The organism is Plantactinospora endophytica, assembly GCF_016862915.1.
Lineage (GTDB): Bacteria > Actinomycetota > Actinomycetes > Mycobacteriales > Micromonosporaceae > Plantactinospora > Plantactinospora endophytica.
Window position 1 is genome coordinate 1 of the sequence record NZ_BONW01000050.1, and the last position, 57,671, is coordinate 57,671.

Below are 57,671 nucleotides of genomic sequence, written 5' to 3' on the forward strand. Positions count from 1 at the left end.
ACCGGAGGTCCTTCCTCGTGTCACGCTCCCTCAGGGGCGACAACCTGTCCGAGACCCTTATTTACCAGGCTCAAACGGTTCCGTATCACCAGATCGAGGGCGACCGGCGACCGACGACCGATAACGCCGCCCTGACCGAACGCCGGCTACGACGCCCGGAACCGGTTGACGACGATGCCGCAGTCGTACACCTTGGTGGCGATTGGCTGCAGCCGCAGCCCGTCGACGGCCGAGGCGAAGATCGTTGATCCGGCTCCGACCGCGGTGGGATTGACGAAGAACTGGTACTCGTCGACGAGCCCGTTCGCCACCAGGGCAGAGGCGAATCCGGCGCCGCCGAAGCAGATGACGCGGGCGGCCGTACGGGTGAGTGCGGTGACCTCCGTGACGAGGCCGCCGGTGGCGATCGTCGTCCTCGGCCAGCGTGACTCCATGGGTCGGCTCGTCACCACCACCTTGAAAGCCTTGGCGATGGTGCGCGCGAACGCGTACCGCGGATCGTGCGGATGGGCTTCGGCCGTGCGTGTCCAGTGGTCGACGTAGCCCTCTTCGGCCATCTTGCGGCTCAGTAGCACGGTGTCGACCTGCTCGAACCCGGTGTTGTAGTCGCGTTGCAGCTCGTCGTCCCAGGACCAGTCGGGTCCCCAGTCCCAGACCTGCCAACGCAGAGCTGGTCGTTGTGCCGAGACGAAACCGTCGACGGAGGTCTGCATCTGCAAGGTGAGGGTACCCATCTGGTCTCCTGATCGTGTTCGTGTGGGCGACTCACGCCATCCGGCGCGGCGCGGGCGGCGTGGTGCCGGACGGTGCCGGGCACGCCGCGGTCCTCGGTGGTACGCAATTGTGTAGGGCCGTGCCGCGACGTGGCCCTTGGTCAGGCCGCGCTGCCGCCCCGCCACGCCAGCGCGATCGTGCAGGTCATCCTCCGCGCTCCAACCGTGCGAAACTGACCGCTACGCTCGATCGAGGGATTCCACCGGTGACCGCGATCCAGCGTGGACGGGTGCCGGAGCCAGGCGCCGCCGTTCCGGCGAGAAGGTCGCGGTGATCGCGCCGACGATGGAGGCTGCGCCACCCAATATCAGCGCTGCCTGAAATCCGTCGATGGATGCCTCGGGTGAGTCGTAGCTGCCGTAGGCGATGAACATGGCGCTCAGGCAGACGACGCCGAAGACGGCGCCCACCTCTCGAACGGCACTGTTGGTGCCCGAGGCGACGCCGATGTCGTTCTGCGGGACCGATCCGAACACAGCGTTGATCACCGTCGGGATGGACATGGTGATCCCCACGCCGCCGATGATCATGGGCAGGATCAGGCTGCCGTAGGCCATACCGGGCGCCGCGAGCCACGCGATCACTATGAGGGAGATGCCTTGCAGCAGCAGGCCGACGGTCATGAACGGCCAGTTGCCGTACCGGTCAGCGAGCCGCCCGACGATCGGGGCCACCAGCAGCGGCATGAGGGTCCAGGGCAGCATGTGCAGTCCGGCGGCCATCGGCCCGTCGCCCAGCCCGACCTGGAACAGTTGGGCGAGCATGAACAATGACCCGATCAGGGCGAAATGCTGGAAGAACGCCACGATATTGACGACTGCGAACTGCTGGTTGCGAAAGTAGCTCAGCGGCAGCATCGGCTGTGGCGTGTGGCGCTCCCAGGCGACGAACGCCAGCAGTAACAGCGCGCCACCGACTGCCGTGACGAGGACCTCCGAGCTGGCCCAACCCGCGTTGGGTCCCCGCACGAGAGCCCAGGTCAAGCCGAACAAACCCAACGAGACCAGGGTGAGACCGGTGAGGTCGAGTCTGGGCCGGGGGCCACGGCTTTCCCGCAACAGCAGGGCGGAGAGCAGGGCCGCGCCGAGCCCGAGCGGCACGTTCAGCCAGAAGATCCACGGCCAGGACAGGACCTGGGTGATGAGCCCTCCGACGACTGGTCCGGCGGCTACCGCCAAGCCGGACACGCTGCCCCAGACCCCCATGGCCATGCCGCGTCTGTGCGGCGGGAACGCGTCGGTGAGCAACGTCAGGCTGACCGGCATGCACAGCGCGGCGCCGATGCCCAGCAGGACGCGTCCGATGATTAGCACCTCCACCGTCGTGGACATGGCGGCCACGACCGACGCCGCGGTGAAGACGACCAGCCCGATCACGTACATCCGCCGGCGGCCGAACCGGTCACCGAGGGCCGCGCCGGTGAGCAGCAGGCAGGCGAACGCCAGGGTGTAGGCGTTGACCGTCCACTCCAGGTCGGCCAGGCTGGCGCCCATTTCGGTACGGATGGTCGGCAGCGCCGTCACCACCACCATCACGTCCAGCGCGGTCAGGAACGCGCAGATCGAGACCAAACCAAGCGCCCAGCCCGGCCGCATCGGCCGCGCGGTGCTGTCGACTTCCGTGCTCATCGGTGCCCCCAGTCCTCAGTCCCTTGAGGAGACTTACCGTACAGCAAGATGGTTTCTTGAGGGAACTAACGTGCTAGGCTCACTCCATGCAGCGGACCCGCTTCGGCGACATGGCGTGCTCTATCGCCCGCACCATGGAAGTTGCGGGTGAGCCATGGTCACCGCTGATCATCCGGGACGTGTGGTCGGGCATCCACCGCTTCGACGAACTCCGCAGCGACCTGGGCATCTCCCGCAAGATCCTGACCGAGCGCCTCAAATGGCTGGTGGGCCAAGGAATCCTGGAGCAACGCGCCTACTCCGAGCGTCCGCCGCGTCACGAGTACGTGCTCACCCGGAAGGGGCTGGAGTTCTGCGACGTGCTGCTGGCGATCAACGCGTGGGGCGACCGCTGGACCGCGGGCGACGCCGGACCGCCGAACCTGCTGCGGCACCGCGCCTGTGGCCGGCACACCAGCGCCGAGTTGCGGTGCGTCGAATGCGGCCAGCCACTGCATGCCGGAGACGTCGACATCGAACCCCAGACACAGCAGCCAGCTGCCACACGATGACGCACAGACAACCACCGCGCAGCCGGCGCCGGTCGCCGGGTGCGGTCGGGTTGCCGTACGCCTACGCCGCCTGTGCTCATGTGGACGGTGCGGCTGGAGGCGCAGCTGGCTGGGGCGGGCGCCGCGTAAGCAGGATGTCCCGCTCGTACGACGCCGACGACGCCTCGGCGGTGTCATCAACGGATACCACCGAATAGCCTGACACGACTTCTAAGAGCCTGGTAAATAAGGGTTTCAGGTGGATTGGTGGCGGGCGAGTCGGCGGGTCATCACGATGAGGCGTAGAGGACGTCGACGCGGCGTCGGGCCAGGCAGAGCAGCGCGGCAGTGTGGTTCTTGCCCTAGGCGCGTTTCCGGGTCGTAGTAGACGGGACCTTCAGGCTGGCGAACGCCGACAGGTGGAGAGCGTGTTTCAGCGCCCCCGGTTCCCGCGCTGAGGGGGTCGCTCCCCGCGGATGGTGCGCCCTGACTGACGGGTCACCGGCGCGAGACCAGCGTAGGCGGCCAGGTGCGCGGAGCTGCGAAACGCGATGCCATCGCCGAGGGTGAGCAGCAACGCCACCGCGGTTCTCGCACCAACCCCGGGCATCGAGGTCAGCACGCCGGCGAGCGGATGCTGCTCCAACAGGGCGCCGGGATCCCGATCGATGCGGACCGCTCATCGAGCACCATGAGCAGCTGGGCCGCGACCCCGCTGATCACTCGCCCGTACTGGGCTGTTGCCGGGATGACGACGCTCTGTTTAGCCAGCGCGGTGAGGATCTGCGCGGGCAGGCTCGCCGCGAGACGCGGCGATCGCGGCGCCAAGGCCCGTCGCAGCGCGGTCTCGTCGAGAGCACAAAGCTGCTGCGGCGTCCCAGCCAACGACAGCAGCTCGAGCACGCCGCGACGGCGCAGATGGTGACCTAGCAATCTTTCCAGCGGTGGGTGGACGTGTAGTAATGCGTCGTGCAGTCGGTTGGTCAATCGGGTCGCCTCGTTGGCCAGGTCGGCGTCGTATCCGGCAAGAACTCCCAGCGCGGCCACGGCCTGCTCATCCGGGCCGACCCGGCGCAGCGTGTGTGGCAATGTGCGGGCGGCATCCGCGATGACGAACGCGTCTCGCGCGTCGGTCTTGCCTTCGCCCGGATAGACATCGGCGATGCGCGCATTGCGAGCCCGGGAAGATAGCCCACTTCGATTCCCATATCGCGCGCGACGGCGATGGCCAGCGCCCCGATCGACGCGGGCTGGTCAACCACCACCAGGACCTGCCCATGGACGGTGAGCTCGGTGAACAAGGTGCGCAAGGCGGCCTCGTCGTTGGGTAGCGGACGGTCGACCAGCCGCCGGCCTCCGTGATCCAGTGCGACCGCGTGGTGCGTCTCCCGGGCGACGTCGACACCGCAGAACACCTCGAACCCCTGACGCTCGCCGGGCTGCGCGATACCGGGTCTGGACAACGATCGCTCTCCTTGCTATCAGAGCAGGCCAGCCTTGGACGACGCGCCGGCAGCCACGTTACGAAGGCCTCCGCATGCGCGGGCCAGGTCCCTATCAGCGGTCACGAACGCCCTGCGGTCCCGGTGACACCACCTCTGAGGTCATCAACGACAGGAGCCATAAGTCATGCCGGGACCGCCGGCCCGCACCCCTCCACGAGAGGCACGAAGAAAGTAACGGGAGCCATGATCGGTTGCCGCTCTGTCGATGCCTGTGACACGGTGCAGATCTCCGACCCCCGCTCCGAGGCCCAGATGACGATCTACTTCTACGGTGCCGACGAGGTTCCGTACGGCTGCTTCTCCAACTTCTCCGGCCACGGCTTCGACCTCGACGGCCACTGGTGGACGACCTCCGAGCACTATTTCCAGGCCCAGAAGTTCCCAGGTACCCGCCACGCCGAACTCATCCGGCGGACGGCGACCCCGTTGCGGGCCGCCGAGCTGGGCCGCGACCGGTCCCGGCTACTGCGCCGCGACTGGGAACGGGTCAAAGACGACGTGATGCGCCGGGCCGTGACGGCCAAGTTCACCGCCCACGCCGACATCCGCGCCATCCTGTTGGACACCGGCGACGAGGAGATCATCGAGGACACCAGCACTGACCACTACTGGGGACGCGGCCGGAGTGGCACCGGCAAGAACATGCTCGGACGGATCTTGATGCGCACCCGTACCCAGCTACGGGCCGACCTCACTCAGAACGCCAACATCCAGGGCCGCCGACAGCGGCGATGGCACTGAACGCAACCATCACGAACGCGCTGTCCGCGGCAGATCCGCGCGTTGGTACTTCGCCGCGAGCGTCGACTTGAGGTACGCCGATACCGTTGTGGCGTGGGCCAGGACGACGACCCCCGGGGGGTGCGACTGCTGAACGCGGTCGTGGCGGCGTTCGGCAGCCTGGAGGAGTTCGGGTTCCAGATCGCGCATCCGCGGATCGGCGGCGGTCGAGGGGCTCAGGTTCTCGTGGGCAGTGATGACGTGGCGATCGACGTTACCGCCGACTGGTACGACCGGGAGCTGTCCGTAGCGATCAAGGTTGCCGGTGCCGACTGGTTACCCATCGCTCGTCTGCTGCCGGAACTTTCCGCAGCCATGCGACCACTGCCCTGCAACGCCAGGCGCGGGGTTATGCAAAAGCGTCTGGAGCGGATCTCCACCGGGCTTCGGCTCAACGCACCGGAGGTCCTGGCCGGCGGATCGGCCGCCCTCGCCCGCGTGCTACGGGCAGGCGCCGGACGAGAGTAGTGGCAGTTCGCTCGACTCGCCCGGGTAGCGGCAGATCCGTGCACCCTGCGGCCGAGTTTCTGACCCGAGGCGGTGTACGGGGCGAAGGCGTTCTGGAGCTTGTCGGCGTTTGCGGTGGCCAGTTCGATTTCGTACTGGACGCCGTCGAGGGAGAACTTGACGGTCTCGTCGGCATCGCCGCCGTCCAGGTCGTCGACCAACTTGTGACGTTCCGGTGCGGTCGGCGTGACTTGCCTCATCTCTTCGGTGGAATCAAGGGCTTGACCTTGACGCCTATGTCAGGGTTCTAGCGTCGAGGCATGGCTGAGGAGATCGTCACGATGCGCGTCGGTGAGGTGTCTGAACGGACTGGCGTCAGTCCTCGATCGCTGCGCTACTACGAGCAGCAGGGCCTCCTCGCACCGTGTCGGGCGGCGAACGGGTATCGGGAGTACGACGAGTTAAGCCTCGTCCGTGCTGCGAACATCCGTGACCTGATGGCGTCCGGGCTGACGGTTGAAGACATCCGCCTTTCTCTCGACGAGGGTTGTCTCGACCGGCCGCTGCACACGCTGCCGCCTTGTGAGGGGGCCCTGCAGGTCGCCGCCGACCGGTTGGCGGTGCTGGACAAGCGCATCGGCGCGTTGCTGGAGTTGCGCGAGCGGCTGGCCGCGCAGGTTTCGCAGACGCGGGCCGCCGTGCAGCGGCAGAGCGGCGTGAGCATCCCCAACTGAGCACGGAGATCGAAACGCGGATCGTTGCTTGACCGGTTCCGCGTCGGTCAGCCATGCCCTACGGCCCCGATCGCGGCGCACCCGGATTCGACATGCGTCGAACGTTCCGCGGCATCTGCCGGACTTTCCGAGGACCTCCTCGGCCTGCTTAGCCCACCCCAGCAGCGAACTTCCCGATTGGAATGCTCCGTTGATCACCGAACCCGTAAATACCCCAGCTGCCTGTCCGGCGCCGATCCGGGAAAGGCGGCGACCACTGGCGCTCGGCGTTCTGTCCGGGGCGCTCGCTCTGGACATCGGCAGCCTTAACGTCGTCAACGCGGCGCTACCGGGAATCGGCACTCATTTCGGTTTGGAAGACGCAACTCTTCAGTGGACGATGACCGCCTACGCGGTCACCTTCGCCGGGTTCCTGCTGTTCGGCGGAAGGCTGGCGGACGTGCTCGGTCGCCGCTTCGTGTTCACCGCCGGGATTTCGCTGTTCACCGTCGCCGCGCTGGGGGGTGCGCTGGCACCGTCCGCGACCGTGCTGGTCGTTGCGCGTGCGCTGCAGGGCATCGGCGCCGCGCTGTGCGGACCGGCTGCGCTCGCGCTCCTGACTGAGATCTTCTCCAAGGGGACGGCACGCAACAGGGCGTTTGGCGTCTACGCGGCGGTCGGCGCCGCCAGCGGCAGCGGCGGGTTCGTGCTAGGCGGAGCGCTGACTCAGTTGTTCGGCTGGCGGTCGGTGTTCATGTTCTCCGTGGTGTCCGGCGTGGCCGTGCTGGCCGCAGCCAAGGCGGCGCTTCCCGCTGGTGTCCGGCGTCGTCAACCGCTCGACCTGCCCGGCGCTGCGACGGTGACGGCGGGCCTGTTACTGGCGGTATTCGGCATCAGCCACGGCGCGCAGGCTGGCTGGAATTGGGCCGACACGATGCTGCCCCTGGCTGCCGCCGTTGTGCTGCTGGCAGCGTTCGTGCTGTGGGAACTCCGCGCGCCGCAGCCGCTGCTGCCGATCGCGATCTTCCGCGCCGCCCCGGTACGGGCCAGCACGTTGGCCGCGTTCCTGCTGACCACCGCAGCGATCGGGCTCCAGTTCTTCGCACCGCTGTACCTGCAAGGCATGCTGGGCTACTCGCCACTCCAGTCCGGCCTTGCGGTGCTGCCGCTGTCATTGACCGTATTCGTGACGGCAACCTTCTGCACCGGCCGCCTGCTGTCCCGGGTCGGGCAGCGGCCTCTCCTGGTCGCCGGACTGGTGCTGATCGCGATGGGCGTCGCGACGTGGGCGTGGACCTCGGCCAGCGGCGACTACTGGCTGCGGATGCTGCCGGGCCTCGTCGTCATGGGCATCGGGATCGGGGTCGTCTTCCCGACGATGACCGCCGCCGCGCTGACCGGGGTTCCGCAGCACCAGCACGGCGTCGCTGGCGCGGTGAATGTCACCGCACAGCAGATCGGTGCCGGCGTCGGTGTGACGGCACTGGTCGTCGTCGCGGCGGTGGACACCGCCGGCACGGGCGCGGCCCTGCTCCCGGGCTACCACGCGGCGTACCTCACGGCGGGCGTCGCCTGCGGACTCGGCGCCCTGGTGATCGGGCTCGCCCGCGGATGGAACGGCGGCGCAACAACCCCGCAGCCGGAAGAGGCGCCTGCGGCCACCCGTGACGCCCTGCGATGACACCCGCCCGGACCGTGCAGCGACCGGTACCACCGACGTACTACCCGTCCGAACACGCCGACCACGGAGCAGTCGATGAAACTGGGTGTATCCCTCGAACCGCCGCAGTGGGCAAGCCAGGACGGCGACCTCGTCCTGCAAACCGCCCGGAAGGCCGAACGCCTCGGCTTCCACTACCTCCTGATGTCTGGTCACGTGCTGGAGAACCGCAACGGCTCGGCCATGGATCCGCTGGTGATGTTGTCATCGGTCGCAGGCGCGACGTCCCGTATCGGCGTCGCGACGAGCGTCCTGGTGGTTCCGCACTACAACCCCGTAGTGCTGGCCAACCAGGCGGCCACGCTCGACGTGCTGTCGAACGGGCGTTTCGTCCTCGGGGTGGGCACGGGCTGGAATCCCGACGAGTTCGAGGCGGTCGGTGTGCCGCTGCGGGAGCGGGGAGCGCGCACCGACGAACACCTGGAGGTCATGAAGGCGCTGTGGATCGGGACCCCCACGGACTACGAGGGGCGGTTCACGTCGCTGCGGCAGGCAGTCGGCGGCATCGCGCCCCGCACCGCTGGCGGGCCCCCGGTCTGGATCGGCGGGCACAGCGACGCGGCGCTGCGGCGGGCGCTGCGCTTCGCCGACGGCTGGCACGGCGGCGGCATTGACCATCGCGCCGTGGCCGAGATCCGCGCCCGCCTCGCGGCCCTCGGCGAAAAGATCGGCCGGGATCCGGCGACGCTGCGGCTGACGGCTGTGTGCTTTCTGACCCCGCCCGGATTCGACCAGAACCGCCCCTCGCCGGGCCGTCTACTTGGCGGCCCGAAACCCAACGCCGCCAGCGTGCTGGAGGAGATCGGCCAGCTCCAGGAAGCGGGGATCTCGATGTGCTCGCTGTGGATGCCAGTAGCCGGACCGCAACTAGCCGACGCGCTCGACTGGATCGCCCAGGAGGTCATGCCCGGGATGCCGTAGCCCAGCCCGGCGGCTGCTCGGCGCGCCGTCGCCGACGGCTTCGTTGCTGGCGCCGCAACGACCCCGTCCAGAAGCGACGAGAACGGACGGTACCCACGATTACGCTGATTGCCGCACCCGACTACTGCGACAGCCCATCATGATCTCCGGGTCGTGGGCGCAGAGGGCGGACGTTGCTCGGTCCGGCTGCGCGGCGGTGACTCGTGCAGGGCTGCGTCTAGCGCGTAGATGACCTGCGCGCTGCTGCGGCATCTGGGGACTTCCGGTAGCGTCGACCGCGCGGGCGTCACGTGATCGGAACGAAGTCCACTCTCGACCACCGTGGCGCCCTGGGCGGCAGGTCGGCGGCGGCCCGCCGGATCAGGTCGGTCGCCGGCTGCTCGGCCGGGGTCGCACCCAAGGTGTCGGTGAGCAGGCCGATTCGTCTGCCGTGCGGCGCGTCGGAGCGCATCGCGTCGGTGTAGCTGGCTGGGATTCGGCCGGTCGACTCGGCGGTGATTGGGTCGGCCGGGTCGTAGCCGACGGTGGCGTATCACGCCATGACTCAGGCTACGGAGCCCGCGAAAGCAGACAAGTGGGTTGTCTCCTGAGACAGCCGCAGTCTGGAGAACGACGGAGCCAGCGGACAGTTGCGGGTCGTCGACGGGGCGGCCCGTCTGACAACCCGCCACGGGCATCGGTGCGACAGTGAGTCCCGAAGATCATCACCGCTGCCGCCGGCCCGCCGGACGTCATCCTCGACGGCGAGATCGTCGTCCCCGGTCCCGACGGCTGTCCAGACTTCACCGCGCTGCGCGCACGTCTCGGCGTCGGCACTGACCGGGCCTGCGTACTAGCCGCCGTCCGCCCAGCGATCATCTACGCGTTCGACAGCCTCTGGCACGACGGCAAGACCTCCGCCGGACCGCATTGGCCGGACGCCGCCAGCACCTCGAAACGCTGCCACTGACCGGAGCGGTAGCCCTCGTGGAGACGCACCCCGGCCAGGCGCAAGCCGTGCTCGACTTCGCCAGGCGGCAATCCTCGAGGGCATCGTCGTCAAGCGCGCCGACTCGCTGTACCGCTCCGGACGACGATCCGCGGCGTGGCAAAAGTTCAAGATCCGCCACCACCAGAAGCGGGTTTGGATCACCGCATGGATCCCCAGCCCTGAAGAAACTCGACCGGTACTGGGTCAGCCGACCCGTCAACGGCCACTCACCCCGTCCGGTGAAGTTGCCCTCGGTCTCAAACCGGGCCAGGCGACGAAGCTCCGCCACATCTGCACGCGGCCGATCTCGGCGCCCGGCGCAGGAAGGGCCTGCGCCCGGTCGCACCCGTCGTCTCGATGACCGTCGCGGGACACGGCAAGCCGTCCGGGTGGCTACGAGACCCCGTGATCAGCGCAACGCACATCGACCCGTCGGGACCGCAGACCGGGTACCGCGCCCAGGAGGCCACGCCGTGAACAACGAAGCGCAACGGTTTGGACTGCTGGCAGTGCGCACCTTCGCCCGACGACGGCGCAGCCGTAACGCCGCTGATCGTCCAGCAGTCACACACGCCGATCTGGTTCGGCGAGACGAATAGCCGGCGGTCTGCCCACGGCTATCCCACCGGCGGTGGCCCGAAATGGGCGGTCCGAGACTGGCCGAGTGAGCCGGGTTCGGGTGGCGAGGAACGGCGGTTCACTCGGGGAGTCGGATGGTGACGGTCGCGGTGCTGCGTTTGCCTTCCTCGTTGACCTGGTAGCTGAAGCGGTCGATGCGGCCGTGGATGGGGTCCGGTTGGTAGAGGATCCGCCGATCTGTGAGGATGCGTGTGGTGCCGTACCGGGGCGGGTCGGTGACGGTCACCGTGGCGTACCGGGTGACGTAGTCGTTGGCGAGTACGTCGATGGTCAAGGCCCTGGCGCTGGTCAGCGCCACCCGATCGGTGTTGGCGTCGGGGGCCCGGACCAGGAGGAAGTCCCCGCCGACCCGGGTGTTGACGAAATAGCTGACCTCGCCGGTCGTCTGGTTGACGGTGCGGGCATCGGGGTACCGGTCGCCGTTCGCGTTGACCGCCCGGGCGGTCCAGCGGGTGCGGTTGGTCGGGTCGAGTTCGAGTTGGCTCATCACGCCGCTGCGCCGGATCCGGACCACGCCGCTGCTGCCGTCCTCGCATCTGTTCGTGTAGCTGAGCAGGGTGCCATCGACGCCGTCCTCGGTCCAGTCGGCGAACCGCACCTCAGGGGTGTCGACGGAGCAGAAGCGGACGGGGCCGAGAGCCACGGTCGAGCCCTCGATGAGGTACTGCGCCATCCCGCCGGGGCCGATGGCGTACGGACTGTACCGGCCTCCGGCACTGAACCTGCCCTTGCCGATGAACGCGGGTGTGGCCAGCGAGGACCGGTAGGTGGCCGCAGGCGCGAAGGTCGGCGGCTGGAGGACGAGTTGGTTGTAGTCCAGGGTGGACGGCGGCCCGGCGCTCCAGCCGATCCAAAGCTCGTCGGCCGGGTCGCCGTCGACGTTGACGGCCGTGCCGATGTCGGGACAGCGCGGGGTACTGCCGCCGTTGGGGGTGAGGTAGGTGTAGGCGATCGGTGGCAGGTAGACCCCAGGGGCCCCGCCGAACTCGACGATGGTGGAGCAGAGGTTGGGCGCGACCGAGCCGAGCACCGCCGCGTCCTGGATGCCGTCGGCGTTGTAGTCGCCGTAGAGGGTGTCTCCGGGGCCGTCGGCTTGGACGGGGAACGCTACCGTGCCGGTCGCGGCCAGGGTGACGAGGGCGAGCGTCGCGGGCCGGTACATGTTCCACATGGAGGTCCCCTTGCAGATGTTTTGTCGTGTGTAAGACGCTAGCCCGCGCGGATCGGCATCGATGGGCGGTGACCGTGATCCGACAGCCATACAGGCCACATATCCGCACGTCAGAGCCGTTGATTGATGGCCGGGAAGGGTCGGTGTCTGGGGGAATCACAGGCGCCGGCCGCCTCGTGCTGCTCGGGTTCGGCGTTCCTGGTGACCCTGACCGGCCTGCCGGCCCGGCGGGTGTTCGGCGCGCTTCCCCTCGCCGTGCCCACCTACATCGCCGCGTTCGCGTGGACCGCGACCGTGGACCGCTTCGAGGGGTTCTGGGCCGCCGCGCTGGTACTGACGCTCTGCTCGTACCTGTACGTCTTCCTACCGGTCGCCGCGGCGCTGCCCGACGGTGATCCGGCGTAGGAGGAGGGTGTCCCGGTCGTTGGGCCGGGGCGCCTGGCGGACCTTCACCGGGGTGACACTGCGACAGGTCCGCCCCGCGCTCACCGGCGGTGCGCTGCTGGTCGTCCTCTATGTACTGACTTCGGTGCGGTTTCCATCCTCCGCCCGCAGGTTATCCCCTACGGGAGGTAGCACAGAGCTTCTTTCGCACGTGCCGGCGGACGAGTGGGCGAAGGACTCCTGTGGAGTGCGGAAGAGTCGTACCAACGAGGCGGCCGGCCCTTACGGATCGGAGTCCTGGTGCAGAAGGTCCCGCAGGATCTGCTCATCCCGCTTGTCGAGTGTGCTGACGAACCGTCGCAGCACCGAGGTGTGGTCCGGTTCCGCGGCCAGCAGCCGACTCATCCGTTCGGCGACCAGACCGGCGGCGTCGCGCACGGCGCCGTAGCGGTATGCCCGTCCGTCTCGGTCCCGGGTGACGGCGCCCTTGTCGAACAGCCGGGTCAGGGTGGTCACCACGGTGCTGTAGGAGAGGGTGCCGGCGACGTCGAGCCGGTCTCGGACCTCGCCGGGGGTCAACGGTGCGGCGGCCTCGACGAGAACGGTGACCACCTGGGCCTCGAGTTGCCCGGGACGCCGGCGCCCACCTTCGGCCGGGTCGCCCTCGGCAGGGGGCGGTGTTGTGCTCATCGTCGATGACTGTATCGGCCGGCGTGGTGGCCTTCATCATGCCCGCCCGCGTCACGACCGTGGCACACTCGACCGGTCGCGGACGGAGAGACATGTTCGACCATTTCGTCTGGTCGGTGGTGGTGGTCCCACCGCTGATCGTGCTGGCCGTGCGGCTGCTGGCCGACCGGTTCGCGCCCTCGGCCGCAGCGACCATCATGGCCTGGTCGGCTGCTGCGGCGGGCGCGGCCAGCATGACCAACCTCGCGGTGTTCGCGCTCAAGGCGATCGCCGAGGTGCCGGCTGTCGGCGCTATGTTCGGCTGGTCGGCCCGGGTGGTCGCGGACGACACCGCGCATGTGGCCTGGGTGTCGTGGCTGAGCGCGGTGCTGCTCACGGCCTCGGTCGTGTCGGTTGCCTGGCGGTGGCGTCGACATCGTGCGGCGCTGCGTTCTGGCCGGGTCGCGTTGCCTGACGGTGACCGGCTCGTGGTACTGGCCGATCCGACCGCGCAGGCGTTCGCCGTGCCGGGTCGGCCAGGGCACGTCGTGGTGACCACCGGCATGCGCCAACTACTGACCGACCGTCAGTTCGACGCATTGCTCGCCCACGAGCACGCGCATCTGGCGGCCCGTCACCACCGGCTCATCCGCCTGGCCGAGCTCGCCGCCGCGATGCATCCGGCGCTGTGGTGGGTGGTTCGGCAGGTGGACTACCTGGTGGAGCGGGCCGCCGACGAGCAGGCCGCGATCGACGTCGGCAGTCGTCGTACGGTCGCGCAGGCCATCGGCGTGGCCGCGCTGGCCGCCAGCGGGAGGCCGGACACCTCGTACGGGTTGCACGCCGCGTCCGCTGGCGGGGTCGTGCCGCGCCGGGTCGCCCGGCTGTTGCATCCGAGGCCCACCGTTCGGTCGCGTGCGCTGCGCGTCCTGCCGGTGTCGCTGGCCTTGGCGTCGGTCGTCTGGACCGGCGAGGCGATCTACGACCTCTGTGAGCTACTGAGCGCGGCCCGACCCGGCTGATTGCCCACCCGAGGAGGGGGCGATGGCGACGACGGCCGCCGCCTGTGGTTGGCCGCTGGCTGGTCGTGAGCCGCCCGGCCGTCGCACGGCAGGCCCTCGGCTGAGCCCGGACCGGTCGCGCGCATCTGTCGAGTCGGATCAACCGCAGTACAGGTGGGGGCGTCCGGTGACGCTAGCGACATAGGTTAGGCTCTGCTAACTTCTACAACCAGTAGAGGAGACGGGTCGGGTATCGGGTCGAGGACGGCTCGACGCCGCACCCGAATACCAGAGCAAGGCCCGCCTGGGACGCGGTTCGTTCAGGAGTGCCGGAGAAGGATCGGTTCGATGTTCGCCACCTACCTGATCGGGCTACGCGAAGGGCTCGAAGCCACCCTGGTCGTCAGCATCCTGGTGGCGTTCCTGGTCAAGTCACAGCGGCGGGAACGGCTGCCGCAGGTCTGGCTCGGGGTCGGCCTCGCCGTTGCCGTCTCGGTGTTCTTCGGCTGGCTGATCGAGTACACCTCCACCACCCTTCTCGGCACCAGCGATCAGCGGGAACTCTTCGAGGCGGTCACCTCGGTGGCGGCCGTCGTGTTCGTCACCTGGATGATCTTCTGGATGCGTCGGGCCGCCCGTTCGATCGCGGGCGAGCTGCGCAACCGGCTGACCGAGGCGCTCGCCGTCGGGTCGGTGGCGGTAGCGGCGATGGCCTTCCTGGCCGTGGTTCGGGAAGGACTGGAAACCGCCCTGATCTTCTACTCGGCGGCACAGGGGGCGGCGGGCGACACCGGGCCGCTGCTGGCGCTGATCGGTGGCATCGCCACCGCCGTGCTGCTCGGCGTGCTGATCTATGTCAGCGCGATGCGGATCAACCTGACCCGGTTCTTCACCTGGACCGGCGCGCTGCTGATTCTGGTCGCGGCCGGCATCCTCAAGTACGGCGTGCACGACTTCCAGGAGGCGGGTGTGCTGCCGGGCCTGAACAACCTCGCCTTCGACATCACCGCCGTGCTCGACCCGAGCACCTGGTACGCCACCCTGCTCGCCGGGATGTTCAACATCACCCCGGCCCCGACCGTGCTCGAGACGATCGCCTGGGTCGGGTACGCGGTGCCCGTACTCCTCCTCTTCCTGCGGCCCGGACGCCGGACACCAGCACCTGCCCCGGCGGCCCCACCCGCCACCGTGCCGACGGCCGACGTACCCGCGTCGCAGCACGCCTGATTTCCACGAGGAGACCCGACCCGATGCGTACCTCCCGATTCCTGGCGGCCGTCGCCGCAGGCGCCCTCGCCACCGCCGGCCTGGCCGGCTGCGGCGGCAAGGGCACCGACACGGCCACCGCGGCCGGCGGCCCGATCGCCGTCAAGGCCGACGACAGCACCTGCGAGGTAGCCCGCACCGATATCGCGGCCGGCACCGCCACGTTCAAGATCACAAACTCGGGTGCCAAGGTCACCGAGTTCTACGTCTACGCCGACGGCGACCGGGTGCTCGGCGAGGTCGAGAACATCGCCCCCGGGCTGAGCCGGGAACTGCGGGTGGAACTGCCGGCGGGGACGTACCAGACGGCCTGCAAGCCGGGGATGAGCGGCAAGGGCATCCGCAACGCGCTCACGGTCAGCGGATCGGCCGCGCCACTGACCGCCGACGCCGCACTGGCCGACGCGACCGACAGCTACCAGCGGTACGTCAAGAGCCAGACCACCGCGCTGCTGGAGAAGACCGGCGAGTTCGTCGCCGCGATCAAGGCCGGCGACGTGGCCAAGGCCAAGGCGCTCTACCCGGTGGCCCGCACCTACTGGGAACGGATCGAACCGGTCGCCGAGATCTTCGGCGACCTCGACCCGAAGATCGACGGACGGGAGGAGGTCATCGAGGAGGGTATGGAGTTCACCGGCTTCCACCGGATCGAGAAAGACCTCTGGACCACCGGCGACATCAGCAAGGACGGCCCGCTCGCCGACCGGCTGATGGCCGACATCCAGGAGATCGTGGCCAAGGCCAACGCGGAAAAGCTCTCCCCGCTGCAACTCGCGAACGGCGCGAAGGAACTGCTCGATGAGGTCGCCACCGGCAAGATCACCGGCGAGGAGGACCGCTACTCGCACACCGACCTGTGGGACTTCAGCGCCAACCTGGAAGGCTCCAAGGCCGCCATCGCCGCGCTCCGCCCGGTGTTACAGAACCGAGCACCCGACCTGGTCGGCCAGCTCGACACGGAGTTCGCCAACGTCGAGACGCTGCTCGGCAAGCACCGCGCCGGGGACGGCTGGAAGCTGCACACCGCGCTGAGCCAGGCCGAGCTGAAGGAACTCTCCGACGGCATCAACGCGCTCGCCGAGCCGATCAGCAAGGTCGCCGCGGTCGTCGCCAAGTAGGTCGTACCAGTCGAGGGGAGGCCCGATGGGCGAGCGAACCAGTCGACTCAGCCGGCGGCGGGCGATGACGCTGGCCGGCACGGGGGTCGCCGGAGTGGTCGGCACGGCGGCCCTGGGTGCCAGCCGGCCCTGGGAACGGAGCGCGGCCGAGGACCACGCGGCGTCGGCGGTGCCGTTCCACGGCGAGCACCAGGCCGGGATCACCACCCCGGCGCAGGACCGGCTGCACTTCGTCGCGTTCGACGTCATCACCAAGGACCGGGCCAGGCTGGTCGCGCTCCTCCACGACTGGAGCACGGCGGCGGCCCGGATGACCGCCGGCCGGGACGCCGGGGAGATCGGCGCGGTCAGCGGCATCCCGCAGGCGCCGCCGGACGACACCGGCGAGGCGCTCGGGCTGCCACCGTCCCAGCTCACCCTGACCCTCGGCTTCGGTCCGTCGCTGTTCCGGGACGCGGACGGGCGGGACCGGTTCGGCCTCGCCGAGCGGCGGCCCGCCGCACTGGCCGCGCTGCCCCGGTTCCCCGGCGACGCGCTGCGCCCGGAGATCTCCGGCGGCGACCTGTGCGTACAGGCGTGCGCCAACGATCCGCAGGTGGCGGTGCACGCGATCCGGAACCTGGCCCGGCTCGGCATGGGCGTGGTCAGCGTCCGCTGGTCACAACTGGGCTTCGGGCGTACCTCGTCGACATCCCGCGATCAGGCGACCCCGCGCAACCTGTTCGGCTTCAAGGACGGCACCGCCAACGTGAAGGCAGAGGACGACGACTTGGCGCAGCAGCTCTGGGTGCAACCCGGTGACGGCCCGGACTGGATGACCGGCGGGTCATACCTGGTGACCCGCAAGATCCGGATGATCATCGAGACCTGGGACCGGACCTCACTGGGCGAGCAGGAGACGCTGATCGGCCGAACCAAGGGCAGCGGCGCGCCGTTGGGACAGACCGACGAGTTCGACGAGTTGGACCTGGAACTGACAGGCCCGGACGGCGAACCGGCAATCGCCGAGCAGGCGCATGTCCGGCTGGCCCACCCGAGCCAGCACAACGGCGCGCGGCTGCTCCGACGCGGCTACAACTTCGTCGACGGGTCCGACGGGCTGGGCCGGCTCGACGCCGGGCTATTCTTCATCGCCTACCAGCGGGATCCGCGCCGGCAGTTCGTACCGATCCAGACCCAGCTCGCCCGGCACGACCTGCTCAACGAATACCTGCGGTACGTCTCCAGCGGGCTGTTCGCCTGCCCACCCGGCGTACGCGACGACGCCGACCACTGGGGACGGGCGCTCTTCGCATGAGATCATCGCCCCTGCCAACCACTCGTGGTCCAGCTTGACGCGCATGGCCGTAGTCGCGGCGTGTATGTCGATCGCTGACCTGTCTGAGGCAATACGAAGTGCAACCCAGCTTCCGTGACGCTCAATCAACCAGGCGCGTTGGCTTCCAACACCACCTGCTGCTGTCCTCCCAGAGCTTGGGCTGCCATCCCGGCGCAGCGAGGATGGCAGCCAGGACCCGATTGGCGGGAGCAAGTCCATTGAAGCCGCAGGTCTGGGCGGCATAGCTCATGCCACCTGGGTCGTCGGCGGGGGACCAGTGCGGCGGCGCGTTCGGCCTTGGCGCGATCCGGGCGCCATGGGAGGTGCTGCTGGTCCGGATGCTGCGGATGCCAGCTTCTACCACGGCATGCTGGCGTGTCTGGCTCGGATGGAAGCGAGTCGGTCGACCAGGTCGTTGACAGCATCGTAGATCTCGTTTTCGGCCGGCCCGTGTGGATCCAGCCACGGATGCCCGTCAACCCGGAACCATTCGAGGGCTTCGTGGACGGCCTCGTTGACGGCGTAGTTGGCGTACCGGTCGATCCACCCGGCCTCATCTCGCTCGGCGAACACGATCTCGACATCGCCGCCGTCTTCCCATCCACCGTGGACGGTGGCGAAGCTGTCGTCGCGGGGGTGGTTCCAGTCGCCCGACGCGTCGATTTCCCTGCCGTAGGCGCACGGTATATCCGGCCCGGTCAACTCACCTGGCCTAAACTCGCGGCGCTTCAGGCTGCGGGTTTAGGTGAGCTGGAACGAAACGCGAGCGGCGGCAGTATCAGCCAGGGGCGTCATCGGGCAGCCCTTGAGCTCGTCAGCGGGTGGGGTGAAAGGTTTCGTCGCGCCGCCACTGTGCCCCATGCTGGCCTGCCGACCCGCGACGATCCTCAGGCCAGTTCAAGGCCATCGACTTCGCGGTCTAAATTCGGCGATGCGCCTGCACTAACCACCGCACCCGGATGCACCTATCGCGTTGGGCGTGTTTTCCTGATGCTCGGCGCGCCGACGCCGGCTCGAACGGAACCGCGCGGCGGTCGGCGCACCAGGGTCGGGTGTGGCTAGGACTTGCCGGCCTTGGCGTGGTACTCGTCGACGATCTCTTGTGGGATGCGGCCGCGGTCGGAGATGTCCCGACCTTCCTTCTTGGCCCATGCGCGGATCGCCTTGTTCTGCTCCCGATCCGCTACCGCGTTGCCGCGCCTGCGTGCGGCCCGGCTGCCGACCACGACGGCGCTGCGGCCGAGTTTCTGACCCGACCCGGTGTACGGCGCGAACGCGTTGCGGAGCTTGTCGGCGTTTGCGGTGGACAGGTCGATTTCGTACTGGACGCCGTCGAGGGAGAACTTGACGGTCTCGTCGGCATCGCCGCCGTCCAGGTCGTCGACCAACTTGTGAATGACCTGCTTGGCCACGGGGGGTGTCCCTTCGAGCGGTTGTCTGTTTGACGGTTGCACATTAGCGCGTAGCCCCGCGAAACGCTAAGTCCAAGTCCTGGGAAGCTGAGTCAAGAGATAGTCCACGGCGTGGATAGGCCCGGTTTCCGGGACAGCTGCCTCGGCCACCCGTGGCCGGTCGACGCCGCAACGCATGGCGTCGTCAGCTCACCACGGCTGCGTCTGCTGTTGTGATGCACGGATGGTCAACGATCGCTGCCATGTGAGCAGCCAGGCGCAATCGTCCCGCCCGTCGCCTCCCAAATCCGACAGCGCAGCTCCGATTCCCTCATCCATTCCAACCCGAGAGGTCCTGGTCAGCTGCCAAGTCCGACCAGGGCCTCGATCCGGAAGATTTCGAGTTGGTCAGGATGAGGGGTGGGTGGATCCGAGTCCGGCAGGAGATCTCCAGCTTCGGCGGCCAGGCGGTCGATCGTGTCGACCGGCATAAGGAAGGCGATGTGCCAGGTCTCGTCGTCCTGGCCGATCAGGGCCGTAACGGTGTCGTCGTCGTGCGCCCAGTGCACAGGTATGCCGGCGGCGTTGCCGATCTGTAACGCGCGTCGTGCGGCCCGGTCGGCTTCGCGGATGGACTGCAGGCGGGCAACCTTGCTGAGGTGGGCGCAGAAGTGGAACTCCCGTTGACCATCGGGGGAAGGATGACAGACAGGATCCGAGGGCATGTGCCGGGCGTTGTGTTGGTCCGGCGTGCCCCTACGTGCCCGTATACGCGGGGGTTCCCTATGGGTTTCGTTGGGGCTCGAATGTCACCAGTGGTCGTCGAGTTCAGCGATGCGGCGGCGGAGTGCGCGGGCATCGTGCCTCGGCAGGGGATGGATGATGATGTGCAGGATGTGGCGTAGTTCGATGGGGTCGGGGCAGCAGGCGAGGACGCCGCAGCCGTTTGTCGGGTCGAACAGGCGGTGATAGGGGTCGCGGAGGAGGTGAGTCCAAGCGTCGAGGGCCTCACGTGCCGCGCCGGGCCATAGCCGGGTTCGTTCGAGTTGGGCTATCGCGGCGCGGCCGCGTGGGCTGAGGCCGGGGATGCTGGGGACGGGCTGGTCAAGGCGGTGGTGTGCGGCGGTGCGTACTCGCGCCGGTGACCTACGCGCCATCGCCCTTTCTGGTGCTCGTCATGACGACCATGGTCGCACGCGGCTGATCTCATGCTGCCCTGGGCGTCGGCGGCTGGTAGGGACCTTTGAGCTGTCGCCGTCACCGTGATCTGGTCCGCCATCTCGTCGCTGTCTGCGACCTAGTGCGGTGACCGCGAAGGTTCACCGGGTTGCCAGCCCAGCGGCGCAGGTCGGTTAACATCCACGTCCATGTCCGAATCCGAGCAGGTCCTTGGCTGGCTGCAGAGCTGGTATGCCTCACAGTGCGACGGCGACTGGGAACACGAGTGGGGGTTGAAGATCGAAACGCTCGACAACCCCGGCTGGTCGGTCCTGATCGACCTTGAGGAGACGGAGTTGGCGGACCGGGAGTACCCCCGGCAGCGGATCACACGGGGCGAGCACGACTGGGTGATGGCCTGGACATCCGAGAAGGCCTTCCACGTCGCGTGCGGGCCTCGCAATCTGGCCGAGGCCCTCACCCTGTTCCGTGACTGGGCATCTGAGAGCGGCCAGTGAGGCGGTGAAAGGGCCGTCACATGGCATGCGCCGGTCGGCCGCCCCAGCGGATGCCCTTCTCGCTGCGGACGCGGGCACGTTCACGGCGTTGAGCGGCCAGGACGTCGGGGTGGCGGGCGTTGGCGTTGCGCCAGCGCAGGTAGGCGTGCAGGGCCCGGGTCTGGGCGGTGTGGTTGCGGTGGTGGGAGTTGGCGATGGTGAACTGGCGCAGCGGGCCGAAGTGGGCCTCGATCGGGTTGGCCCAGGATGCGTAGGTCGGGGTGAAGCACAACTCGACGCGGTTCTTGCGGGCCCAGTGGCGGATCGTCTCGCCCTGGTGAGCGGACAGGTTGTCCAGGATCACGTAGATCGAGGCGCCGTCGGGCCGGGCGGTGCGGATCGACTTGAGCGCGGCCAGGGTGTTCACGGTGCCCTTGCGCCGGCGGTTGACGCCCCACAGCCTGTCATCGCCCACCGAGTAGCAGCCGTGGAAGTACCGGACGCCGTGAGTGCGGCGGTAGGTGGCCGGCAGCCGCTGCGGGTGTCCCTGCGCTGCCCAGCCCGCACTGGCGGTGGGGCGGATCCCGAGCGGCCCGAACTCGTCGAACGCGAAGACCCGCTGCGGGAACCGGTCCAGGACCTCTTCGATCCGGTCGAGCTTGGCGTCGCGGTCGGGGTCCGAAGACTCCTTCCACGTCTTGGTCCGCTGGAACGTCACGCCACGGCGGGCCAGCAGACAGCGCAGGGCCTCGCGGCCGATGCGGATGACCCGTCCGTGGACTCTGCGCAGGTAGGCGGCGAGTTTGCGTAGCGACCAGCGGGTGAACGGCTGGCCGAGCTTGACCGGGCGGGTGGTGGCCGTCGCGACGACGAAGTCCTCGTCGTCAGGACTGAGCAGGCGGGGACGGCCTCCCGCCCACTGAGATTCCAGGCAGGCCAGGCCGATCTGATTGAACCGGTGGATCACGTCACGGACGGTGTCCTCGTCGGCCTAGACCAGTTGGGCGATGACCGGGACCCGGTTGCCGCCCGCGGATGCCAGCAGCATCATCGCGCGCCGGTAGCGCACCGAACTGGTGCTGCCCCGCCGCACGATCTGCTGCAGCTTCTGCCCTTCCTGGTCGGTCAACCTGCGTACACGGACAGGCTCGGCCACCTTGCCTCCAGGTGTCGGATCGGATGTCGGGCTACATCCAATCGCGACAACCGCTAACACGGCGAACCTTCCCGGTCACAGCACTAGCTAGGCGCAGGACGTGGAGGTGCTCGTCGTGTACCAGTCCGTCGCCGAACCGCTTGTGAGGCGGAAGCACCTTTTCCAGCGTGAAGCCCGCTGCGCGGGCTACGCGGCACGATGCCACGTTCTCGACCGCGTGGGTTAGGGCGATCCGGTCGAGGCGCAGCGCCGTGAACGCCCATTCCGACAGCGTGCGCAGGCAGGTCCTGGCGACACCGCGCCCGCGTGTCCATGGGGCCACCCGGTAGCCGACATACGCGGACCTGCCATGCCAGTTGATGTCGTGCAGGCTGATTGTGCCGGCGTAGGCGCCGGTGGCGTCGTCGATGATCGAGAAGGTGGTGTGGGTGCCGTCGGACCAGTCGGCACCCGTCAGGCAGTCGGCGATTGCGGCGGCCTCGTCGGGGATCTGGCAGCGCGGGTTCCACAGCCGCACGTCCGGATCGCCGGCAAGTGCCAGGACGGCGGGCGCCTCGCCGACGTGGGGCGGTCGCATCAGCATGCCGGCCGCCCTCAGTTCGACCGGCGCGATCCCCGCTGGTGGCCCACCTCCCGGCAGTGACGTCGCGGTGTATTCGGGTCCAGAGGCGGCCGGCCGGTCGATCAGGACACCGCCTGTCCGGTCAGCGTCGTCCGACCGGCGTAGCGGGCCGCGGAACCAAGTTCTTCCTCGATGCGGATGAGCTGGTTCCATTTGCTGGTGCGGTCGCTGCGGGACAGGGAGCCGGTCTTGATCTGGCCGCAGCCGGTCGCCACGGCCAGGTCGGCGATGGTGGTGTCCTCGGTCTCGCCGGAGCGGTGTGACATCACCACGCTGTAGCCGGCCTCGTGTGCGGTCCGGGCCGTTGTCAGCATCTCGGACAGGGTGCCGATCTGGTTGACCTTGACCAGGATGGAGTTCGCGATGCCGGCCTTGATGCCGTCGGTCAGGAGAGTGACGTTGGTACAGAAGACATCGTCGCCGACGAGCTGAACACGGTCGCCGAGACGTTCGGTGATCAGCTTCCAGCCGTCGAGGTCGTCTTGGGCCACACCGTCCTCGATCGACACGATCGGGTACGCGTCGACCAGTCCGGCAAGGTAGGCGACGTGCTCCTCGACGGTGCGGACTCGGTCCTCGCCGCGGTAGTGGTAGGCGCCGCCGTGGTAGAACTCGGAGGCGGCCGGGTCGAGCGCGATCGCGATGTCGGTGCCGGGGGTGTAGCCGGTGTCGGTGATCGCCTGCCTGACGAAGGCGAGAACCTCTTCGGCGGTGGCCATAGTCGGTGCGAAACCGCCCTCGTCGCCGACGTTGGTGTTGTGGCTGGCCGCCCGCAGCGCGCCGCGCAGGGTGTGGAAGACCTCCGACCCCATCCGCACGGCGTCGGCGAGGGTGTCGGCGCCGACTGGCGCGATCATGAACTCCTGGAAGTCGAGCGGGTTGTCGGCGTGCGCGCCCCCGTTGACGATGTTGAACAGCGGCAGGGGCAGCAGCGTCGCGTCGGCTCCGCCGAGGAACCGGTACAGCGGTTGGCCCGCCGACACGGCAGCGGCCTTGGCGACGGCGAGGGAGACGCCGAGGGCGGCGTTCGCGCCCAGTCGTGACTTGTTGGCGGTGCCGTCGAGGGCGATCAGCGTCTCGTCGACCGCCGACTGCTCAGCGGCGTCCATGCCGGTGACAGCGGCGGCGATCTCACCGTTGACGGCGCCAATCGCGGCCCGTACGCCCTTGCCGTGGTAGCGGCCCGGGTCGCCGTCGCGCCGCTCCACCGCCTCCCGGGTACCCGTGGATGCGCCCGACGGCACGGCCGCCCGGCCGAGCGACCCGTCGTCGAGAACGACATCGACCTCGACGGTCGGGTTGCCCCGGCTGTCGAGAATCTCCCGACCATGGATCTTGACGATGTTCGACATGCAGCGAACCCTCGGATCTAGAGCCGCCCGGCGTCATCGGTGCGTAGCACCGGCGCGCTGGAACGTAGCGGGGTGGAAATTCACACGCTCGACCACGCCGTCGATCATGAGCCAGCCAGCACTGTAACCGTGCCGCACAACCGCGAGCCGCGACAGCCGGCGGGCGTTTTCGTCGGATGGCTCGGCCGCGAGCCGGTACCGGCGCGCCTGATCTGTTGGGCCAAGTTCTGGGCGAGAGGGGAGTGCCCAGTGGGGTGTTGACCGCCGGGCGGGCGTCACAGTAGGCCTCCACACGCACGCTCCGGCGGGGGACGACTGCCACGGCTTGACCCTAGGACGCATATCCTACTCGCATAGTGGGATATGCGTGTCAGTTGATTGACGGGTGCTGGTGGCGCTGGTGCAGTGATCACATGCCCGCCGTCCACCACCTGTCCGGTGACTAGCCGGCTGACGAGGCAGGGCCGCCCTGCCACCGGCTGATGCGATTGGATGCCGAATGCCCGAAAACCGTGCCGCCTCGGTCCACGCCCCACCGCGGGACGAACCCGTGGACTCCGCCGCCCCGGGTGTCAGCCAGCGACCTGATGGTGCCCGCGTGACCGAGCCAGCCGTACCGCTGCTGCACACCCACGACGACGCGGTGGCGGCCGCGCACCAGGTCGCGCAGGCGCTGCGCCCCGGAGTGATCGACCGGGACCGCGCCGGCGCGAACACCGTCCCCCGAGAGGCGCTCGCCATCCTCGACAGCTCCGGCCTGCTCGGCATCACCGTTCCCGTCGCGCACGGCGGGCCGGGCCTGGGGCCTCGTACGCTGGCCGAGGTTACCCGGGTGCTGGCAAGCGTCGATCCGGCCATCGCACAAATACCGCAGGGGCACTTCCTCATCGTCGACGTCCTCACGGTGTGCGGTGGCCCCGAGGTCCGCGAGCGGCTCTTCGCCCAGGTGCTCTCCGGCCGACGCATCGGCAACGCGCTCGCCGAACGCGGCGGCCGGCACGCCCAGGACCTCACCACCCGGCTGACCGTCGACAGCGCCGGCGCGCTGCGGTTGCACGGTCGTAAGTACTACTGCACCGGCACACTGACGGCGGCCTGGATCGCGGTGAGCGCGCTCGACGACGAGGGGCGCCTTTGCCTGGCCCTCGTGCCCCGCGACGCGGACGGCGTCAGTGTCGACACGGACTGGAACGTGATGGGGCAACGGGCCACGACGAGCGGCACCACCACCCTGGAGGCTGTCGCGGTCGACCCCCGGCTCGTGCTGGACTACGCGTCCGCGTACGCCGTGCCGCAGCAACTCGGCGCCCGGGCGCAGCTCGTGCACGCGGCGATCGAAACCGGTATCGCCGGCGGCACCGTCCACGACACCCGCGCCTACCTGCGCGAACATGCCCGCCCCAGCAGCGAGGCGGTACGCACCGGAGCCGCGACGGTGGCCGGCGACCCGCACGTACTGCATCGCTACGGCCGGCTCGCCACGCGGGTGCGGGCGGCGGAGGCGCTGCTCGCCGACGCCGCCCGGACCCTCGAACGAGTCGGTCTCCTACCGACTGACGCGCGGGCCGCGGCGACCGGATCGCTGGCTGTCGCCGCAGCGAAGGCGTTCGCCAGCGAGGTGGCCGTCGAGGCGGGCAGCGAGCTGTTCGCACTGTGCGGCGCCAGCGCCACCGACGAGCGCTGGGACCTGCACCGGCACTGGCGCAACGCCCGCACCCACAGCGTCCACGACCCGGTCGACTGGAAGTACCACCACCTCGGCGCCTACGACATCGGTGACGTCCTGCCACCCAACCACGGTCAGCTGTAGGGCAGGCGGGTGGCGGTGGCGAAGAAGCGGTGTGACGGGTCGTGCAAAGGAAACCGGACTCGGGTGGACTGCTCCCCGTGCAAGCGGGGGTGATCCGAGCACCTGGCCGTGCACCGCTCGGCCGCTCTCCTGCTCCTCGCGCACGCGGGGTTGATCCACCAACTCATCGCCCCGCTTTCCCACAGGGTGGCTGATCCCCGCGCACGAGGGGGTGCCGCAGGACGACGGTCGCATCCCGCGCCGAATCCGTGGCGCGGGATGCAGCCGTCGTCAGGCTGTGCCAGCGATATCTGCTAGCAGAGCCACCGTCGTTCGGATTCAATGTTGCCCATTGGCGTTCTGGCCAGCGTGTAGTAGTTTCCGGCGCCAGTGCTGCTGCAGTAGGCGTATGCGGTGACCGGGCTGTAGCCCCTGGGACAGCAGCCTGCCCGCACATCGAATGGACCAGCTACATCGATCCAAATCTCGACGTTGACGACTTGGGAACCGCATCCGCCGATCCCGGAGATGACATCGCCGTTCCGACCCGGCGGGTAGGCGTACGGCTGGTATCCGTTGCAGGCATTTTCGGCTGCGGCCGAGGCGGGTTTCGCCGGTGCCGCCGACGCCGTCGTGGTCCATGGCACGAAGAGGCCCAGCGCCACTGTGAGGACCAACAGGGTTCGTCGCAAAACCATTCGTCTTCTCCCGTCTTAGCGCCAACAGGCATCGTTCGAAGTTGATGGTTGCATGTCGGAGCCTGTCGCGGCGCAGGATCCCTGCCAAAAATCGCCATTCTTGGTCGGATCAGCCTAGGTCGCGTCAGTACTTGCCTGTGAGGCTGGTGACGTCAGTGCGCCGACAGAGTGAGGTCAGCGAGACGACAGTGGGCGACTGCATCCTTGGCAGGCCGAGTTGCCAACAGGGGGCTGAGTGGTCGGGTTTCTATCGGTGTCCGTGTACGTTCCGCAGCGAGTCCACACCGCGAGCCTGGGGCTGGCGGCGGAGGTGTTCGGAGATGGACCTGCACCCGGCCTCCCGTCGATAGAAATGGTCTACTGCTCCGACCAGCCAGGACCGTTGGCGACGGACCTTGGTTTGTCGTTTGTGGTCGAGCACGGCCTGGATCGACTGGCTCAATCCGACTTGGTGGTGCTGCTGTCGGCGAGACAGCCGCAGGAGCCTTCCGTCGACCTGGCTGCTGCTGTCTGTGAGGCACACAGGCGCGGCGCAATAGTCATAGGGCAATACCTCGGCCCGTACGCTCTAGCAGCGACAGGTCTGTTGGATGGCCTTCGGGCCACGACCCACCGGACACTTGTCGACGACTTCGCAACCCGATATCCCGCAGTCGACGTCGTACCCCATGTTCTGTATGTCGATGAGGGGCAGATCATCACCGGCGCTGGTGCGGACGTCGATGTCTACCTACATCTGGTCCGTCGAGAGCATGGCACGGCTGCGGCCAACGCGATCGCCCGGAACGTCATTTCCGCGCCGCACCAGGATCGCGGACGGACAGAATTTGCGCCAGCGCCGACCGTGGCAGACGGCGAAATGGACCGCCTTGCGGAAGTCCTGGAATGGACGGCCACAAACCTGCATCGTTCCCCGCAGGTGAGCGAGCTGGCGGGACGGGCGTTCATGAGCCCGCGCACATTCATCCGGCGGTTCAAGGCGGTGACGGGAACGACGCCGCACGCGTGGTTGCAGCGTCAGCGGCAGATCCGTTCCGAGGAACTGCTGAAGTCGACCAACCTGTCAATCGAGGAGATTGCCCGGCGGGTCGGGTACGCCAGCACTGCGGGGCTCCGTGAACAGTTCGTCAAGCGACACGGCATTCCGCCACTCGCCTACCGCCGCGCGTTCGCCGCTGCTACCGCCCCGCAACGTCAGGACCTCAACTGCCTCCGGCGTGTCGCGGACCGTTGACGTCCGTTCGCCTGACCTTCCAAACTGTCCGACCGCGTCAGCCAACCCGTGCAGGTAGGGACGCCAGCCCACGGAAACCGGAAAGGGCAGCTAGTACGGCAGCCGCCGTTCGCGATCTTCGGTCGACCTGCTGTGTCTGGTGGTCTTTACGAGTGCGCTGCTTGGAGGATCGCGGTGAGATCGTTGATCGTTTGCTGCGCCTCGGCCTGGTCGGCTTCGGTGGTCCATCCTTGATGCCATGGCCCGCCGGGACCGGCCACGAAGTGCAGCGCTTCGAGCGCGGACGTGGCAAGGTCCGGCACTGGCTCGGGCAGAATCACCGGGTCTGGTTCGTCGGACACTTGCGTAAGGCGGTGCTGTAGGTGCTCGCCGCCGGGGAGGGTAGCGGCAACGAGGGCTGCCGCCGCGACTACTTCGTCGGGGAAGTATTCCCGCCAGAGGAGGTCGCGGTTGGCAAGGACGTAGCCGAGCATCTGTCGTAGTGCCTCGGCGCGCTGTTGTGGTGGTCGCTCGGTGAGTTCGTCAAGGAAGTCCAGTGCGCCGTCACTGCTGAACGGTCCGGTTCCAAACGTGCCCACATCGCCCTCGCCTCGATAGACGGCCACCGCCGATCATCAACGGTTGTGGACCTAACTGAAGATCGTGCGGTGACCGCGTGCGACAGCGTAAACCCTGACCGGTGGCAGCGGATTCTGGCCGGGGTACTCGACTCGTTCGCAGGCCGGTTCGGGCGGGTGGAGCCTCGTCGCACCGCGGCGGCGTTCGTGACGGGCCTGCTGTCCGATCTTGAGGTGAAGACGTGCTGGCAGTTGGCGGAGCAGGCTGGACACGCCCGGCCGGACGCGATGCAGCGGCTGCTGTTCCGGGCGGTGTGGGACGCCGACGCTGTTCGTAACGACCTGCGGCAGTTGATCGCCGAACGGTTCGGAGCTCCGGACGCGGTCTTGATCCCGGACGAGACCGGCGATCTGAAGAAGGGCGTGCACACGGTTGGGGTGCAGCGGCAATACACCGGCACTGCGGGGCGGATCGAGAACAGCCAGGTCGGGGTGTTCCTCGCCTACGCGAGCGAGCACGGCCACACCTTGATCGACCGGCGGGTCTACCTGCCGGTGTCGTGGACCGACGACCGCGATCGGTGTCGGGCCGCCGCAGTGCCTGACGACGTGGGGTTCGCCACGCGGTCCGAACTGGCAGCCGACATGCTCACCGCAGCCCTGGACGCGGGGATGCCTGCGGGGTGGGTCGCCGCGGACGAGGCCTACGGCAACAGCAGTGTCTTCCGTGCCCACCTGCGCGAACACGGGCTCGGCTACGTCCTCGCGGTGTCCCGCAGCCACCTGATCCCACTCGACGGCGGCAAGACCCGAGTCCGCGCCGACCAGGTCGCCGCCGACCTACCCGACTCGGCGTGGCAACGCCGCAGCGCCGGCGCCGGCTCCAAGGGTCCACGCGTCTACGACTGGGCCTGGCTTGATGACGTGTGCACCGACGCAGACCCCGACGACGGCGGCCGGCACAGCCTCCTGATCCGCCGCAACAGCACCACCAGAGAGTTGGCCTTCTACCGCTGCTGGACGCCACACCCAACAACACTCGCCCAACTCGTCCGGGTCGCCGGCATCCGGTGGACCGTCGAAGAGAGCTTCCAAGCCGCCAAGAGCCAGGTCGGTCTGGACCAGCACCAAGTCCGCCGCTGGGACTCCTGGCACCGCTTCACCATCCTCGCACTGGCAGCCCTCGCCGTCCTGGCGATCTGCGCCGCCGACGCCGCGACCCACGAGAGCGACGCGCCCACCGACAGCGGCTTGATCAGGCTGACCGCCAACGAGATCCGCCGTCTAATCAACACCTGCATCATCCGCCCGATCAGCGACCTCGCCCACCGCTTCCACTGGTCACAGTGGCGGCGACGTCACCAAGCCCGAGCCCGACAATCCCACTACACACGCCGACTCAACCTCGAACTACAACAGTGATCACGAACGGCGGCTGCCGTACTAGAAGGTTTCGGATTGGTCAGGATGAGTGGTGGGTGGATCCGGGTCTGGCAGGAGGCCTCCAGCTGCGGCGGCCAGGCGGTCGATCGTGTCGACCGGCATGAGGAAGGCGATGTGCCAGGTCTCGTCGTCGTGGCCGATCAGGGCTGTGACGGTGTCGCCGTCGTACGCCCAGTGCACCGGTATGCCGGCGGCGTCGCCGATCTGCAACGCGCGTCGCGCGGACCAGTCGGCTTCGCGGATGGACCGTAGGCGGGCAACCTCGCTGATGTGGGCACAGAAGTGGAACTCCCATGATGGCGCTTGCAGCATCACCATGACGACCGCTGGATCGTCCGCGCTGCGGTCGATCATCACGTTGACCATCGGGGAAGGATGACAGACATGATCCGAGGGCATGTGCCGGGCGTTGTGTTGGTCCGGCGTGCCCCCTACGTGCCCGCACACGCGGGGGTTCCCTATGAATTTCGTCAAGGGTCGAATGTCACCACTGGTCGTCGAGTTCAGCGATGCGGCGCCGCAGTGCGCGGGCATCCTGCTTCGGCAGGGCGTGGATGATGATGTGCAGGATGTGGCGTAGTGCGATCGGGTCGGGGCAGCAGGCGAGGACGCCGCAGCCGTTTGTCGGGTCGAACAGGCGGTGATAGGGGTCGCGCAGGAAGCGAGTCCAAGCGTCGAGCACCTCACGTGCCGCGCCGGGCCATAGCCGGGTTCGTTCGAGTTGGGCTATCGCGGCACGGCCGCGTGGGCTGAGGCCGGGGATGCTGGGAACGGGCTGGTCAAGGCGGTGGTGTGCGGCGGCGCGTACTCGCGCCGGTGACCTACGCGCCATCGCCCTTTCTGCTGCTCGTCATGACGACCATCATCGCACGCAGTCGATCTCATGCCGTCCTGGGTGTCGGCGGCTGGTAGGGACCTTTGTCGCGGAGCGTGAACAGGACATCAGGGCGGCATCGAAGGCTCGGGCGAGCATGGTCCGGCCACCTCATGCCCCGTTGCGCGCGGGAACGTTCCCAAGCAGGATCAGTGCCATGACGTACGGGAAGGGCGCGCGGCGCCTCGTGCAGTGAACGGCCCGGCGTCGGGGGCAGCGCCGACGGGCAGGCAGTGGTTGGATGACGGGCTCGCCTCGGGCGAAGTTCTGGATCCTGGGAACGACGTGCGGGAGCACATCTCCTTTTTCGTTCGGGGCGATCGGGACGGGTTGATGACCCGTCGCCTGTTGGCCTTCATGACCGACCCTCGCGCATCGGTGCGGCGGACGACGTTCGAGTTGCTGGACCAGTTGTGCTCTGGGCACTCCGACTGGCGTCTGGTGGCGGACGCCGCCGAGTCGGCTCTGAGTGACGTGGACCCGTGGGTGCGCCGTGTCGCGGCGGTGTTGCTGGTGAGGACCGCTGGACCTGATCGGGCCGTGGCGGTGTTGACCGCTTCGACTGATCTGGTCGTCCGGACCGCCATCGTGGAGGCTATGCCCTGGCACAGGGTTATGCGGCCGGAAGTGACCCTGGAAGGCCTGCGGTCGGATCCAGTCCCGGCCGTCCGGCTGCTGGCCCACGCCGCGGTATTGAGCGAGGACGACTCGTGGCCGGCGCTGGACGCTGCGATCCGTGCCGCTCTTCAGGCCCGCGCCGGTGATCCGGATCCGCCAGGGTCCCGGCTGGCGAAGTCCGCAGGTGAGCACTGGGCAGGGGCGCTGGTCCGCGTCGACCGTGAGAAGGACTGCTGCGTCTGGGCACAACGGCTGACAGATTCGGTCGAAGCTGCAGAGGTCAGGCGCGAAGGCGTACGGATGGCGGTCACGGCGATGCGTGCGTGGCGCGCCGCACCCGGACGGGTGACACCGACGCTGACGACCCTGCTGAAGGAAGAACCGTCCGAGGTACGGACGGCGGCGCTGCACGCCTTGGCGGCATCGTTGACCGCGTCCCGGCTGGCCGCCGACGACCTCGCGGCGGTACTCGACGATCCCGACCTCGGTGCGGTGGCCGCCATCGCGCTGGGCAGCATCGGCGACCACCGAGCGGTGCCGCACCTGGTCCGGCTGATGCTCTCCGACAGCTCTGAGCCCCGCCTGGCCGGGGCCTTCAGGGCTGTTGCCCGGACAGGCGGGGATCCGGCTGCGCCGGTGGCTGCCGCTTGGCGGATTCTGGCCGCGTTGCCGGTTTCGTGCGCGCCGGAACTGCCGATGCGGGTGCTGGCCGCGTTCGGTCCCGGCGCGGCCGCCGCCGTACCGGAACTCGTCGCCAGGCTCGACGGGGCCGAGAACGACACCCCGGACTGGACGTTCTACGTCCTGGAACAGATCGGCCCCGCCGCCGCGGTCGCGGTCTCACGTCTGCGGGAGTATCCGGTGCAAGGCGCGACGTCGGCACTGCTCCACATCACGCAGGACCGGACTGTCGCCGAGCGGTACCTCGCCGAATGCCAGGAAGAACCTCGCCGTGGTCGCTTCACGTCGAAGTTGCTGACCTGGCTCGCCGAGCACGGCGGCCTCAGCGTCCGTCAGCACAGGCAGGTACGAAGTCTGTTCAAAGTTCCTGGATTCGAGCAGGTGGAATCGGCCGGCGCGCTGTGGCTCCATGAAGGCCCGGCGGCAGCCGCGCAACTACTGGAAGTCCTGCCGAAGTACCTGTCCGACGACCTGCGCGGGCCGCAAGCGCTGCGGGTGCTCGCGATGATGGGACCGCACGCGCGGCCGATCCTCGACCGCCTGGACCGGTCCATCGCCGCACGGCGTCGAACACAGTTCGGCATCGGTGACGACGACGCCGAGATGCGCGCGGACGAGAGACTGCTCGCCGCGACGATCGCCACCTGCGGGCAGATCGCTGGGGGAGTCTGAGCGTGCTGCCCCGACCACACACCTGACACGCAGACACCGCCGGTCTGTTCGTGCACGCCCACGAGTAACCTCGCCGCTGCCGCTACCACAGGTCAGTGATCTCCTCACCGGTTCGCCGGTCGACGACGGTGACTCTCACGTCGCCGGCCATTGGCCGCCAGAACACCAGTCCGTCCTTGTGCATTGCCAGATCGATTTCCTGCCGCTGCGCCGTGTCGAAGGTGATCGTCAGATGATCGCCCGGCGCGATGAACCGATCGCCGCCTTCGGGCTCGAAGAAGGTGGTAAAGCCCGGTGCGTCGTCCGCGCACTGAAGCTGGATCACCGCGACATGCCGGTGCTCCGGCCTCTCCTCAGAAGTACCATGCGTCTCACCCACGAGATCATGCTGCCAGACCCCGACAGCACGACCACGATCGTTTCTTGGTGAGAGCGAGGCCAACCAAGACCGCTCGAACACCGTGGCCAGCGAGCTACCGCCGCCTCCGACTTAGGCCGCTGGAGGCGAAATGAGGCCAGGTTTTCGCGATCAGACCAGGCGTCATCGACAATGATCCTAGGATGGTTAGAGCGTGTGCGAGGCCCGACCCCCTCACGGCGCTCACCCTGTGGATTAGGGACGCCCCTCAGCTCTCGCATCACCTCCCTCGACCGGCGCAGACGCGGACTGTCCAAGCGTTGAGGTACGACAAGCCGACGCGCATCCGTGTGGAGTCGGTATTGCAAAGCGGTGGCGGCCTTGCCCGGTCGGGTCCAGGCTCATCATCGCGAGGTGGACGCACTTGAGCGCGGCCGCCTCGTTCGGAAAGTGGCCACGGGCTCGGACCGCGCGGCGGAGCCGGGCGTTGACCGACTCGATCGCGTTCGTGCTGCAGACGACGGTGCGGATCTCGGCGTCGAAGGTCAGGAACGGCACGAACTCGGGCCAGGCCTTGTCCCACAACCTGACGATCGCCGGATACCGGCCGCCCCAGGCGTCGGCGAACTCGGCGAAGCGTTCCTTCGCCGACGCCTCCGTCGGTGCGGTGTAGACCGGCCGCAGGGCCCTGGCGATGCCGTCCCAGTGCTGCCGGCCGGCGAGTGATGGTGTTTCCGTCAGCAGATGCTCGGTGGTCAAAGGAGCTTGATCGCGGCTCCTGCCAGGATCAGTCCAATGGCGACCGCGAGTGCGATGCCAACGACCACAGGTCGGCGTCGCTGCCGGGCGGCTTGGCCATAGTCCGCAAGGGGAGTTGGTGGCCGGCTGTCCGTGGGGTTGGCGGGTCCAGATCCCATGTCGGACTGTGTCGGACGGGTGTCGGGTTTCGTGGAACGGTTGTCGGGAGGATTCCCGACAATGGATGTGCCGGTCGGTGGGTGCGGCGCTGTACTGGCGTCGGTGGTGGCGTTGAGCGCGTCGGCGATCTGCCAGAACGGGTCTTCGACGGTCCGCCTGCGGGCGTGCGCGGCGAGTTCCCGGATCGTGTGGGGGTCGGCTTTGAGAACCTCCGCGAGTTCGTGCAGTTCGGGGCCGGTGGGTACCCGTTGGGCAGCCAACGTTTCGTAGATGGTTTCAGCGTGCAAGCCTGCTCGCACCGACAGTTCGGCCGGGGTGATGCCGGCGAACTCAGCGTAGACACACAGGTAGCGGGCTAGTGCTCGGCATGCTGGCGGTGCATTCGGATCGATGGTCTGCACCAGGTGGCCCAACCGGACCCGCTGCCGCGCGTCCGGCAGTGCGGGCAGGTCGACGAGGGGCGTGGTTCGTAGACCGGGGGCCTGGAGCAGTTCCAACTGGACGGCCTGCCGGGCGTACGCCTCGCGGAGAGTCGCGACCTCTGCGGCGCTGACCTGCAGTCCGAGACGAGCTTGTCGCTCTCGGTGATAATCGGCTTCGTGGCGATCCGCACGCCGTTCGGCCTCCCGTCGGATGCTTTTCTCCTTTTTCAGGGTCTCCAGCAGGTGAGCCGTGTCGGCGGCGAGGCGTTCCTTGAGCTGGGCAATCTTCGCCTGTAGCTGCGGAATGTTCGGCCCACTTTCCGGGACGTTCTCCAGGGGTTGACTGTCCGGCGGCATGCTGACCGGGCCCTTGTACCGGGGCGGGTGCTCGCGCCGGGCACGGATGTACCAGCCGGCGGCAGTGGCGCGGATGCTGGCGGTGTCGCAGATGTCAGGCAGGCAGGCGATGACGACGTCGGTTGTCGACCAGTTGGGCCCGTGCTTGTACCTGCCGTTGAGCTGCTCGGACAGTGCCTGACGGTTCAAGCCTGCCGGCAGGATTCCTCTGCGGCCCGCGATCCGCAGGACCTCTGCCTGCCCGCCGAGTCCCAGGTAGTAGTCGATGAGGTGCCGTATGTACAGGGTGTACTCCGCCGCGTCAGAGTCCGCGCACCGGGAACGGACTGTCGCCTCGTCGACCGTGTGCGCGCGGGTGCGGCGTCGTTTCGGGTCAGGACCCGTGGTCATGCTCGTCGTCCTCGCACGAAAGGGGCCCGACAACCGCAATGTTGTCGGGAATGCGCGGTGCGACTCTTCCCCGACGCGCGTGCCGTCGGCGAGAGTTCCTTCGGCCGGCCCGCCCCCCTGACGGACGGGTCGGCCAGGGTCCTTCGTGTCGCCAGCGCTCTCCAGCCACGGCGCCGCGAAGGACCCACCCTCTCAAGATCACGCAATGTGAAAGGATGATGACAGGATGCCTGATCGAGGCAAGTCTTGGCGAGTCCCGCTGGTCGCGGTCGGCGTGGCGGTAGCCATCGGTGTGCCCGCCGCATGGCGTTGGTGTCGGCCAGAACGGACAACTACGCCAAATGCTCCGTCCGGCTCAATGGTAGGAACACGTCGGCCCGGAGGCCGAGCCCGTCATCGTAAAAGCCGCTGAGGTAGCCGGGAGTTGCGCGACAGCGATCGACAGCGAAGCACCTACTTGATGCGCGGATCAACCACACCGTTCGAGCCCGAGCTAGTCCTGTTGTCCAGGTCGAGCGCTCGGATCGACCGGGTCCCGGACACCACCGAGATCGTCATCACCGTATGTCCCGAACCCCATCGCCGACGGGGCGCTGCCCGTGACCGCGGAGGCGGCCAGGGACCCGACTTCCAACTTCTTACCCAGTAGGCCATCCACTGCCGGCATCCATCACAAGATGTCAAGACGCCGTCAATGTGATGCGAGGCCCGAACCAGGTCCGGGCCTCGCATCATTGGGTTACGTTATCGGCCGTCCTACTACCAGAAGTCGATCAAGAGCGCCGGGCTGCCTCGGTTCTACGAGGCGCCCCCGGCTAGAGATGACCTGTACGGCTCGACCGTGGCATTCCCTTCGTTGAGCTGGGCGGATGTGCAAGCTGAACTCGTATTTGAGCTGCCATGGCGGTTGCAGGTTGGCGGTTCTGACCGCACCTTTGTTCGCTGACGGAGGCCCTTGCCTGGTACGACGAGATTAACGACGACTACCACGGATGCGGGGCGCTCGAGCGGCTCGGACTAATCGACCTCGACCTCGACCTCGGCCGACTGGACCAGGCGGCGGCCATGCTGGGCCGCGCCGTCGACCGGGCGCGCCGGGCCCGGTACCCGATGGGCGAGGCGGAGGCCCTGATCGGCCTGGCCCGCGCCTGGCGGCCGCTCGGCGCCGTGGACAAGGCGCTCGGCTGCGCCCAGGAGGCGATCGCGATAGCGGACGCGCTCGGCCTGACTCGGGTACGGGCCCAGGCGGACGCCGAGCACGCCGCCGCTTACCGACGACGCGCATGACATCGAGCATGCGTTCGCCCGGCCCGGGGGAGTATGTAGATCACACTTCGGGTGGGCCCACGCGCACTTCCGCGACAGCCTGCCACAGCCCTGTCTAGTCCTCGACGCCGAGCCACAGGAGGTTTCGCTCCAACGGATCCATTACTGTCCCTAGAGTCTCGGGTTGCCCGGAAGTGCGCTGCCGCCTGACCGGCGGCAACCGCCACGACGTCACCCAGCTGATACCCCGGGTCGACGCGATCCCACCCATACCCGGTAAGCCCAGCCGGCCCCGACACGGGTCGACAGGAAAGAGATACCCACCGGAGCTGCGCAGAGTATCAACGCCGGCCGGTGCGAGCGCCTGGCGCAGCCGGGAAACGCAGCCGTAGAGCGTGCTGCGGCGCTGGTGCGGCGTTTCGTCACCTCATACCCGGTGGACAAGCTGATCCACCAGTAGCAGGCTGCCCGCCTCCGCCAGCAGGGCCGCCAAGACGAGGTGCTGGCGGGCGTGCCCAAGTTTCAGCGGCAAGCCGTCGATCCGCGCCTCAACGGCGCCGAGCAGCCGGGATTCCGTACTCATCACGATTTTTCATTGACTGTGCACGATGTCGAGACGCGCGAAGATTGGTCTCGACATCGGCCACGGGGTACGGCAACTGGGGGATTCTGAGGCGGCTGACACCCTCGACTGCGTCAGTCCGCGGTGAGCGAGAGATCGTCGAGCACAAAGGACGTTTGCAACGACGAGTCCTCCGCACCGGTGAAGCTGATCGTCACCGTTCGGCCCGCATACCCGCCCACGTTGAACGTCCGCAGCTTGTACGGGCCCTCGTCGATGTTGCTGTAGGTAGCGAGTACGGTCGAGCCGATCCGAATGGTAAACGTGTCGTACGGGATGACGTTGATGAACTCGTCCGTATGGATCTTCAGATACAGGCTCAGCCGCATGTTGGTACAGCCCGCCGGGAGGGCTACCGTCTGCTCCAGCCTTTCAGTACGGACCTGCCCATCGCCGCTGACCCAGGCTGCCTGCGTGCCGGAACGCGGCGCGTTGGCGCCGGTCCACCGGCCGATGGTGTGCGTGGCGTTCGCCCAACCCACGTCGCCGTTTTCGAAGCCCGGGTTTACCAGCTTCTGGCCCGGACTCACACAGCCGCCGCTCGCCGGGGTCACGGTCCACGTAAACGACACGCTGCCGGATCGGCTGTCAGCGTCGGTCGCGTTGACCGTGGCGGTGGAGACGCCCGAGGTGCTCACCGTGCCGGAAATCAACCCAGAGGCCGAATTGATCGACAGGCCGGCTGGCAGCCCGGCGGCCGACCACCTGTACGGCGGGGTGCCGCCGGACGCGGACATCGGCAGGTTCACGGCCGCGCCGGCGGTGTCGGTCCGGTTGCCCGGATCGGCGACCACCGGGCTGCCGGGATGGCCACCGCCGCCCTCGACGTACAGCAGCCGGTTGGGCGTGCCGGGGCCGGCGTCGATAATCCGGTCCGGCGTGGCGGCATCGAACATGGTGCTGGCCACCTGATCCGGGGTTAGGCCGGGGTTGGCGCCGAGCAGCAGGGCGGCCGCGCCGGCGACGTGCGGGGTTGCCATGGACGTGCCGTCGATCGTGTTGGTGTCGGTGTCGCTGCCGTTCCAGGCGGAGGTGATGCCGTAGCCAGGCGCGAAGATGTCGGTGCATGTGCCGTAGTTGGCGAAGATGGCCCGGTAGTCGTCGGTGTCGGACGCGCTCACGGTGATCGCCTCGGTGACGTTTGCCGGTGAGTGGGCGCAGGCGTCGCCGTACTCGTTGCCGGCGGCGACCGCGTAGGTCACCCCGTCGGCGATCGACGCGCGCACGGCGTTCTCCAAGACCGGTTGCGGGGCGAGGTTGCCGAGGCTCATGTTCGCCACCGCGGGCCCATCGGTGTGGTGACCGGTGACCCAGTCGACGCCGGCGGTCACCGAGGAGGTGGTGCCCGCACCTTCGCAGTTGAGCACCTTCACGGCAATGAGCCGCACGCTCTTGGCCACCCCGTAGGGGGCCCCGCCGACCGTACCCGCGACATGGGTGCCGTGGCCGCGGCAGTCGGTGTTGACGCTGTCCACGGTGTTGGTGCCCCAGCTGGCGCGGCTTCCGAATGCGTGGTGGCTGGTGCGGATTCCGGTGTCGATGATGTATGCGGTGACGTTGGCGGCGGTGTTTGGGTAGCTGTAGCTGCTATCGAGCGGCAGATCGCGCTGGTCGATCCGGTCCAGGCCCCACGACGGCGGGTTCGGCTGAGTGTCGGTGGCCCGTATCGTCGCGTCCTGCTGCACGTACGCGACGGCCGGCTCGGCGGCCAGCTTCCTTGCGGTGTCCTTGCTGAACGTGCCGGCGAACCCGCGCAGTGCGTGCCGGAAAGTGTGCTTCGGGGTGACGGCGTACTCGGCGGCCAACTGGCCGGTGAGAGTGTCCACGCCGCGGGTTGACACGGTCGAATCCTTGTAGACGACGATGTAGCTGTCTTCGATCGCGGCCGGGTTGGTCGCGCCGACGATTTCCTGTGCCGCTGCGGAGGGCGCGGGTGACGCGGTGACGACGAGCGCAGCGACCGCGGCGACTGCGCCCAGGGCCGCGAGGCGTCGCGAGCCTTTCATCAAATTTCCTTTCGGATAGCCGTCAGATCGACCAGAGAGGACCCAATTTGTCGACCAGGAGGCCGTATCCGATACCGAAACTAACGCCGGGCGGAGAGGTTCCGTATTCGATCGCGTGGTGGGTCTGGGTTACGGCGATGCCCAGGAATGCGGACCTCCCCAGACTCACGCTAGCCGACCCTGCCGCCCCTTCCGGGAAACTGCTGACATCAGCGCTGGTGGCCCGTCGCTGGTTCCTGTCGTAGACCCATCCCACCTTGACCGCGAAGCCGAAGCCCCCGATGTCGACGCCTGCGCTCATTCCACGCTCGCCGGAGGCGTAGACCTGTCCGGTCCGGGTGACCGTCACCGCGATCGCGATGTGCTGACCCTTGATCCCGAAGCTCACCGAGAGTGTCAGATAGTCGGGCGCCGCCGCGGCGCACAACGCCTTGTGCTGACCGCAGAAGGCAGCGACATACGCGCGGTTGAAAGCTTTGCTTATTTCCTCTTCGACCTTGGCGCATCGGCCGCCCACGTCGGGGACCGTGGCCAGGCACATTTTGAAACGCGCCTTGCCGATTGCGGTTTTCGCGGCCCCGTCGGCAGCCGCGTACAGCGCGTCTTCGACGGTTGTGGCCTTCGGTGTGGTTCGTTTCCACGGCGGAACGCGCTCGGCCTTGGGCAGCTTGTCGCAGTTCTTTCCCTGGTACCAGCACTGTTCCCGGGTCTTGGCGAGGTCCTTCTGCTTGCCCCGCAACGCGTCGGCGTCCGGCATGCAGGTGCTCTTCTTGGTGCTGGAGCAGCTGGCCAGGCCGCTCGGGTCCGTCCGGCTGACCGGGTTGTTGCCCGCGTAGGCGTAGCTGTTCATCCACTGCGGGTTGCGCAGGTCCAGCGCCGGGTCTGGGCTGATGAACCTGCCGACGGACGGGTCGTAGTATCGCGCGGACAGCAGACTCAGGCCGGTGTCGGCGTCCTCGGTCTTGCCGAGGAAACCGCGATCGGTGGCGGTGATGTCGTCACGGCCGCCCCGGTGCCCGCCGAACGGCAGGTAACGCTGTCGGTCGACACGGCCCGTGTCGTCGTCGATGGCGAGTTGCTCGCTGCGCTGCGGATCGGCGGCCAGCCAGGTCAGCCCTCGCTCGCTGCGCACGGCCACCACGGCGCCGTCGCCGGCGACGTAGTAGCGGGTGGCGGTGACCGAGGTGCCGGCTGCGCGCAGCTCCATGTCACCCAGGTAGACGGTGGTGCTACCCGGTTCCCGCCGGACCAGGCGCTCCCCGTCGGCCTGGTAGAGGTATTCGGTGGACTGGCCGGCGGTGGTGCTGCGGCGCAGGCGGCCCTCCTCGTCCCAGCTGAGGTCGGTCGTCGTTCCCGCCACCGTGCGCGACGTCATCTGGCCGGGGTCGTTGTAGCGGTAGCTGTCCGTGCGGTCGGGATAGGTGACGGCGGTGACGGCGTTGGGCCGGGCCGACCCCGTGGCTGGGTAGGCGTAGCTGCCCCGGCGCCCGTCCGTTTCGACGCTGGCGATGTTGCCGATCTCGTCGTAGGTGAACGTCTGCCGGTACGGATCGGGGCCCTTGCCGTCTGGGCTGTTCTGCGGACCAGCGGAGCAGTCCGGTTTGGTGGTGGTCCACGCGAAGGTGAGCCGGTTGCCGGTGTCGTAGGTGAAGCACTCCGACTGCACGCCGAGTTGGCCGTCGACGATGGCGGTCTTGTCGGCGACGCGGATGACGTTGTCGCTGTTGTCGTAGGAGAAGCTGTCGTCCTGCACCGTCACCGGCGCGGTGGTGTCCGCTTTAGTCAGGGTCGTCACGTTGGCCAGCCGGTCCGTCGCCGGGTCCCAGGTCAGCCTGCGGGAGATGTGCCCGAGAGCGCCGTACGAGCGCTGGCTGAGCTTGCCGGTACCGGTGTAGGTGGTGTCCTTGACGTAGACCGTTCCGGCGAGGTTGGAGGTGAGCGCGTTCGCCTGTCCCTGGTCGTTGTAGGTCGTGGTCACCTTTTCGGCGGGCAGCCCGCCGACGGCGGGCATGCCGATCTCGGTGCGCTGTCCCGCCCGATTGTAGGCGGCGGTGAACGAGTAGGTTCCGGCCAGCGCACCCTCGGCCGCCGGGATGGTGATCCGGGTGGCCGTGGGGCGGTTGTCGGCGTCGTACCCGGTGATCTCGTATCGGTAGGCGTCGGACCCGACCCACCGGGTCGCGGAGTCAAGCTGCCCGTCGGCCACGTTGTCGTAGGTCCATTCGGCGAGCTTGGTGCCGGTGTCCTGCTCTCCCGCCCACTGGGACGTTTTGCGTCCCAGGTCGTCGTAGCCGTACGAGATCTTCTGTCCCCGTCCGTCGACCGTTGACGTGAGGCGACCAGCGAGGTCGTAGCTCTTCGTGTTGCTGCCCGAGTCGGGGTCGGTGACGGCGACGACGCGGCCCTGCCAGTCGTACTGGAAGGTGCGCACGTTGCCCCGGGCGTCGATGATTTTGGTGACGTTGCCGTCGGTGTCGTACTCGTACCGCGTCTGCCGGGACACCCCTGGCTGCACCGCCTCGACGACTCGGACGACCCGCTCCTCGCGGTCGAACCAGTACTCGGTGCTGCCACCGGTGGGCGGGCTCACCGTGACCAGGTCCTCCCCGGCGTACGTGGCCCGCACCTGCCGCTGGTCGACCCCGTTGGTCGTGTGCACAGCCGCGGTGGTTCGCTCGGCGCCGTCGCGCACATACCTGGTCGCGATGGGGATGGCGGCCCTGGCGGGGTTGAGCAGACCAGCGCCGGGGGCGGCGGCGTTGTGCATTGGCGAGGTGTTGACCGCCAGCTGGCCTCGGCCGTCGTACTGGCTCGCCACCACGATCCGGCCGCCGGCCGGCGAGGGGGTCTGCGCCTCGCGGATGCGCCCGAACCCGTCGTCGTAGGCGTAGCTGGCCTGCCATCGGGCGCTGGCTCCGGTGCCGGACAGGAGCTTCTCCGTCAAGGTCCGCACGGGCGCGGTCGGCTGGCCCGTGCTGCCGTTGTACGCGAGCGTGTACGACATCCGGCTGCTCGGCGTGCCGCCGCCACGGGGTTCACCCGGCCCCCAAGCGGCAGTGGCGCGGCCGAGCGGGTCGTAGTCCAGCTCGGTCATCCGGCCCTGCGCGTCGCGGATCCTTACCGGCTGCCCATGCGCGCGGCTGGACCAGGTCGTGGTCTCGTGGTTGGCCGGGTTGGTGGTGGTCACGCCCGCGTCGGGGAACCCGACGGGCGGGTTGTACGTCGTGGTGGTGATCTTGCCGACCGGGTCGGTCACCGAGACGACCCGGCCGTAGTCGTCGAACGCCGTTCTGGTCACAGCGATGCGGCTGGCGTCGACCCACCGGCGCTCCTGGGTGGCGTTGCCGTCGGCGGGCTGGGTGGCGTTGTCGTAGGCCAGTTCCGTCCGTCCGGTGATCGCGCCGGCGGTGCAGGTGTCGCCCGTGCGCTCCTCGATGACGACGGGAAAGGAGATCAACCATTGCGTGGTGTTCCGGGCGTACCTCGTCGTGGTGCAGGTGTTGTCGGTGGCGAGACCGTCGACGCCGTAGTCGTTGCGGCGGGTCGGCAGACCGTACGTGTCATAGGTGGTACGCAGGTCGGTGTAGCGGAAGCCCCCCGCGTTCAGCGCTTGGCGGCCGCGCGTTCGCACGTCGTCCACGCGCCCTGGGTCGAGCACACCGGGACCGTCACCGGTGGTCACGCGCGCGAACTCGTGCCGGGTCGACTCGGTTTCGGCGTACTGGCGCGGCGAGTAGCTCGTCATGTTCCACTGCGTTTTTTGAAGCGAGCGGCCGGCGAACACCGCGAGGTCGTCCCACACGCCGCCGTCGAAGTCGGTGAGCCGGAGCTGTTTTCGGGTGCCGTCGGCGTAGACATCGTCGAACATGCCACGGAAGAACGTGTCGGTGGTGACCGTGTACCCGGCCGGGTCGGTGCCGGATCCTTTGAGGGTGCGCACGGTCTCGTAGCCGCGTGCCTCGCTCCAGGACGCGGTCTCGAGTTGGGCGGTGCCCCCGGATGTGGGGACGGTGAGCTTCGTGCCGAGGTAGTTCACCGGAAACGCCCACGCCGGCCGGCCCTGGTAATCGTAGGATGTCACGACGTCCGGGGACGCGGCGACGGTGTCGCGTTCGACGACCCTGGTGACGTGGTACTTGTGGTAGACGCCCCACATCACCTCGGGGCCGCCGCCGAACGGCATCCAGAAGTCGTACGTGCGGAAGCAGTCCTGGTTGTTGCGGTCCCACCGGAGCGCGTTGTACCAGTCGGAGTAACCGTCGGCCTCCGCGCCGCCGTCGGGGCACGCGTTCGGTCTGCCGTAGGTCACCTCAATCCGCCCGCCGTAGCCGTTGTGCACGGTGGCGATGCGCGGCAGGATCGCCTTCGGCTTGATCAGGAAGAAGTCGGCGCCCCAGTCCACGCGCCCGTTGAGTTCGATCGCGTCGAAGTCCACCGGGGGCAGCCGCACCTCGCCTGAGCCGATCAGGCCGACCGGACGGATGTAGTCCAGCCACAGCGTCGGCGTGCAGCAGCCGTTGCTGCCTGCCTCCGGCGAGCGGACGTACTTGAAGCGCAACTGCAGCTTGTGGACGTCGTCCCACGCACCGGTCGCGCCGTCGAGGGCGTAGGTCACGACCGAGTCCAGCCGCCGCATGATAAAAAACGCGGGCGAGCCGTTGTTGCACTGATAGGTTTCGCACCGGACGAGGTCGTCCGGCACGTCCCAGGAGCCGCCGCACATCAGGTTCCCGGTTCCGGTGTCGATCGGGTACGGGCTGGCCAACGGGTCGTCGCGTTCCGTGGTGCTCGAGCAGCGCGACACCATGTTGAACGCGATTTTCGTGGTGGGCCGGCTCGCGGCGATGCTGGTGTTCGAACCCCACTCGATGCGATCAAGGTAGCCGCCGCGATCGTAGTCAATCGGCGTGTAGACGGACGTCGGCGGGTCGGTGCAGCAACTTCCCGTCTCGTAGTAGAGGTACTTGCCCGACTCTCGCTTCCAGTGGTAAGTGGTCAGGTTTTCGTTGGCGTCGACGATCTGGTCGAGGTTCCAGCGCCACGGCGCGAAGCACATGCCGGGGTAGTCCCGGCCGCCGTTGGCGTACTGGTCGTTGCACGGCTCCCCCGGGTCGTCACCCGCGTACGGGATCTGCCACATCGAGTTCCGCTCGAAGCCGAAGCGGTGGACGTCGCCGGCCTGTGTGGTGACAAGCCAGTAGGGCTGGCCGCCGGCGCCGCCGTCGACATGCACGATTTTCCAGCCGTAGTCCTCCTCCGTTTTCCACGTTCCGGTAAGCCGGTCCTTGACGATTCGACTGGAACGACCGCCCAGTGACAGGTACAGATCCGAGTTAGTAGGGTCCGTTGTCTCGGCCTGCCCATCGTTTTCGTCCGGCGACTCCCAACAGAAATGGCCCCAGTTCTTCTGCTTGGACTTCTTGCCGGGTCCGGTGGCGTCCTCAGCGCACGGCTTGTAACGGCGCTCGATGTAGTCCGAACCGAGCTGCCAGCCCAGGCCCGTCCAACCCGCCTGGGCGTTGGTGGCCGCCGTCATCCCGTCGACCGCGGACGAGTTGTACCGGAACGCGAGCTCCGGGCCCTTGCCCTGCGGTGAGGCGGGCACCGGCACCGGGTAGCTGTAAGTGAACGACCCGGACGACAACCCGGTCTGCCAACTCCCGGTCGGTGCGAGATCGGTAGCGCCGAAGTTGCCCGAGAACGATCCGCCCGCGGCCGTGGCAAGCATCAGCACCGGCGCCGGCTCACTAGCGGGCCCGGGCGTCACCTCGACCACCAGCCGTTGCCGGGACAGGTCGTTGCGCGCCGGCACCCACTCGCGCTCAGGCATCCTGACCACTCGCAACCGGCCAGCGAAGCCACCACCGTGGGCGTTGGCGAAGCCGGAATAGTTCATCTCCAGCCGCACCTTCTCGGCGGAGCGCCGGTCATCCACACGCCACACCCGAACACCGAGCCCCGTGCCACCCAGCCGGGCGACGTTCTCCGGGTCCAGGGTCTCCACGGTCACCTCGGTGGTGCCCGTAGCGTCGACACGTGGCAGGGACACTCGGTTGCGCCCAGCGACCGGGTACACCGACGTACGCCGGGTAAGCGGCCGCGTCATGTCCTCAGCCCCTGGCTCCCGCTGCGCGGCTGGCACGGGGGTTCCAGCGACCATCGGATCAGCCTGCGAATCGCCGTCCTCCGTCGGCGCCTGCGGCGAGCCGGCGGTGAGCAACGACAGAATCAGCGCGCACGCAGCCGTCAACAGACCGGTCGACCTGCGTCTGTTCATGAGTCGGTACCTCCTTGAGCGGATGGGCAAGGCACCGTCGCCCGACTATGTGCCCCAACCACACCGAAACGCGCCGGTCCGGCGTCGTGATCATGTCCGAGCCCACCTTGGGCGAGCCTTCTGCAAACGTTGAGTCCGCAGGTCATTGACCGCGTCACAGGGCATTTGCCCGCTACTTCGGCGTTTGCCGCCATCGCGACGGCAGACAGGTCGCCGTCCGGCGATGACCTCTTCGGCGAAGCCGCGTTGTCCAGAGCCCGGCATGATCAAATTGCCTGGTTGGCCAACTTCGACCGTGGGGCTCGTCCGCATCGCACCATGGACGAACCCCACGGCCGGGTGGGCGTCCGTTACAGGGTCAGTGCCCAACTGTCGAGGTGGCCAGTGTCCCCCGTGGCCGCGTCCCGTACCCGCAGCCGCCAGGTGCCGGCCCGGGCCTCGCCGGAGAGATCCAGGGTGTATGTCTCGTCGATGTCCTGCGTGCTCCCGCCGGCCCGGTCGTGCAGCACGTAGACACTGCCGTCCGGCGCCACCAGGCTGACGACCAGATCACCGATCCAGGTGTGCACGATATGCACCTCGACCGTGCTGGTCGCCGAGGCGTTCCCGGCACAGCCGGCGATCGTGACCCCGCTCGTCACGGTCGACATGTCGGGGATCGTGACGTCCGTCGGGTTACTGCCGACGCAGCGAACCGGGGTGCCGCCACCGGCGAGGTTGAGCGTCCAGGAGTCGATGAAGCCGGTGTCCTGCGACGCCACGTCCTCTACCCGCAGCCGCCACGTGCCGTTGGCGGCCTCGCCGGCCAGGTTCACGGTGTACGTCTCATCGACATTGTCGGCCCCGCCCCCGGTCAGACCACGCAGCAGATAGCTGCTGCCGTCGGGTGCCAGCAGGGTGAGGATCAGGTCCTCGACCCAGGTGTGCACGATGTGCACCTCGACCGTGCTGGTCGCCGAGGCGTTCCCGGCACAGCCGGCGACGGTCACCGCGCTCTCCACGATCGACTCGTCCTCGATCGTGACGTCGGTGGGGTTCGACTGGGAACATCCGGGTGGGCCGGTGACGGTCAGGGTGAACGTCGCGGTACGCGCGGCGTAGCTGCCCGTGCCGGTGACGGTGACCGGGTAACTGCCCGGTGGCGTCGCGGCGCCGGTCTGGACCACGAGCGTGGCGGATCCGCCCGACGTGATCGACGACGGGGTGAACGACGCGGTCGCGCCCGCCGGAAGACCGCTCGCGGCGAGCGTGACGGGCTGCCCGGAGCCGGCCGTGACCGTGGTGGCGACCGTCGCGGTCACCGACCCGCCCGGCTCGGTGGCCCCGTCGGCCGGGGAGAGAGCGATGGCGAAGTCGTGGGCCGGCGGCGGCGCGTTCGGGACGTACAGCAGCACGTTAGGAGACCCGGCGCCGGGGCTGGTGACCACCCCGGTGGTGCCGTTGTTCACGAGGTGGTCGCGGATCTGCTGCGGGGTGAACGAGGGATTCTGCGCGAGGACGAGCGCGGCGGCGCCGGCGACGTGCGGGCTGGCCATCGACGTACCGTCCCAGCCATCGCTGGAGGTGTTGCTGTCCATGGTCGAGGAGGTGATGTTCACACCCGGCGCGAAGATGTCCACGCAGTTGCCGTAGTTGGAAAAGCTGGCGCGGGCGTCGTTTCCGCCGTAACTGCCCTCCGCGCCGCCCGTGGCGGCCACGGTGATGGCCTTGGGCTCGCTGGCCGGAGAGCTACCGCACGCGTTGATGTTGTCGTTGCCGGCGGCGACCGCGAACGTGACACCGTCGTCGATCGCACGGGCGACCGCGAGGTTGATCGCGCTGTCCGCAGGTCCGCCGATGCTCATGTTCGCGACCGCCAGCTCACCCGGGTCGTGGTCGCCGGCGACCCAGTCGACACCGGCCATGACCTGCCCCCACGTGCCATCGCCCACGCAGTCGAGCACGCGTACGGCGACCAGGGTGACGCCCTTGGCGACCCCGTACGGGCCGCCACCCACCGTTCCGGCCACGTGTGTGCCGTGCCCGTGGCAGTCGTCGGCGGATCCGCCGTCGATGGCGTCGAAGCCCGAGACCGCCCGCCCGCCGAACGCGGTGTGGGAGAACCTGATCCCGGTGTCGACGACGTACGCCCGCACCCCGCTGCCGATGACCGGGTAGGTGTAGCTGTTGTTCAACGGTAGCGATCGCTGGTCGATGCGGTCCAGTCCCCAGGACGGGGTGGGGCTCTGGGTGTCCCTGACCCGGACGCGATGGTTCTGCTCGACGAAGGCGACCGCCGGATCCGCCGCGATCCGCTTGGCCACCGCCGCGGGCGCGGTCAGCTCGAAGCCGCGCAGCGCGTGCCGGTACGTCCGCACGACCGTCCCGCCGCCGGAGCGGTCGGCGGTCTCCCGCGCCTGGCTGCGTACCGCGGTGGCGCTCACCCGCGCGTCCTTGAAGACGACCAGGTAGCTGTCCACGACCGCGGTCGGGCCGCCGGTGTGCCGGATGACGCCGTCGGCCGGCCCGGCGGCGACGGCCGGTACGGCGGGTGCGAACAGCGCCGCCGCCAGCACGCCGGCCGCGCCGGTCAGCGCGCTAAGCAGTCTGCCGCGGCCAGGCGGCCGGGTCCGGCCGCCTTCCCCCGTTGGAGTTCCCATGCTTCCCCTCTCACATTCGGACGTCGGATACCGACGTCACCACCAGATATCACCGCGATGTTCCGCGCCGCCCATATTTGATCGACGGACGCGCATAGCTAATTGCACTTATTGCCGCACACCCGCTGGATCCGATCTCCCGGCCACAGCCCGCCGAAACCCGGACAGTCATCGTCGAAGCAGAAACGCGAAATCGTCTTCCGACCCGAGGTGCTCTCCCGGAAAGCCCTTTCGCGCGACAGCTCGGGAATGCGCGCATCCGCTTCGCTGCGGCGGAATCGGGCGTCATGACTGGCGCCAATATCCTTGCTGCTGAGGGGGAGGCCCGCGAGGCGCCTTCGGCCTATGCGTCTACGTTAAAATGGGCAAAGACACCCAACCTTAGAGACCCCGTCCACCAGGAAATGGACCGTGCAGCCACTTGGATCAGGCAGACCTTCGGCTGCACCGTCGCACGGGAGGGGGCAAACTACTTCCAGTGCTGTCCGGTGGCGTTGGCTCACACCAGAGTTGGACTTTCAGTCGGCGGCTAAGCGCGCAAGCGCTGCTCGCTTTGCGGTGACGATCTGTCCGAGTTTCCACACCTCCCGGATGTTGCCTATCTCGTGCCGCGTGGAAACAGCGATCTTGTGTGGTGCCGGGTATGCCTCCGCGAGCAGAGTTGCGAGCACCTCAGCGATCAGACGTATCGAGCCGCCCTGGTTTCGACGATCGGCGAGATGACCCTTGAAGAGGTAAGTATGGTTGCAAAGCCAGCCCATCCGGACGCAAGGGGAGCCCGTTCGGTCGGAGCGCGAGATCGGCTACAAGAAAGGGAACACAACTCGATCATGAAAGACTCATTCCGTTCACTCTCGCAAGGCCCGCCGTCTCCTTGTCCCACCTGACCACCACCACCCGCCCCTCCGACCATGCCCATCGACCGTCACGATGGCACCGACACCAGCGCCGCGCCAAACAGACCCACTACCAGCGAAGACACCGAATCAACCAGCCGCGGCTGCAGCGGAGGCCTGCTCAGATATTGGCGTCCCAGCGGAAGCTTTGGAAAGGGCTCAGGGTCGTCCCGGACAGGGTGGAACCTGTCCGGCCTGCTTGTAGCGATGTCCCGGACGCTTGTCCGAAGGCCAACCGGGCAGGGGAACTCGCTCCCGCATCGTGGCCCTACGGGAGCAACAGGTACGTACTGCGGGTGGACGGTCAGGCGTGTGTGGGCATCAGGGGATCGGACGCCTCCGAGGGCACCGAGGCGGTGACGAGACGCTGCGTGGGCAAGGGCGGGCAGATCTTCATCATTGAAGCTGCGTCGTAACGGTCCGCCTACAGCGCAAGAAAGATGGACGTGTCGGTGGTCCCGTCGCCGCCAACGGTTGGGGCTGAGAACCTACGATCGTGCTCAGCGACGCTTCACACTCGGCCCTCTCCGGTGAGGTCGGCGGTGTACTCGATCAAGTTCGTACCGGCGCGGGCCTGCCAGCCGTAGACGGTGACGCCATCGTCGGCGAGGACGTCGGTCGCCCAGCCGCACGCCTGGTCGGTCTGGGCGGCGGTTCGTGGTCGGCGACCGGCTTGTCGTCGGCCAGCACGATGCAGCAGGCGCCCAGCCGATGACCAGCGCCCGCTTCCGGCGGAATCCTTACCTCTGACCGCGCGGGGGTCGGGATCACGTACACAACGTAATCCTGCACTTCATCTCGTGAGGTCACCGGTCCGGCTTAGACCGGAGCGGCGCACGCCCAGTGGCGGAAGTCCCTGGTACGGCTCCACACGGTCCGGGCCGCCGCCACGTTCCAGTGCAGGTCCAGCGCGGCGCGCGAATCCGCGCCGAGCGCCAGCAGTTCCACGTCGGAGAACTGGAACAGCCCCCACCGGCGGGATCCGTTCGCAAAGCCCATGATCCAGTACGGATCCAGTCGTGCCAGGCAGGTGGCGAGCCGTACGGCGCCCGCGGGATCCTCCGGAAACGCCTCCCTCAGTGTCCACTCGACCTCGCTCCTCGGCCAGAAGGGGACCTTGAGCGAGTCGGCGTGCAGGGCCCGTTTCACCCGGTCGTCCACGATCGAGGTCGACGGCAGGCCGGCCATGACCTGGAACGCCATCACCCGGATCTTGGTATAGGGCCCGAACCAGCCATCGACCGGCAGGTCGAAGCCGTGCGCCCGCAACCGCTCCTGCAGGACCTGCACGCAGCTGCTGTTCGCCCCCATCACCATGGTCGCCGGGCAGTCGCTCCACAGCACCAACGGCGTGCCGGCCTCCGTACGCCGGGCATCAGCGGAGGGCCCGACCACGACGACCAGAACGGCGGCCAGGGCAGCGACCACGACTCCCGCCACGACGATCACGACCCGACGGGTACGACCGAGCCGCCCCGCCCTCCGGCGAAGCCCGGCAAACAGGCCCGGCACTCCCAGCAGCACCCCCGACTCGCCCGACACCCCCGACAGCCCAGATTCGCGTCCCAGCCCTGACTCGACTGGTGTTGTCGATTGGACGTCGACGGTCGCGGTATCTGTGGTCTGATCCGCCGTCCGGCCGGCGTGGAGCGGGATGTCAGCAAATGTCGGACCCGTCGCAGCCGTCTCCGGTGGATCGGCCCGGCCCGCCGCGATCCGCTGCCGGACCGTCAGCCAACGCTCGACCTCCGGCGAATCGCGACCGCAGGCGGTCAACAGCGCGACGACCAGATCCTCACGGGGCAGGGTGGGCCGACCGAGCATGGTGGCCAGCGTGCTCCGGGGCAACCAGTGCCCGGCCCCGACGCAGCGGCGCTCGATTTCCCGATAGGTCAGACCGGAGCGCTCCCGCACCTGTCGCAGCAGTGCGACGTAGTCGCCGGCCGTGGCCGCCGTGGCAACGTCGGTCCGGTCGGCGTCTCCGCGCGGTACACGTTTCGGCTGAGGCAGCGGCACACGTTCCCCCTTGAGGCACTCGTCACCGTCACACACCTTGCCGCACCAGTACACGTCGATATCGGACGCTGGCGCAAGCCGCGTCGCCGGCCCTCGGGCCGCCCGGGACAGCCATCCGGCAAGGCCGTGTGAGCGGCACAGGGCTCGTGTGATGCCTACGCGGTCGGGGCGGGATCGTCTGCTCCATGATTTGCGCCGCACGGTGCTCCGCCTCGGGCAGTACGTCCACATAGAAGTCGTTCGTGGTGCGGTGCTGGGCGTGCCGTAGCCGCTTCTGCATGACGTGCTGGGGAACGCCGTGTTCGGCGCCTACCGTCGCGTTGGAGGCCCGGCCGTCGTGCAGGACGATGAAGGGCCGAGGACGGCATCGCCGACGAGGTCGCCGTGGCCGCCCCAGGCTCGCCCGATGACGGGGCGCCACGCCTGGACGTTGGTGGCGGCGCAACGTCGTGGAACGCTGCTTCAACCGACTCAAGCAATGGGGCGACCTGGCCACCCGCTACGCCAAACCGGCATCCCTGTATCGGGCCGGCCTCGTACTCATCGCCACCATCATCTGGCTCATGACCGCTCGGATGCGTCATCCAGGGTCACAAGCCCGTTCAGCTCACCGATGACCCGCAGGTCTAGATCCCAACGTCGCGCGAGATCGGTGATCACCGCGTACTCCTCACCTGTCAGCCGGACCCGGTAGTCGAGGGCGTTGACGCAGAGCGTCTCCAGCCCGAGTTGCTCCTCGCCCGCCATCACATCCACCAGCGAGTCCGCAAGCCGTGGATCGAGAGGTGCACCCATCTCGGCCTCAGCCTGCACATCCGCCCGTCCCGACAGCGCCTCGACCAGACGCTCAAAACGCCGGCGGTCCTCGGTCCAGTACACGATCGAAGCATGTCATGACCAGGACCGACGATTCATGATCGACAGGACACGCCCTAGGCGCCCAGCCCACCTCGGCACGCCGCCCCTTCAAATGGGCGAAGCGGCGCGGTGTTCGCCCGGCTATCCGAGCGGGTCATCACGCCAAAGCCCGCAGTCATCCGGTATCTCCCGAACCCGGTGCTTCGCTGGTTACATGACTGTCACAGCAGGGTCGCGGCACGCGACCACAACCTGCCCCCGCACCCCCGGGAGGTACCCATGCGACGCCGCATCCGGCTCGTCCTCGCCACGACCGTCGCCACCGCCGCGGTCGCCACGACCACCCTCGTCGCCGCACCCGCCGGCGCCACCCCGCCCGGCATCCCATCGAAGGCCACCGCCCAGTCGAACCTGAACGCGTTAACCGTCGCCGCCGAGTCCGGCAGCGGCTACAACCGAGACCTGTTCCCGCACTGGATCACGATCAGCGGCGCCTGCAACACCCGCGAGACGGTGCTGCGGCGCGACGGCAGCGGAGTCGGCGTGGACAGTTCCTGCTACCCGACCTCGGGAAGCTGGTACAGCCCGTACGACGGGGCGACCTGGACCAACCCGGCCGACGTCGACATCGACCACATCGTGCCCCTCGCCGAAGCCTGGCGGTCCGGGGCGAACTCGTGGACGACGAGCCGTCGCCAGTCGTTCGCCAACGACCTGAACGGCCCGCAACTGATCGCCGTCACCGACAACGTCAACCAGAGCAAGGGTGACCAGGACCCGTCCACCTGGCAGCCGTCCCGGACCGCCTACCGCTGCACGTACGCCAAGATGTGGATCCGCACCAAGTACAACTGGAGCCTGCGATTGCAGTCGGCGGAGAAGTCGGCGTTGCAGACCATGCTCAACACCTGCACCTCCTGACGGTTGCAGCGGCCCGGCCCGGGGTGTGCCGGGCCTATCGGCTTGGGGCGGACGGTGGCGGAGTTCGGCACTCGCTCGCGTTGCGCTTCGCCGCGTCGGTGCACCTCGTGGCAGTCCGGCCGCTGCCCAGACATCGGGCCTGCTTGATCGGCCCGCCGCGCGGTTGTCGGTGCGGTGGTGTGTCAGGTGCGAGACGAGGCTGACGATGCTGTGGATCTCGTCGGTCGCGGTGCGTGCCGGCCAGCGGGTGGCTGATGTTGCCCTGCCCGGTTTGTGGTCACCAGTTGTGATGTCACTTTACAGATGATCTTCAGGGTCTATAGAGTCTGCGCGCTGTTACATCTTGACCACGGGGGGTTGTGGTGGGTGCTGGTCGTGTGTCGACGCTGCCGCGTCGTTGGTGGGCGCGTAAGAGGCAGCGTTGGGTGGCGGCCGGTGTCGCGTTGACGCTTGCGATTGGAGCCGCGCCGGCATTGGCTGAACGGCCTGTGGCGGCGCAGGTGGGATGCGTGGCCGAGGTTGCGTCGGAGGCGCAAGCGGTCGCGGCTGCTGGGGCGTGTGATGGGCCGGTAGTAGTGGGCTCGTCGTGGTCGGAGTTCGCGCGGGTGGTGGCCCAGCCGGATGGTGGCTTGACCTTCGAGTCCGGGGTGGTGCCGTTGTGGGCGCGGCGGGCGGATGGTAGTTGGGCGGATGTCGACCTGCGTCTGTCTGCGGGGGGCGATGGCCGGCTGCGGCCGGCGGTCTCGGTCGCGGACGTGACATTCTCCAATGGCGGTACGGGTCCGCTGGTGTCGCTGACCCGGGAGGGGCGGACGTTCACTGTCGGGTGGGCGGCGGGGCTGCCGGTGCCGTCGGTGTCGGGTGACACCGCCACCTACGCGGAGGTGCTGCCGGGCGTCGATTTGACGGTGCAGGCGACCCGGACCGGGTTCTCGCACCTGTTGGTGGTCAAGACGGTGCAGGCGGCGGCGAATCCCGCGGTCCGGCAGATCCACTTCGACCTCGGCGGTAGCGCCCGAGCTGTCGGTCTGCCGAGTGGGGCGCTGCGGGCCCAACAAGACGCTCAGGTGGTGGCGTCGGCGGAGCCGGCGGTGATGTGGAACTCGGCCGACCAGACTCCTGCGGCGGGCCGGGCCGCGGGGGTGGCGGGGGAGTCGACGGCTGATGGGCCGGCCGCTGGGGCGGAGACGGCGCCGGTGCGGACGGCGGTGACCGCCGAGGGTGACCTGGTGTTGACACCGGACGTGGAGATGTTGACCGGTGCGCCGGAGGAGTTTCCGGTGTTCATCGACCCGGCATGGTCGGTGCGGCAGAGCCGGTGGGCGTACGCGACCGACGACAACTGCTCGAACGCCGACTACACCGTGGCGCGGATGGGCTACAGCCCAGAGGGTCCCTGTATCGGGAGTGTTTTCCGGTCATTCTTCCAGTTCCCGACGACCAGCAGTGGAGTGTCACTGGCGGGAAAGCACATCGCAGACGCGTACGTGCAGATGAAGCTGACGCACTCGTACTCGTGCGGTGACACCTGGGCGTACATGTATCAGACGCCGGTGATCGATCACGCGATGAAGGCGACGTGGTCGAAGATGTCGTTGGGCACCTTGCTGGACGGTACGGCCGGGCACGCAAACGAGGAGGGCGGGTGCGGCGCCCTCCAACCCGACATGATCATGAACTTTGACTCGTCGGTGGTGACGACCAAGGTCCAGGCGGTGGCGGACCACTGGGCGACGTCGTGGACGGTGGGGTTCTCCGCGCGGGACAGCGAGGGCGCGAACGAGGGAACGTTGGATCGGTGGAAGAAGTTCGTGCCGGCGGACGCCAAGCTGGTTGTCGAGTACGACTCGAAGCCGGGTAAGCCGACGGGCCTGCAGGTGGCGGGTGTGGCGTGCCCGCCGTCGAGCGGCGTCGGGATCGGCACCCTGACCCCGACGTTCTCGGCTGTCTACCCGGATGCCGACAACACCCAGTCGTTGACGGGAACGTATGAGTGGGTTGAGGTGCCGGCCGGTGGTATCGGCCTGGTCACGGACACGTTCCCGGTGCGGCTGCCGCGGCCGCCGACGGCGTCAGCGGCGGCGAACGAGCGTGCCACCACGGTCTCGGTGACCGGGTTGGCGGAGGGAAAGACGTACGCGTTCCGGGTGACGTCGGTGGATCCGTACGCGCAGTGGAGCGGCTGGTCGGTATGGTGCCAGTTCACCGTCGACAACCACGGCCCACCTGCGCCGGTGATCAACCCGCCGGCGCAGGCGGGTGGCCCGGGCAGCCCGGTCACCTTCCAGGTCAGCGTCAGTGATGCCGATGTGACGAAGTTCCGGTACTCGTGGACCGGTGACCCAGCCGCGACCGCACGGGTCCGCGTGCACCCGGGCACCGGAACGGGCGGGTTGACGGAGACGTGGTCGGAGCCGGCGGTCGGCTGGCAGGTCGACGGCAGCACCGTGTTCAGCCCGGGTGACCTGTCCGGTGATGGCAAGCCGGACGTGGTGTTCCGCCGCGCCACCGACCGCAGCCTCCAACTGGTGACCGGCAACGGCGCGGGCGGATTCACCGCCGCGCCCCAGACGCTCGACTCCGGAAACTGGTCGACGGCCCAGTACCTGTTCTCCCCGGGCGACTTCTCCGGCGACGGGCGGCCCGACCTGCTCTACCGCAATGCCGGCGACCTGCACCTGTACATGCGTCGCGGCACCGCTACCGGCGGCCTGGAGAGCACCGCGGTGCAGGTCGGCGTCGGCTGGTCCGCCGCGAACTGGATCTTCTCCCCGGGCGACTTCACCGGTGACGGAAAGCCGGACGTGCTGTACCGCAGCTCGGCCAACTCGGCCCTCTACATGGTGCGGGGTAACGGCACGGGTGGCTGGGCTACCGGCAGGTCGGAGCCGATCGGGAACAGTTGGGGCGCGCTGGAACTGCTGGCTGGGCAGGGGGACTTCTCCGGGGATGGCAAGCCCGACCTGCTGTACCGGCACAGGAGCGACAACAGCCTGAGGATGACCCGTGGCAACGGCACGGGCGGCTGGGCCACCGGTATGTCGGAGCTGATCGCCCCGGGATGGGGTGACGTGTCTGGGCTCGTCACCCCGGGGGACTTCACCGGTGACGGCAAGCGGGACGTCCTGGCGGTGCTCCCGACCGCCAACTTCGGCGAGGTCACCGCGTCCGGTACGCCGGTGAAGACCGCTCAGATCACGGTGATGGTGCCCGGCTATGGGCAGAACACGTTGTGGGTCCGGGCCACCGACTCGACGGGGAATCTCGGCCACCTCGCGTCCAGAACCCTCCAACTGGTGGGCCCGCGGTCGCCGACGGCGTCGTGGGGCCTGGAGACCAATCCGGGACGTACCCGGACGCAGGCGCTCGAGGACCTGCGACCTGACCCCGACGATGACGACGGGCCTACCAACCTGACGGCGTCGAACGTGGCTTGGCGGGCTGACGGCCGGCTCGTCGGCGGCGAAACGGTCTCCTTCAACGGCACCTCCTCCTACCTGACCGCCGCACCCCAGGCCTTGGACACCTCGGAAAGCTTCTCCGTCGCGGGATGGGTGAATCTCGCTGACAAGTCGGCCGACCGGACGGTCCTGGCCAAGGACGCCAACGGCAACGAGTCGCTGCGGCTGCTGTACCAGCAGAGCACGGACCGGTGGCTGGCCCGGGTGCCGTCTGCCGCGACGGGCACGGTCACCTGGTCGGAAGTCCGGTCCACGACGGTGCCCGCCACCGGAGTGTGGACCCACCTCGCCGTCGCGTACGACAGCGCCGAGGACACCCTCAGCCTCTACGTCAATGGCATGGTCGAGGACCGTGTCGACGGGGTGGCCACGTTCAACGACACCGGGCATTCGACGTGGGTGGGGCGGTCGAAGACGACGTGGTGGAAGGGTGAGATCGCCGATGTGCAGGTCTTCGACCGGACACTGGTCGCGCACGACTTCACCGGACAGTTGGCGAAGGACCCCACCTCCGGCGGGGTCAGCCACCCCGGCGTCCTGACCCCTACAAGGGTCGCGGACTGGACCTTCGACGACGCCTTCCCCTGCTACGAGCCGGTCGTCGAACCCGACGTCTGCCAGGCCCTCGACAGGGGTCCGTTCCAGCGTCGGCTCGCTCTCTCGGAGGGGGTGAACGTCGGTCAGGGAACGCGTGGCCCCGGGCTGGTCCTGAACGACACCTGGGACCTGGACCCGTTCGATCCCCGGTCCGGGGAGTTGAGCACTGAATACGGTTGGTCCCAGACCAACAGCGGAACACCCCAGGTGCCGGTCTGGCAGGACGGGGCGGTGCTGCGGACCGACGACTCCTACACCGTCTCCGTCTGGGCCTACCGTGATGGTGACGTCGGCGAGCGAACTTTGCTGTCGCAGCCTGGAACGAGCACATCCGCGTTCTCGATCAGGCACACGCCGGACGGTGACGGCGAGTGGCAGTTCATCGTCAGTGACGAGGACAGTTCGGCAAGCCTCCACGCATCCGTGGAGTCCCAGATGCCGGCAGGAGAGGACGCCTGGGTCCATCTGGTTGGCGTCTTCGACGCCGCTCGAGGCCAGATGCGCCTGTACGTGCAGGGGCAGCCGGCGGGGATGACGTTGCTGCCGTGGACGCCGATGGCGTCGACCGGCCCGTTGCAGGTGGGACGCAGTTTGTCCAATCCGACGCAGCCCGAGTACTGGCTCGGCGGTGTAGAGGACCTGCGGGTGTATCAGGGCGCGATGACCGACGCCCAGGTGGAGAGCCTCCACCACGAGCAGGCCGTCGATCTGCCAGCCATGTGACCACGGCCCACCACCCGCAGCCTCTCGTCCCTGCCCGTCGCCCTACCCGACAGCGTCATCGACATCTGTTGCCCGATCGCGGAGGATCCCGTGTTCAAGCAGTCCCCACCCTGGCAGCGACTCACGCGGCAGACCGACGACGGCACGGCACGGCCCGCCGTGCCCGGCGCGGTGCCCACCGGCCACCCAGCCGTGAATGATGACCACGATCCCGCTGCTCACCGCCGCGCGGAGGCGGTATCCGAGGTGGCATCGGTCGGCGCCGCCCGGGCGGGTGTCGGCGCGAGGGGGAGGGCAAGTGCCAGGTTTCGTGCTCGGCTCGCGCGATCAGGGTGGGAGGCAGTCGTGAACGGTGCTTTGAGCCGGTGGTCCGGCGTGGCACAGGCGCTGCGACCGGCGCCCCGGTCCGCGCGTGTGCTGGTCGCCGGCGCGGTCACCGCCGTCACGGTGGCGAGTTTCCTGCACGTGCCGCCAGCTGCGGCAGCACCCCCCGACAGGTCTGCCCGGACGGCCGGCCAACCGGACATGGGGCCCCCGGCCCCGCCGGCGAAGGGCACGGCGTGGCCGTCGAAACGGGCCGCCAGCGCCGCGCTGCCCGCACCGGTGTGGCCCAAGCCTGGCACCGCCCGGGTGACCCTTCCCACCGCA

At 68.3% G+C, this 57,671-nt stretch carries 40 protein-coding genes and 7 pseudogenes (1 of these 47 running past the window's edge); 22 read left to right on the top strand and 25 right to left on the bottom strand.

Going from position 1 to position 57,671, the window contains the following annotated elements; all coding sequences use genetic code 11:
* Window positions 1–146 precede the first annotated feature (146 nt).
* Together Pen02_RS39405 and Pen02_RS39410 are read right to left on the bottom strand one after the other, a co-directional pair.
* A complete protein-coding gene (locus Pen02_RS39405; protein WP_203871321.1) occupies window positions 147–734 on the bottom strand; it encodes a dihydrofolate reductase family protein in 588 nt (195 codons plus the stop codon).
* A 219-nt stretch (window positions 735–953) separates the two neighbouring features.
* Complete coding sequence (locus tag Pen02_RS39410) at window positions 954–2,402, bottom strand: MFS transporter (RefSeq protein WP_239141992.1); 1,449 nt, start codon at window positions 2,400–2,402, stop codon at window positions 954–956.
* An 86-nt stretch (window positions 2,403–2,488) separates the two neighbouring features.
* On the opposite strand from Pen02_RS39410, the gene Pen02_RS39415 reads away from it, so the two are divergent.
* Window positions 2,489–2,953: a winged helix-turn-helix transcriptional regulator gene (locus Pen02_RS39415; protein WP_203871322.1), complete on the top strand. Its 465-nt coding sequence runs from the start codon at window positions 2,489–2,491 to the stop codon at window positions 2,951–2,953.
* A 269-nt stretch (window positions 2,954–3,222) separates the two neighbouring features.
* On the opposite strand, the pseudogene Pen02_RS39420 reads toward Pen02_RS39415, so the two are convergent.
* Window positions 3,223–4,380: pseudogene (locus Pen02_RS39420) on the bottom strand (IS110 family RNA-guided transposase).
* A gap of 276 nt (window positions 4,381–4,656) precedes the next feature.
* Here Pen02_RS39420 and ybiA point away from each other — a divergent pair.
* Together ybiA and Pen02_RS43280 are read left to right on the top strand one after the other, a co-directional pair.
* A complete protein-coding gene (ybiA, locus tag Pen02_RS39425) occupies window positions 4,657–5,178 on the top strand; it encodes a riboflavin biosynthesis intermediates N-glycosidase (protein ID WP_239141993.1) in 522 nt (173 codons plus the stop codon).
* A gap of 93 nt (window positions 5,179–5,271) precedes the next feature.
* Window positions 5,272–5,685 carry a hypothetical protein gene (locus Pen02_RS43280; protein ID WP_443678495.1) on the top strand — a complete coding sequence of 138 codons (414 nt, stop codon included), beginning with the start codon at window positions 5,272–5,274 and terminating at the stop codon, window positions 5,683–5,685.
* Between the two features lie 47 nt (window positions 5,686–5,732).
* Here the strand turns inward: Pen02_RS43280 and Pen02_RS43285 are convergent.
* Window positions 5,733–5,924: pseudogene (locus Pen02_RS43285) on the bottom strand (histone-like nucleoid-structuring protein Lsr2); the annotation flags it as partial.
* 60 nt (window positions 5,925–5,984) lie between these two features.
* On the opposite strand from Pen02_RS43285, the gene Pen02_RS39435 reads away from it, so the two are divergent.
* From Pen02_RS39435 to Pen02_RS39445, 3 genes are all read left to right on the top strand, one after another.
* Window positions 5,985–6,398 (top strand): MerR family transcriptional regulator, encoded by a 414-nt coding sequence (locus tag Pen02_RS39435; protein WP_239141994.1) that lies wholly within the window; start codon window positions 5,985–5,987, stop codon window positions 6,396–6,398.
* Between the two features lie 190 nt (window positions 6,399–6,588).
* Entirely contained in the window at window positions 6,589–8,058 is a 1,470-nt protein-coding gene (locus tag Pen02_RS39440; RefSeq protein WP_203871324.1) for an MFS transporter, read from the top strand.
* A 75-nt stretch (window positions 8,059–8,133) separates the two neighbouring features.
* Window positions 8,134–9,018, top strand: coding sequence for a TIGR03619 family F420-dependent LLM class oxidoreductase (locus Pen02_RS39445; RefSeq protein WP_203871325.1), 885 nt, complete (start codon window positions 8,134–8,136; stop codon window positions 9,016–9,018).
* A gap of 286 nt (window positions 9,019–9,304) precedes the next feature.
* Here Pen02_RS39445 and Pen02_RS39450 read toward each other — a convergent pair whose 3' ends face one another.
* Window positions 9,305–9,469 carry a hypothetical protein gene (locus Pen02_RS39450; protein WP_203871326.1) on the bottom strand — a complete coding sequence of 55 codons (165 nt, stop codon included), beginning with the start codon at window positions 9,467–9,469 and terminating at the stop codon, window positions 9,305–9,307.
* 1,216 nt (window positions 9,470–10,685) lie between these two features.
* On the bottom strand, window positions 10,686–11,798 hold the full coding sequence (locus tag Pen02_RS39455) for an Ig-like domain-containing protein (protein WP_203871327.1): 1,113 nt from the start codon (window positions 11,796–11,798) through the stop codon (window positions 10,686–10,688).
* A 186-nt stretch (window positions 11,799–11,984) separates the two neighbouring features.
* Between Pen02_RS39455 and Pen02_RS39460 the strand changes: the two are divergent.
* Window positions 11,985–12,347, top strand: a pseudogene (locus Pen02_RS39460) (iron ABC transporter permease); the annotation flags it as partial.
* 117 nt (window positions 12,348–12,464) lie between these two features.
* Here Pen02_RS39460 and Pen02_RS39465 read toward each other — a convergent pair.
* The gene (locus Pen02_RS39465) at window positions 12,465–12,872 is read right to left on the bottom strand and encodes a BlaI/MecI/CopY family transcriptional regulator (RefSeq protein ID WP_203871328.1); all 408 of its coding nucleotides are present in this window, start codon (window positions 12,870–12,872) and stop codon (window positions 12,465–12,467) included.
* Window positions 12,873–12,964: 92 nt separating this feature from the next.
* On the opposite strand from Pen02_RS39465, the gene Pen02_RS39470 reads away from it, so the two are divergent.
* The 4 genes from Pen02_RS39470 to efeB all read left to right on the top strand — a co-directional run bounded on the left by Pen02_RS39470 (window position 12,965) and on the right by efeB (window position 17,533).
* Window positions 12,965–13,873 carry a M56 family metallopeptidase gene (locus tag Pen02_RS39470; protein WP_203871329.1) on the top strand — a complete coding sequence of 303 codons (909 nt, stop codon included), beginning with the start codon at window positions 12,965–12,967 and terminating at the stop codon, window positions 13,871–13,873.
* 327 nt (window positions 13,874–14,200) lie between these two features.
* Window positions 14,201–15,079, top strand: coding sequence for an iron uptake transporter permease EfeU (efeU, locus tag Pen02_RS39475; protein ID WP_203871330.1), 879 nt, complete (start codon window positions 14,201–14,203; stop codon window positions 15,077–15,079).
* Window positions 15,080–15,102: 23 nt separating this feature from the next.
* Complete coding sequence (efeO, locus tag Pen02_RS39480; RefSeq protein WP_203871331.1) at window positions 15,103–16,236, top strand: iron uptake system protein EfeO; 1,134 nt, start codon at window positions 15,103–15,105, stop codon at window positions 16,234–16,236.
* A gap of 25 nt (window positions 16,237–16,261) precedes the next feature.
* Window positions 16,262–17,533: an iron uptake transporter deferrochelatase/peroxidase subunit gene (gene efeB, locus Pen02_RS39485; protein ID WP_203871332.1), complete on the top strand. Its 1,272-nt coding sequence runs from the start codon at window positions 16,262–16,264 to the stop codon at window positions 17,531–17,533.
* A 378-nt stretch (window positions 17,534–17,911) separates the two neighbouring features.
* On the opposite strand, the gene Pen02_RS39490 is transcribed toward efeB, so the two are convergent.
* The 3 genes from Pen02_RS39490 to Pen02_RS39500 all read right to left on the bottom strand — a co-directional run bounded on the left by Pen02_RS39490 (window position 17,912) and on the right by Pen02_RS39500 (window position 19,670).
* A complete protein-coding gene (locus Pen02_RS39490) occupies window positions 17,912–18,256 on the bottom strand; it encodes a hypothetical protein (RefSeq protein ID WP_203871333.1) in 345 nt (114 codons plus the stop codon).
* 356 nt (window positions 18,257–18,612) lie between these two features.
* Entirely contained in the window at window positions 18,613–18,966 is a 354-nt protein-coding gene (locus tag Pen02_RS39495; protein ID WP_203871334.1) for a histone-like nucleoid-structuring protein Lsr2, read from the bottom strand.
* Window positions 18,967–19,304: 338 nt separating this feature from the next.
* A complete protein-coding gene (locus Pen02_RS39500) occupies window positions 19,305–19,670 on the bottom strand; it encodes a hypothetical protein (RefSeq protein WP_203871335.1) in 366 nt (121 codons plus the stop codon).
* Window positions 19,671–20,312: 642 nt separating this feature from the next.
* On the opposite strand from Pen02_RS39500, the gene Pen02_RS39505 reads away from it, so the two are divergent.
* The gene (locus Pen02_RS39505; protein WP_203871336.1) at window positions 20,313–20,621 is read left to right on the top strand and encodes an immunity 53 family protein; all 309 of its coding nucleotides are present in this window, start codon (window positions 20,313–20,315) and stop codon (window positions 20,619–20,621) included.
* 16 nt (window positions 20,622–20,637) lie between these two features.
* On the opposite strand, the pseudogene Pen02_RS39510 reads toward Pen02_RS39505, so the two are convergent.
* The 3 genes and pseudogenes from Pen02_RS39510 to eno all read right to left on the bottom strand — a co-directional run bounded on the left by Pen02_RS39510 (window position 20,638) and on the right by eno (window position 23,730).
* Window positions 20,638–21,756 (bottom strand): annotated as a pseudogene (locus tag Pen02_RS39510) (IS630 family transposase).
* 31 nt (window positions 21,757–21,787) lie between these two features.
* Entirely contained in the window at window positions 21,788–22,339 is a 552-nt protein-coding gene (locus Pen02_RS39515) for a GNAT family N-acetyltransferase (RefSeq protein ID WP_203871337.1), read from the bottom strand.
* 101 nt (window positions 22,340–22,440) lie between these two features.
* Window positions 22,441–23,730, bottom strand: a complete 1,290-nt coding sequence (eno, locus tag Pen02_RS39520; protein ID WP_203871338.1) for a phosphopyruvate hydratase — start codon at window positions 23,728–23,730, stop codon at window positions 22,441–22,443.
* A gap of 598 nt (window positions 23,731–24,328) precedes the next feature.
* Between eno and Pen02_RS39525 the strand changes: the two genes are divergently transcribed.
* Window positions 24,329–25,540: an acyl-CoA dehydrogenase family protein gene (locus tag Pen02_RS39525; protein ID WP_239141995.1), complete on the top strand. Its 1,212-nt coding sequence runs from the start codon at window positions 24,329–24,331 to the stop codon at window positions 25,538–25,540.
* Window positions 25,541–26,599: 1,059 nt separating this feature from the next.
* A complete protein-coding gene (locus Pen02_RS39530; RefSeq protein ID WP_239141996.1) occupies window positions 26,600–27,451 on the top strand; it encodes a helix-turn-helix domain-containing protein in 852 nt (283 codons plus the stop codon).
* Window positions 27,452–27,597: 146 nt separating this feature from the next.
* On the opposite strand, the gene Pen02_RS39535 is transcribed toward Pen02_RS39530, so the two are convergent.
* On the bottom strand, window positions 27,598–28,056 hold the full coding sequence (locus Pen02_RS39535) for a DUF4259 domain-containing protein (protein ID WP_203871340.1): 459 nt from the start codon (window positions 28,054–28,056) through the stop codon (window positions 27,598–27,600).
* A gap of 42 nt (window positions 28,057–28,098) precedes the next feature.
* Here Pen02_RS39535 and Pen02_RS39540 point away from each other — a divergent pair, with 42 nt between their 5' ends.
* Window positions 28,099–29,430: an IS701 family transposase gene (locus Pen02_RS39540; protein ID WP_443678494.1), complete on the top strand. Its 1,332-nt coding sequence runs from the start codon at window positions 28,099–28,101 to the stop codon at window positions 29,428–29,430.
* 21 nt (window positions 29,431–29,451) lie between these two features.
* Here Pen02_RS39540 and Pen02_RS39545 read toward each other — a convergent pair whose 3' ends face one another.
* Together Pen02_RS39545 and Pen02_RS39550 are read right to left on the bottom strand one after the other, a co-directional pair.
* On the bottom strand, window positions 29,452–29,817 hold the full coding sequence (locus Pen02_RS39545) for a hypothetical protein (RefSeq protein WP_203871341.1): 366 nt from the start codon (window positions 29,815–29,817) through the stop codon (window positions 29,452–29,454).
* Window positions 29,818–29,935: 118 nt separating this feature from the next.
* Window positions 29,936–30,133 carry a hypothetical protein gene (locus Pen02_RS39550; protein ID WP_203871342.1) on the bottom strand — a complete coding sequence of 66 codons (198 nt, stop codon included), beginning with the start codon at window positions 30,131–30,133 and terminating at the stop codon, window positions 29,936–29,938.
* A 429-nt stretch (window positions 30,134–30,562) separates the two neighbouring features.
* On the opposite strand from Pen02_RS39550, the gene Pen02_RS39555 reads away from it, so the two are divergent.
* Window positions 30,563–32,296 carry a HEAT repeat domain-containing protein gene (locus Pen02_RS39555; RefSeq protein WP_203871343.1) on the top strand — a complete coding sequence of 578 codons (1,734 nt, stop codon included), beginning with the start codon at window positions 30,563–30,565 and terminating at the stop codon, window positions 32,294–32,296.
* Between the two features lie 82 nt (window positions 32,297–32,378).
* On the opposite strand, the gene Pen02_RS39560 is transcribed toward Pen02_RS39555, so the two are convergent.
* The 3 genes and pseudogenes from Pen02_RS39560 to Pen02_RS39570 form a co-directional block, all read right to left on the bottom strand.
* Entirely contained in the window at window positions 32,379–32,675 is a 297-nt protein-coding gene (locus Pen02_RS39560) for a hypothetical protein (RefSeq protein WP_203871344.1), read from the bottom strand.
* A 339-nt stretch (window positions 32,676–33,014) separates the two neighbouring features.
* Window positions 33,015–33,401 (bottom strand): annotated as a pseudogene (locus tag Pen02_RS39565) (transposase); the annotation flags it as partial.
* Between the two features lie 8 nt (window positions 33,402–33,409).
* Window positions 33,410–34,741 (bottom strand): helix-turn-helix domain-containing protein, encoded by a 1,332-nt coding sequence (locus Pen02_RS39570; protein ID WP_203871345.1) that lies wholly within the window; start codon window positions 34,739–34,741, stop codon window positions 33,410–33,412.
* 1,065 nt (window positions 34,742–35,806) lie between these two features.
* Between Pen02_RS39570 and Pen02_RS39575 the strand changes: the two genes are divergently transcribed.
* The gene (locus Pen02_RS39575) at window positions 35,807–36,028 is read left to right on the top strand and encodes a hypothetical protein (protein WP_203871346.1); all 222 of its coding nucleotides are present in this window, start codon (window positions 35,807–35,809) and stop codon (window positions 36,026–36,028) included.
* A 185-nt stretch (window positions 36,029–36,213) separates the two neighbouring features.
* A pseudogene (locus tag Pen02_RS42325) lies at window positions 36,214–36,303 on the top strand (IS5/IS1182 family transposase); the annotation flags it as partial.
* A gap of 131 nt (window positions 36,304–36,434) precedes the next feature.
* Here the strand turns inward: Pen02_RS42325 and Pen02_RS39580 are convergent.
* The 5 genes from Pen02_RS39580 to Pen02_RS39600 all read right to left on the bottom strand — a co-directional run bounded on the left by Pen02_RS39580 (window position 36,435) and on the right by Pen02_RS39600 (window position 50,664).
* Window positions 36,435–36,590 (bottom strand): hypothetical protein, encoded by a 156-nt coding sequence (locus tag Pen02_RS39580; RefSeq protein WP_203871347.1) that lies wholly within the window; start codon window positions 36,588–36,590, stop codon window positions 36,435–36,437.
* A 113-nt stretch (window positions 36,591–36,703) separates the two neighbouring features.
* A complete protein-coding gene (locus tag Pen02_RS39585; protein ID WP_203871348.1) occupies window positions 36,704–38,635 on the bottom strand; it encodes a S8 family peptidase in 1,932 nt (643 codons plus the stop codon).
* A gap of 22 nt (window positions 38,636–38,657) precedes the next feature.
* Window positions 38,658–44,912 carry an RHS repeat-associated core domain-containing protein gene (locus Pen02_RS39590; RefSeq protein WP_203871349.1) on the bottom strand — a complete coding sequence of 2,085 codons (6,255 nt, stop codon included), beginning with the start codon at window positions 44,910–44,912 and terminating at the stop codon, window positions 38,658–38,660.
* 350 nt (window positions 44,913–45,262) lie between these two features.
* Window positions 45,263–47,551 (bottom strand): S8 family peptidase, encoded by a 2,289-nt coding sequence (locus Pen02_RS39595; RefSeq protein ID WP_203871350.1) that lies wholly within the window; start codon window positions 47,549–47,551, stop codon window positions 45,263–45,265.
* A gap of 1,715 nt (window positions 47,552–49,266) precedes the next feature.
* On the bottom strand, window positions 49,267–50,664 hold the full coding sequence (locus Pen02_RS39600; protein WP_203871351.1) for a peptidoglycan-binding protein: 1,398 nt from the start codon (window positions 50,662–50,664) through the stop codon (window positions 49,267–49,269).
* 209 nt (window positions 50,665–50,873) lie between these two features.
* On the opposite strand from Pen02_RS39600, the pseudogene Pen02_RS39605 reads away from it, so the two are divergent.
* Window positions 50,874–51,080: pseudogene (locus tag Pen02_RS39605) on the top strand (hypothetical protein); the annotation flags it as partial.
* Here Pen02_RS39605 and Pen02_RS39610 read toward each other — a convergent pair.
* On the bottom strand, window positions 51,025–51,342 hold the full coding sequence (locus Pen02_RS39610) for a hypothetical protein (protein ID WP_203871353.1): 318 nt from the start codon (window positions 51,340–51,342) through the stop codon (window positions 51,025–51,027). The pseudogene Pen02_RS39605 and the gene Pen02_RS39610 sit on opposite strands and share 56 nt — an antisense overlap.
* A gap of 258 nt (window positions 51,343–51,600) precedes the next feature.
* Between Pen02_RS39610 and Pen02_RS39615 the strand changes: the two genes are divergently transcribed.
* From Pen02_RS39615 to Pen02_RS39625, 3 genes are all read left to right on the top strand, one after another.
* Window positions 51,601–52,242, top strand: a complete 642-nt coding sequence (locus Pen02_RS39615) for an HNH endonuclease family protein (protein WP_203871354.1) — start codon at window positions 51,601–51,603, stop codon at window positions 52,240–52,242.
* A gap of 755 nt (window positions 52,243–52,997) precedes the next feature.
* Complete coding sequence (locus tag Pen02_RS39620) at window positions 52,998–57,023, top strand: LamG-like jellyroll fold domain-containing protein (RefSeq protein ID WP_203871355.1); 4,026 nt, start codon at window positions 52,998–53,000, stop codon at window positions 57,021–57,023.
* Between the two features lie 90 nt (window positions 57,024–57,113).
* On the top strand, window positions 57,114–57,671 hold the 5' end (the start) of the coding sequence (locus tag Pen02_RS39625; protein ID WP_203871356.1) for a polymorphic toxin-type HINT domain-containing protein. It continues 6,552 nt past the right edge of the window; the window shows 558 of its 7,110 coding nt (coding positions 1–558); it begins with the start codon at window positions 57,114–57,116; its stop codon lies beyond the right edge, outside the window.

What these genes read in the sequence shown, in the direction of transcription:
- Pen02_RS39405 (WP_203871321.1), bottom strand. Translation starts at nt 734, where the DNA reads ATGGGTACCCTCACCTTGCAGATGCAGACCTCCGTCGACGGTTTCGTC.
- Pen02_RS39410 (WP_239141992.1), bottom strand. Translation starts at nt 2,402, where the DNA reads ATGAGCACGGAAGTCGACAGCACCGCGCGGCCGATGCGGCCGGGCTGG.
- Pen02_RS39415 (WP_203871322.1), top strand. Translation starts at nt 2,489, where the DNA reads ATGCAGCGGACCCGCTTCGGCGACATGGCGTGCTCTATCGCCCGCACC.
- Pen02_RS39435 (WP_239141994.1), top strand. Translation starts at nt 5,985, where the DNA reads ATGGCTGAGGAGATCGTCACGATGCGCGTCGGTGAGGTGTCTGAACGG.
- Pen02_RS39445 (WP_203871325.1), top strand. Translation starts at nt 8,134, where the DNA reads ATGAAACTGGGTGTATCCCTCGAACCGCCGCAGTGGGCAAGCCAGGAC.
- Pen02_RS39450 (WP_203871326.1), bottom strand. Translation starts at nt 9,469, where the DNA reads ATGCGCTCCGACGCGCCGCACGGCAGACGAATCGGCCTGCTCACCGAC.
- Pen02_RS39455 (WP_203871327.1), bottom strand. Translation starts at nt 11,798, where the DNA reads ATGTGGAACATGTACCGGCCCGCGACGCTCGCCCTCGTCACCCTGGCC.
- Pen02_RS39465 (WP_203871328.1), bottom strand. Translation starts at nt 12,872, where the DNA reads ATGAGCACAACACCGCCCCCTGCCGAGGGCGACCCGGCCGAAGGTGGG.
- Pen02_RS39470 (WP_203871329.1), top strand. Translation starts at nt 12,965, where the DNA reads ATGTTCGACCATTTCGTCTGGTCGGTGGTGGTGGTCCCACCGCTGATC.
- efeU (WP_203871330.1), top strand. Translation starts at nt 14,201, where the DNA reads ATGTTCGCCACCTACCTGATCGGGCTACGCGAAGGGCTCGAAGCCACC.
- efeO (WP_203871331.1), top strand. Translation starts at nt 15,103, where the DNA reads ATGCGTACCTCCCGATTCCTGGCGGCCGTCGCCGCAGGCGCCCTCGCC.
- efeB (WP_203871332.1), top strand. Translation starts at nt 16,262, where the DNA reads ATGGGCGAGCGAACCAGTCGACTCAGCCGGCGGCGGGCGATGACGCTG.
- Pen02_RS39500 (WP_203871335.1), bottom strand. Translation starts at nt 19,670, where the DNA reads ATGCCCTCGGATCCTGTCTGTCATCCTTCCCCCGATGGTCAACGGGAG.
- Pen02_RS39505 (WP_203871336.1), top strand. Translation starts at nt 20,313, where the DNA reads ATGTCCGAATCCGAGCAGGTCCTTGGCTGGCTGCAGAGCTGGTATGCC.
- Pen02_RS39515 (WP_203871337.1), bottom strand. Translation starts at nt 22,339, where the DNA reads ATGCTGATGCGACCGCCCCACGTCGGCGAGGCGCCCGCCGTCCTGGCA.
- eno (WP_203871338.1), bottom strand. Translation starts at nt 23,730, where the DNA reads ATGTCGAACATCGTCAAGATCCATGGTCGGGAGATTCTCGACAGCCGG.
- Pen02_RS39545 (WP_203871341.1), bottom strand. Translation starts at nt 29,817, where the DNA reads ATGGTCAACGTGATGATCGACCGCAGCGCGGACGATCCAGCGGTCGTC.
- Pen02_RS39570 (WP_203871345.1), bottom strand. Translation starts at nt 34,741, where the DNA reads ATGACCACGGGTCCTGACCCGAAACGACGCCGCACCCGCGCGCACACG.
- Pen02_RS39575 (WP_203871346.1), top strand. Translation starts at nt 35,807, where the DNA reads ATGCTGGGCCGCGCCGTCGACCGGGCGCGCCGGGCCCGGTACCCGATG.
- Pen02_RS39580 (WP_203871347.1), bottom strand. Translation starts at nt 36,590, where the DNA reads ATGAGTACGGAATCCCGGCTGCTCGGCGCCGTTGAGGCGCGGATCGAC.
- Pen02_RS39585 (WP_203871348.1), bottom strand. Translation starts at nt 38,635, where the DNA reads ATGAAAGGCTCGCGACGCCTCGCGGCCCTGGGCGCAGTCGCCGCGGTC.
- Pen02_RS39590 (WP_203871349.1), bottom strand. Translation starts at nt 44,912, where the DNA reads ATGAACAGACGCAGGTCGACCGGTCTGTTGACGGCTGCGTGCGCGCTG.
- Pen02_RS39595 (WP_203871350.1), bottom strand. Translation starts at nt 47,551, where the DNA reads ATGGGAACTCCAACGGGGGAAGGCGGCCGGACCCGGCCGCCTGGCCGC.
- Pen02_RS39615 (WP_203871354.1), top strand. Translation starts at nt 51,601, where the DNA reads ATGCGACGCCGCATCCGGCTCGTCCTCGCCACGACCGTCGCCACCGCC.